Origin of the sequence: Streptomyces sp. NPDC052016, assembly GCF_044548445.1 — a bacterium.
Lineage (GTDB): Bacteria > Actinomycetota > Actinomycetes > Streptomycetales > Streptomycetaceae > Streptomyces.
In genome coordinates this window covers 1-49,662 of record NZ_JBIUBX010000041.1, presented here as the reverse complement: position 1 = coordinate 49,662, position 49,662 = coordinate 1, and the positions used below count along the sequence as shown (strand labels likewise).

Sequence of the window (49,662 nt, the reverse complement as noted above, 5' to 3'; positions counted from 1 at the left end):
TCGCGGGCTTCGGTCCGGGGCAACGCGGAAGAACTCCGCGTCGCCGGCGCTGTAGGCGCGGCAGGTCGCGGGCTTCGGTCCGGGGCAACGCGGAAGAACTCCGCGTCGCCGGCGCTGTAGGCGCGGCAGGTCGCGGGCTTCGGTCCGGGGCAACGCGGAAGGAGTCCGCGCTGCCGGTGCGGGGGGCGCGTCCGTCGTTACCCGGAGGAGACCGCTCGTCGCTGTGGGGCGATGCCCGCCGGTACCGCACGTGCGCGTGCGGGGGTGCCTGTCCAGCACGTTCCCCGGCGGGACAGGAGGCGACGGAGCCACAGTTCGAGGGAGACGAGGTCGGCGAGGCCGTCCAGGGGAAGGGGCTCGCCCGCCGCGGCGCCTCGCAGGGCCTTGCGGACGACGCGGGCCTCGATCAGGCCCGCCTCCGCGAGGAGCGGGGCGTCGAAGAGGGACAGGAGGGGGTCCGCGGCCGTGCGCAGGCCCGCGCGGGCCGCGGCGGTGGTGGAGGCGAGGGAGGGGGCGCCCCAGCCGGGCGGCAGATCGGCCACCCCGGAGCCTTTGAGGACGGTACGCAGGATCGCGGCACGCGCCCCCGGTTGCACGCGCAGGGTCTCGGGGAGCGCACGGCAGGCGCGGACGACCTGGTTGTCGAGGAAGGGCGCGTGCAGGCGCTGGGAGCGGATCTCGGCGGCCTGTTCCAGGACGCGCAGGTCCGCGGCGTGGCGGGCCAGGGCGGCACGCGCGCGATAGTCGCCGGGACGCTGTCCGGGGCCCACGCCGGCGCGATGGGCCGTCCCCTGCAGGCGAACCGATACTTCGGCCAGTGCCTCGCCGGTCAGCCACCGCGCGGCCGGACCGGGCCCGCCCCACACGAGGGCCGCCAGGGAGGCCCCTACGGCGCCCGCCGCGCCCGCGGGGTCGTCGAAGCGGCGGTGCAGGAGCCGTTCGGCGAGGCCTTCCACCCCGGCCCGGTACGGCGTCCGGGCCAGCCGGCGGGCCGCGCCGTACACGCGCGCGGGGACGAGCACGGAGCCGTCCGCCTTCGTCAGGGCGGCGACGGGCCGGACGAGGTGGCGTCTCTTGCGGTCCATCAGCAGGTCCGCCAGGCGCGCCGGATGCGCGTCGAGGACCTGGCGGGCGCCGTAGCCGGTGAAGTGGTCCGCGCTGCCCGCGGCGAGTCGGGCGCGGTGGCGGGCGGCCGTCACCAGGCTGGGGCCGGGCTCGTCGGTCAGGGGGCCGTCCAGGTCGGCGTAGGGCAGGGTCTCCTCGCCGCCGGCCACGACGACGTGGTGCAGGCGCGGGTTGGCCGCGAGGGTGCCGGCCCGCTCCAGTTCCGCCTCGTGGCCGCCGACGGCCAGGTCGTTGAAGGTGACGGCCAGCAGGCGCTCGCCGGCGCCGGTGCCGTGGCCCAGGATCGTGCCGGGCATGCCCGGCAGGCCGGCCGCCAGCAGTGCCAGCGTCCCGGAGGCGGGGCCGCCGGACAGGTCGGCGCCGATGCCCGGGACCGGCATGCCGCGCGCGGCACGCCGTTCGGCGGGCCCCATGCCGGGCACGGGACCGGGGTCGATGTCGGGGACGTGCCGCGGCGCGGACAGACGCGCGCGTACCGCCTCGACGAGGGCGTCGCGCACGGCGTCGACCGCGCTGTCGGGGTCGGCCGGGGGCGCCGCCACGGCGAGGGAGGCGACCGGCTCGTACCCGGCGATCTCGCGTGCCCCGGCGCGCAGGATGAGCGCATGCCCCGGCGGAATGCGCCGCACGCCGTCGTACGGCGTGGAGTCGTGCACGGCGGCCGGTACGTCGGGGGCGGCGAGCAGGGCCGCCAGGTGGCCGAAGTCGAGGTTGGCCTCGATGAGGTCGGCCAGCGGCAGCGCGGCCGTCGCGTACGCCGTGCCGCCCGCCCAGGGGGTGTAGAACACCGGGCGCGCCCCCGCCAGATCGCCGCAGACGGTGATGCGCCGGCCGACCTGGACGATCGCGGTGTAGCTGCCCGGCCAGGCGGTCAGATGCCGAAGTGCCCCACCGCGCGCGGCGAACAGCCCCACGCGCAGCTGCTCGTCGGTCGCCCCGCAGGTGCCGAGCACGGCGATCCGGGTCTGGGCGTCGGCCCGCACCACCCGTACCTCGTCGGGCCGCCAGTCGCCGACCGCCCACAGTGGGTCCGGGTCGCCCCACAGGAGTTGGGAACCCACCGGGTGCAGCGTCTCGCCGTCGTACCCGATGCGTCCGCCGTCCTCGCCGGCGTACGTGCCGGGGCCGCCGTGGCTCCCCGCTCCGGCGGCGCCGGGGCCGGTGGCTCCCGCGGCGGTGCTGCTCCATCCCACCAACCACCGCATCGACGCCTCCACAGGCTGTGGACGAACAGTGCACCGTACGAACGGTTCACATGCTGCCACGAAGAACGCGTCGCAGAAGGGAGGTGACGCCGCTTGAGATCCCCGGAGTGCGCCCCCCGAACGCCCCCGCGCCGACCTGCGGGACGGTGCGCGCGCACGCGCGTGGGGCGTCGGCTCCCGCGCGCACCCCCGCGTGTGCGACGCGAATGCGCCCCCGATACGCTCCCCCAAAACGCCCTGCGCGCCCTCGATTTCCATGGCGGGAAGCGGAATCGCCGACGGATCCCAGGGATGATTTTCAGCCAAATCCCACGCGCGCGAGGGTCGTTGCGACGGACCCGCACACGCTCCGTACACGATCGGCGCCTCGACCGGCGCGCCGGTCCGGGAGGCGGGAAACGCCCCCCGGACCGTTCCGCCGCCCGCGGGGATGGTGGCGGCGGTGTCCCCCAGCCCACTGGATCCAGTACAGCGGGCCGACCCACGCACCACCCATGGAAACGCTCCCCCGATGGCCGGAGAAGAGCGCACGGACGGGCGCACGGCCACACAGCGGGAGCACGTCGCAACAGTCCGTACCGGCGCCCGCGCTTCCGTACGGACCACAATCCCGCCAACCGGAAGAATGCCCCTTAACGCTTGGGATGCGGCGAACTACGCTGGGTTTACGAATGCCGCGTGGTTATGCCAGCGCGGCAGCCGTCTGTGTCGAGGGGTGGCGCAATGTCCAGGGAGCAACGCGGGCCGAACGAAAAGCTCGGCGCCGTTCTCGCCCTCGCGGGAATCAGCAACGCGGGACTCGCGCGACGCGTCAACGACCTTGGCGCGCAACGCGGTCTGACTCTTCGCTACGACAAGACGTCCGTGGCGCGCTGGGTGTCGAAGGGCATGGTGCCGCAGGGCGCCGCACCGCACCTCATCGCGGCCGCGATCGGCCAGAAGCTCGGTCGCCCGGTGCCGCTCCACGAGATCGGTCTGGCGGACGCCGACCCCGCGCCCGAAGTGGGCCTCGCCTTCCCCAGAGATGTCGCCCAGGCCGTGCGCTCGGCGACGGAGCTGTACCGGCTCGACCTCGCGGGCCGCAGGGCCGGCTCGGGCGGCATCTGGCAGTCGCTGGCCGGTTCGTTCGCAGTAAGCGCCTACGCAACGCCCGCCTCGCGGTGGCTGATAACCCCGGCCGACAGTTCGGTGGCGCGTGAAGCGCACTCCCTGGAGGGCCCCGGCGCACCGCTCAAAGTCGGCCACAGCGATGTGCAGAAGCTGCGGGAGGCCGCCGAGGACGCCAGGCGCTGGGACTCCAAGTACGGGGGCGGCGACTGGCGTTCGTCCATGGTGCCGGAGTGCCTGCGGGTGGAGGCGGCGCCGCTGCTGCTCGGCTCGTACTCCGACGAGGTCGGCCGGGCCCTCTTCGGGGCGAGCGCCGAACTGACGCGCCTGGCCGGGTGGATGGCGTTCGACACCGGGCAGCAGGAGGCCGCGCAGCGCTACTACATCCAGGCACTGCGCCTGGCGCGGGCTGCGGCGGACGTCCCGCTCGGTGGCTACGTCCTGGCGTCGATGTCCCTGCAGGCGACGTACCGCGGCTTCGGCGACGAGGGCGTCGACCTCGCGCAGGCCGCCCTGGAACGCAACCGGGGCCTCGCCACGGCCCGCACGATGAGCTTTTTCCGCCTGGTCGAGGCGCGCGCCCACGCGCGCGCGGGTGACGCGCAGGCCGCCGGCGCGGCCCTCAAGGCCGCCGAGAGCTGGCTGGAGCGGGCCCGCGACGGGGACAACGACCCCTCGTGGCTCGGCTTCTACTCCTACGACCGCTTCGCCGCCGACGCCGCCGAGTGCTACCGCGACCTGAAGGCGCCACGCCAGGTGCGCCGCTTCACGGAGCAGGCGCTGTCGAAGCCGACGGAGGAGTTCGTGCGCTCGCACGGACTCAGGCTCGTCGTCTCGGCGGTGGCCGAGCTGGAGTCGGGGAACCTCGACGCCGCGTGCGAGCAGGGGGTGCGTGCGGTGGAGGTGGCCGGCCGCATCTCCTCGGCCCGCACCACCGAGTACGTCAAGGACCTCCTGCACCGGCTGGAGCCGTACGGCGACGAGCCCCGCGTGGTCGAGCTGCGCGAGCGGGCACGGCCGCTGCTGATGACTCCCGCGTAGCGCTCCGCCGGGGGGCGGGTTCGGATGCGTGTGCCTGGTTCCGCCGCCTTGGGGTGCGCGCCGCGTGTGGCTGGTCGCGCAGTTCCCCGCGCCCCTGACGGCGCTGCGGTCCCCCGTGTTCAAGCAGGTCCACCGGCGCCTGGCGGGGCGGGGCGCTGTCCCGCGTTTGAAGTGGCTGTCAGTGGCACAGTGCACTATCGGAGGCGGAGGTGGTGCGGGTGGTGGCGTACGACTGTGACGTGCTGGTGATCGGCGGAGGGATCGTCGGCCTGTCGACGGCGCACGCGATCACCCGTGCCGCACCGGGCACACGGGTGACGGTGCTGGAGAAGGAGCCGGGACCCGCCCGGCACCAGACGGGACGCAACAGCGGCGTCATCCACAGCGGCATCTACTACCGCCCCGGCTCGCTCAAGGCGCGCTACGCGGTCCGGGGCGCCGCCGAGATGATCAAGTTCTGCGCGGAGTACGGCATCCCGCACGCCGTCACCGGCAAGCTGATCGTCGCCACGGACCGCTCCGAGCTGCCCCGCCTGCACGCGCTCGTCCAGCGCGGCCGGGAGAACGGCATTCCGGTCCGGGAACTGGGCCCCGCCCAGATCGCGGAGTACGAGCCGGAGGTCCGCGGCCTCGCCGCGATCCACGTCCGCACGACCGGCATCTGCGACTTCGCCGCGGTCGCCCGGCAACTGGGCGAGGCATCCGGCGCGGAGATCCGCTACGGCGCACAGGTCGTCCGGATCGACCGGCGCCCGGAGCGGGGCGTCGCCGTCCGCACCGCGCGCGGGGACGTCGTCCGCGGCCGCGTCCTGGTGAACTGCGCCGGCCTGTACTGCGACGAGATCGCCCGTCTGGCCGGCGACGAGCCCGAGGTCCGGATCGTCCCCTTCCGGGGCGAGTACTACGAGCTGGCGCGGCCCGAGCTGGTGCGCGGCCTGGTGTACCCCGTGCCCGACCCCGCCTTTCCCTTCCTCGGGGTGCACCTCACCCGCGGCATCGACGGAGGCGTCCACATCGGACCCAACGCGGTACCGGCGCTGGCCCGGGAGGGGTACGGCTGGGGAGTCGTGCGCCCCGGAGAGGCGGCGGCGACGGCTGCCTGGCCCGGAGTCTGGCACCTGGCCCGCCGGCACTGGCGCTACGGCGCCGGCGAGCTGCGCCGGTCGCTGTCCAGGGCCGCCTTCGTGGACGCGGTGCGCCGGCTGCTGCCGGCCGTCGAGGAGGGCGACCTGGTCCGGGCGGCCGCCGGGGTACGGGCCCAGGCGGTGCTGCGGGACGGCGGACTGGTCGACGACTTCCTGATACGGGAGGGCCCGCGGACGGTCCACGTCCTGAACGCGCCCTCCCCCGCGGCAACGGCCTCCCTGCCGATCGGCCGCGAGGTGGCGCGAAGGGCACTGGGTGCGCTGGGGGAGCTGGGGGAGTGATCCGGGCCCCGGGCAGCCTCTGCCCGTCCCCCGTACACGGCTCCGCCGCTCCCACCCCCGTCCCCGTCCCCGCCCCCGCCCCTCCTCCCGCGTACATGTCCTCACCCCTCCTCCCGCGTACATGTCCTCGCCCCTTCGTCCCCCCTTCATGGCTCCGCCCCCTGGGGGGCCCGTCAGAGGACACCGCCCCGGCGCCCGGAGCCGTCGCCCACCCACCACCGGAATCGAGCGGCAGCGGAGTGACCGTAGAGACCCACGCGCTTCGGATTGACCCTTCGGGGGCCGCCTCCCCCGTCCCGGCAGCAGACGCCAACCACCGGCCCCTCCCACGTAAAATCGACCCCACTGTGTCTGATTTCCTGAGCACCTCCGACTCCCGCCGACCCGCCTCCGGCGAGTCCCTTCGTCACACCCGCGCGAAGGGCGAGCCCCGGTTTCCCGACGGGCCCAAGGCCGACCCCGCCGGCTCGCACTTCGAGCGGCGGATCCGGAGTTTCCAGCCACGCCGCAGCCGGGTGACCGCGGGGCAGGCCGACGCGTTGCAGCGGCTGTGGTCGAAGTGGGGGCTGGACATCGACGGACACCCCGTCGACCTCACCGAGCTGTTCGGGAACGACCACCCCGTCGTCCTGGAGATCGGCTTCGGGATGGGTGAGGCCACCGCGCAGATGGCCGCCGCCGACCCCGGCACCAACATCCTCGCCGTCGACGTCCACACCCCCGGCCAGGGCAACCTCCTGAACCTCGCCGACCGATGGGGGACCCTCGGCTCGCACGGGGCCGGGAGCGGGGAACGCCTCACGAACATCCGCGTCGGCAACGGCGACGCGATCATCCTCCTGCGCGAGATGCTCGCCCCGGACTCCCTCGACGGCCTGCGCGTCTACTTCCCCGACCCCTGGCCCAAGAAGCGCCACCACAAGCGGCGCCTCATCCAGCCGGAGTTCCTCACCCTCGCCGCGACCCGTCTGAAGCCGGGCGCGCTGCTGCACTGCGCGACGGACTGGGAGCCGTACGCGGAGCAGATGCTGGAGGTGCTCACCGCGCACCCCGACTTCGCGAACACCCAGGCGGACGGCGGTTTCGCGCCCCGCCCGGCCTTCCGGCCGCTGACCCGTTTCGAGGGACAGGGCCTGGACAAGGGTCACGTGGTGAACGATCTGCTGTTCCGTCGCGTACAGCACGGCTGACCGACCGCCCCCCCCACACACTCCCCGCTGTCCCGCCCACCACCGTCCTCTCCCTCGTTAGGGTCGATGCCGTGGCCATCAGTTCCCCGTACCCACCGCACCCGCCGCATCCGCCACACCCGGACGGCGCCCCCGAGGGCGGTGCGCTGCGGCACGCGCACTGGTGGCAGCACAAGTGGGTGCGCTACGGCGCCCTGATCACCCTGCTCGCCCTCTCCGGTCTGGTCATTCTGGCCCTCGTCCGCGAACAGACCGGTACGGAGGGCTTCCTGGTCGGCCTGGGACTGGCCGTCCTCCCCGTCCCCCTCCTCGTCGCCGCCTTCCGATGGCTCGACCGGGTCGAGCCCGGCCCCTGGCGCAACCTGGTTTTCGCGTTCGCGTGGGGCGCGTGCGCGGCGGCGCTGATGGCGATCGTCGCCAACAGCTTCGCCACTCGATGGATAGCCACGGAGACCGCCGACCCCTCCAGCGCGGACACGCTCGGCGCGACCGTCATCGCCCCGATCGTCGAGGAGTCCGCCAAAGCGGCCGCCATCCTCCTCGTCTTCCTCTTCCGCAGGCGGGACTTCACCGGCCTGGTCGACGGCGTCGTCATAGCCGGGATCACCGCGACCGGCTTCGCGTTCACCGAGAACATCCTCTATCTCGGCAACGCCTTCGGCACCGACCAGCTCAGCGGCGACGGCGGCATCGCCTCGGTCACCGCCGCGACGTTCTTCGTACGCGTCATCATGTCGCCGTTCGCCCACCCCTTGTTCACGGTCCTGACCGGCATCGGCTTCGGCATCGCCGCCCTCGCCGGGGACAGGCAGCGTGTGCGCCGGGTCCTGCTCCCGCTGTCCGGACTGCTGCTCGCCATGGCGATGCACGCCCTCTGGAACGCCTCGGCGACCTTCGGCGAGTGGGGGTTCTTCGCGGTGTACGGGGCGTTCATGGTGCCGGCGTTCGCGGTGCTGACCTGGCTGGTGGTGTGGACGCGCCAACGTGAACTGGGCACCGTACGCGAGGAGCTCCCCGCCTACGCGGCGGCGGGCTGGCTCACCCCGGGGGAACCGTACGCCCTGGGCTCGATGCGGGCCCGGCGGCTGGCCCGCGACCACGCCCGTCGGTACCTGGGCAAGCCGGCCGCGCGCGAGGTGGCCCGGTACGAGGCGTACGCGACGTCCCTGGCGTTCCTGCGGCACCGGGGACGCCTCGGCCGGGCCGGCGCCGACTTCGTCGTACGGGAACGGGAGCTGCTGAACGAGCTGTGGCGCCGCAAGGACATCGCGCGCCCCGCGCTGGACCACGCGGCCCGTATGACGGCGCCCCCGGTGCCCCTGGCCATGCCGCCCTGGCCGATGTACGGGGTCCACGGGCACGGGCATCCGCCGGGGACGGCGCCCGGCCCGTACCCGCAGGCCCGGTACCCGCAACCCCCACCCCAGCTCCCGCACCCTCACCCGCACTTCCACCCCGGGTACTCCGGGTACGGCCCCTACCCCCCACCCCACGGGGCTCAGCGGAACCAGTGACGAGGGCCGCCCCCGCCGGACATCGGTCCGCCATCGGGAGACCCTCGGCGCGCCTCTCGGCGGTCCGTTACGCGGACGCCTCCGTCAGACGCCCGATCTCGCCCTCCGTCAGTTCCAGCCCGGCCACGCCCAGCAGCGCCGGCAGCTGCTCCACGGTCCGTGCGGAGGCGATCGGCGCGACCACCGTCGGCTGAGCGGCGAGCCACGCCAGTGCCACGGTGGCGATCTCGCTGTCGTGGGCCCGGGCGATCTCGTCGAGGGCGGCGAGGACCTTCCGCCCCCGCTCGGTCTGCAGGTGCTTTCCGGCCCCCTGGGCCCGCGCGCTGTCCACCGTCGCACCGGGCCGGTACTTGCCGGTGAGGAAGCCGGCGGCCAGCGCGAAGTAGGGCACGGCGGCGAGGCCGGTGGCGGCGACCAGGTCCCGCAGCTCGCCCTCGTACGTGTCGCGTGAGACGAGGTTGTAGTGCGGCTGGAGGGCGACGTACCGGGCGAGGCCCTCGCGGTCGGAGAACTCCAGGGAGGCCCGCAGGCGTTCGGCGGAGATGTTGGAGGCGGCGATGTGCCGCACCTTGCCCGCCTTCACCAACGCGTCGAGCGCGCCGACGATCTCCTCGACGGGCACCTCGGGCTTGTCGAAGTGGGTGTAGTAGAGGTCGATGCGGTCGGTGCCCAGGCGGCGCAGCGAGGCGTCGGCGGCGGCCTTGATGTTGGCGGCGGTCAGGCCCTGGAAGTCGGGGTGCTGGCTCACCTTCGTCGCGATCACGACGTCGTCGCGGTTGCCGCGGGCCCTGAGCCAGTTGCCGATGAGGGTCTCGGACTCACCGCCGCTGTTGCCGTCGACCCACGCCGAGTAGGAGTCGGCGGTGTCGACGAAGTTGCCGCCGGCGGCCGTGTAGGCGTCGAGCACGGCGAAGGTGGCCGCCTCGTCGGCGGTCCAGCCGAAGACGTTGCCGCCGAGGGCGAGCGGGAAGACCTCGAGGTCCGAGGAGCCGAGCTTGCGCAGAGAAGTCATGCTCCGATTCAACGCCGTGGCCGGAGGCACGCATTCCGCGCCTCCGGCCAAGGGTTCCGCAAACATCCGGGAAACCACCTCACCGGCCCCCGGAATACTCAGGAGGTACGGGACCTCAGAGGCTCAGCCCCTTGTCCCGCAGCCAGGCGGCCGGGTCGATGCCCGAGCTGCTGCCGCCGGGGTGGACCTCGAGGTGGAGGTGGGCGCCGGTGACGTTGCCGGTGGCGCCGACGCGGCCGATGACGTCACCGGTGGCGACCTTCTGGCCGACGCTGACGCTGATGGAGGACTGGTGGGCGTACCAGATCTCGGTGCCGTCGTCGAGGGTGAGCACGGTCTTGTACCCGTACGACCCGTCCCAGCCGGCCGAGGTGATGGTGCCGCTGTGCACGGCCTTGAGCAGGGTGCCGGTGGGGGCGGCGAAGTCGAGGCCGGTGTGGTACCCGGAGGACCAGTAGGCGCCGGCCTGACCGAACGTCGAGGTGATGGTGTACGAGGAGGTCGGCAGCGTGTACTGCTTGGCGAGCTCGGCCAGCCGCTCGGCCTCGGCCTTCTTCGCGGCCTCCTCGGCGGCCTTCTTCTTCGCGGCGGCGGCCTTGGCCTCCGCCTCCTTCTGGGCCTTGGCGGCCGCTTCCGCCTCCGCCTTGGCCGCGGCGGCCTCGGCGGCGGCCTGGGCCTTGGTCTCGAGCTGCGTCTGCTGCGACTCGGCCTGCGCCATGATCCGGCTGCGCAGCGCCTCGCCGGCGTCGGCCGCGCTCTCGGCGCTGTCGTCGGCGGCGAGGGTGCTGCCGAAGGCGCTGAGGGCGGGCGCGGGCTCCTCGGCGGGGGTGTCGTCGTCCGAGATCAGGGAACCCACGTTGGGGAGGTCCGGCATGGAGATGGAGACAGGCGGCTTGCCGGTGTTGGCGCTGGCCATGCCGCCCGCGCCGACGGCGGCTATGACGCCGACGCCCAGGACGGTGGAGCTGCGGGCGAGTCCGCCGCGCTGCTTGGCGACGCGGTGCCGGCCGCGTACCGGGCGAATGGACTCCGCGGTGGGGTTCCACTCCTCCCAGGGGCCCTCGTCGGTGCGGTAGCCGCCATAACCGAAGGTCTGGCTGGGCGCGCTGGGGGCTTCTGGGGCAGGCCGGTTGGACGCCACGCGGGCGTACTCCTTTCCTTCCGTCGCCTACCGGGTTAGCTGACGGGTTCGGAGCGGGAAGGTCTCCTACGCGCGTAAATCCGGCCGTGTTTCCACGGCGGCTTCCGCGTGATTCACCCCAAGGTGGTGGTTCCCCGGTTCCCTTACGGGATTCGGCGCGTGCGCACGGAGCCGCCTCTTGTGACGGCTGGGACGACCGCGCTGCGTTATCGAACGTTAATAGACCCGGGGGTTGGATTCCAAGCTGTTCCACTTGATCAACAACATTTCTGGCCTGGACTTTCGCCCCAGGAGCGGTGAAAACCGGGCGAGTTGACCACGCCTCGCGGTCGCTACAGGAGTCGCAGCGTTTTTGATGGTGACTCAGTTGTTATGCACAGGGCGCTCAGCCGATCACGGTGCGCGAGAAAGCCGTCAGGGACGTCACGGAGAAACCACCGAGGGCCGGAACCCTGTGATCGGGTTCCGGCCCTCGGCCTTGAGTAGCGGGGACAGGATTTGAACCTGCGACCTCTGGGTTATGAGCCCAGCGAGCTACCGAGCTGCTCCACCCCGCGTCGGTATGACACCAGTGTACGCCATCCGCCGGACACGAAGCGCACACCTTTGTTCAGCGGCGCCCGGGAGCCGGGGCGGGGTGGTTCACGGCGGCCGATCGCGCGGTTCCCCCGCGCCCCCCGGCGGGGAAACCCTGAGCCCGCTCAAGGGCCCCCCGCGGGAAAGCCCTGACCCCACTCACAGGGCCCGCGGGAAAGCCCAGACCCCGCTCACAGGAGATGCCGGTTCGGGGCCGCCGCCCGCTCCTCGTACTCCGGGAGGACGAGGACGTCCACGCCCGCGGCCGTCAGCAGACCGGTTCCGTCGGCGTCGGTCACGAAGGTGTTCGGCTCGCGCCAGGCGGTCACCACCCTGCGGACCCCGGCGTCGAGGACGAGCCGGGCGCAGGGGGTCGGGCGGGAGGAACGGCGGGTGCAGGGTTCGAGGCTGGTGTAGACGGTGGCCATGGGCAGCCGGGGGTCGGCGGGGTCGATCTTCGCGAGGGCCGCCTCCTCGGCGTGGACGACGGGGTCGCCGGCCTCCCGCGAGTGGCCGCGCGCCAGTTCCGTCCCGTCCGCGGCCACCACCACCGCGCCCACGCTGAACGCGGTCCGCGACGGCGGGCAGTCGGCCGCCAGCTCGCACGCGAGGGCCAGCCAGCGCCGGTCGGCGGCGGCCAGGAGCGGGCCGGCGCCGGGCGCGGTGGGCTCGTAGCGCATCAGGACGACGTCCTCGATGGGCCGCGTCTCGACGAGCCGCAGCCGGCCGCCCTGGTAGCCGCCGGGCCCGAAGAGCCGGGGCGCGTCCGGGTCGCCCACGAACAAAGGGGCCAGGGCGAGCTGGAGTTCGTCGGCGAGGCCTTCCTGGAGGAGCTGGGTGTGGACGGTTCCGCCACCCTCGACCATGAGCCGCCGCACGCCCCGGACGTCGTGGAGGTGCTCCAGGAGCCGCCGCCAGTCGAGGCCGGGGCCGAGCGGGACGACATCGGCGGCGAGGCCGAGCGACCGGGCGCGCTCGGCGCCCTGGTCGGTCGTGTACACGACCTTCTCGCCGCCCGTGTGCCAGAAGTTCGCCGCCGGGTCCAGCTCGCCGGACCCGCTGACCGTGACCTTGAGGGGATACTCCGGCTTCCCCGCCGCCCGGCGCGCGGCCCGGCGCTCGGGCGAGTTGACCAGGAGGCGGGGGTTGTCGGCGCGGATGGTGCGGGCGCCGACGAGGATCGCGTCGACGGAGGCCCGCACCTCGTCGACCCGGTCGAAGTCGGCGGGGCCGGAGAGCAGCAGGCGGTCGGGTCCGGTGTCGTCGAGGTAGCCGTCGAGGGAGACGGCGGCGGACAGCAGGACGTACGGGTACGGCATCGGCGCGGTCTCTCCGGGCTCGGTCCGACAGGGGACTTGGTTCAAGTTTGAAACAAACCTACACTGGACGCATGACGACCCGCTGGCTCACCCCCGAGGAGCAGCGCGCCTGGCGCGCGTACGTCGCCGGATACCTCCTCCTGGAGGACGCGATCGACCGACAGCTCCAGCAGGAGGCCGGCATGCCTCACCTGTACTACTCCATCCTGGCCAACCTCTCCGAGACACCGGAGCGGCGGCTGCGCATGACCGACCTGGCCGAGCGGCTGAAGATCACCCGCAGCAGGCTGACCTACGCCGTGACCCGGCTGGAGAAGGACGGGCTGGTGCGGCGGGAGGACTGCCGCTGGGACAAGCGCGGGAGCGTCGCGGTGCTGACCGACGCGGGCCTGACGGTCCTGGAGAACACGGCACCCGGACATGTCGAGACGGTACGCGCCTTCCTCTTCGACCGGCTCACACCCGAACAGGTGGGTCAGCTCGAGGAGATCTTCACGCAGGTCGCGCGGGGACTCCAGGGAGACGGCGACGACGCCCCGCCGGGGGACCCCCCGTGGCGCAGGCGGTCGTCGCCCTGCTCCGGGACCGCATGAGCCGCACCGCACAGCATTGCTTCAAAGTTCAAGCATAGGGTAGGGTCTCGATCGTGGTCTGCTTCAAATCTGAAGCAGAACGCAGAAGGCGCCCCGCGCGCGGCCCCACCGGACCCGGAGAACCCGCATGCTCGACACCCCCGCCGCCACCCCGCGTGCCCGCGTCCGGGTACCGCTGCGCTTCCACGACGGCTACGCGACCGACGCCGAACTGGTCACCTTCCACGGCCTGGCCGACGGCCAGGAGCACGTGGCCGTCGTCCTCGGCGACCCCGGCCCCCGCCCCCTCGTCCGGCTCCACTCGGAGTGCCTGACCGGCGACGTCTTCGGCTCCGCCCGCTGCGACTGCGGCCCTCAGCTGCGCGAGGCGGTCGAGCGCATAGCCGACCGCGGCGGCGTCCTGCTCTACCTCCGCCAGGAGGGCCGTGGCATCGGCCTCTACAACAAGCTCGACGCCTACGCCCTCCAGGACCAGGGCCTGGACACCTACGAGGCGAACGCCGCCCTCGGCCTGCCGGAGGACGGCCGCGACTACACGGCCGCCGCGCAGATGCTGCGGGCCCTCGACATCACCACCGTGGACCTGCTGTCCAACAACCCCGACAAGGCCGGCCAGCTCCGCGCGCTGGGCATCGACGTCCACGACCGCGTGCCGACCGGCGTCTTCACCACCCCGCACAACGTGCGCTACCTGCGCGCGAAGGTCCTGCAGACGCAGCACACGCTGCCGCTGGGGGACCTCACGGGGCTCGGCGTGGGCTGAGAAGGCACACCGGGCCATCTGCACCACGCTCCGCCGACGGAACGTCTCCGCCCCTCACCGCCCCGGCGGGACGGGTCCGCCCCTCATCGCCCCGGCGGAACAGGTCCGCCCCTCACCAGACCGGCGGGACCTGTCCGCCCCGCCGGCGGAACGTGTCCGCCCCTCACCGAGGGGCCTGTTCCACCACCCGGAACGCCAGGCACACCACGGGCGTGTCGTCCTCGACGGGCGTGCCCTCGGCGCTCCAGAACCGGCGATGGCCCGCCCGCCACTCCTCGAGGTCGGCGTCGCCCTCCCCCTCGGCCGCCGCGTGCTCCCAGGACACCCCGGCGAAGGTGGTCCGTTCGACGCCGGTGATCTCCACGGTCGCGACGCGCAGACCGTCGACGTCGAGCAGGGCGAGGCGCTCACCGACGTACTCCAGCCCCTCCGTCTCCTCCACGTACTCCGCGAGCAGGCCCGTCGTGGCCGTCTTCCGCCCCTCCAGGACGAGGGAGTTGAGCCGGACGCGCATCTCGTCGGGGCTGCCGAGCTCCAGTGCGCGCATGCCGTCGACCCGTGGCCACATGGTCGTCCTCTCCTGGTTTCACCGTTGTCCGAAGGGGCCGTCGAGCGCGGCCCACTGGAGCAGCATGATGGTCTTCGCGTCGGCGATCGCGCCGCTGCGGACCAGGGCGAGCGCCTCCGTGAAGGGCAGTTCGACGACGGTGATGTCCTCGCCCTCGTCGGCCACCCCGGCCGTGGCCGCGCCGGGCGCCAATCCGTCGTAGGGCGCGGCGAAGAAACTCAGGCGTTCGGTGACCGAGCCGGGGCTCATGTAGGCGTCGAGGACGTGCTCGACCTCGTGGACGGTCCGCCCGGTCTCCTCCTCCGCCTCACGGCGGATCGCCTCCTGCGGGTCGTCGCCGTCCAGCAGCCCGGCCGCGGTCTCCAGCAGCATGCCGTCCGGGTGCCCGTTCACGTAGGCGGGCAGCCGGAACTGACGGGTCAGCAGGACCGTACGCCGCTCCGGGTCGTAGAGCAGGATCGTCGCACCGTCGCCACGGTCGTACGTCTCGCGCCGCTCGCGGCTCCAGTGGCCGTCGTTGTGGCGGTAGTCGAAGGTGGTGCGGCGCAGGACCGCCCAGTCGCAGGCGAGGACCTCGACGTCGACGATCCGCACGCGGGGGTTGCCGATCAGGTCGCGCCCCTGGCGGTCCAGCCCGGTACGGCCGCGGGAGTCGGGCACGTCGATGCCCGGGCGCCCGGTCCGGCCGCTCTCGGTCATCGCCGGCCGCCGACGGGTGTCCCGGCGGATCCGTGCGCCTCGGTGTGACCGCCCGCGTCCACCAACTCGGCCAGATCGGTGTGGACGTCCTTGCCCTGGGCGCGGGCCCGCGCCACCATCCGGTCGGCTCCCCGCGAGGGCCCGCCGATGCGCAGGACGGCGTCGCAGCGGTCGAGGAGGCGTTCGGCGACGGGGTGGAACAGTTCCTCGAAGAGCGGGTCGTCGGGCCCGGTGCTGCCGGCCGTCTCCAGCAGCGGCAGCGCGAGCGCCTCACCGGTGACGGGCAGGTGCCCGGCCCGGAAGAGGGCGAGGGCGGCCTCGTTCATGGCCCGTACGTTCGCGGCGAGTCGGGCGGGGTCGTCGCCGGTGCCGGAACGGTACGGACCGGCGACCAGGATCATCAGGGGTGGACGGGACACGGCTCACTCCTTGGCTCGGGTTCTTTCGAAGTCGGGTGGTGATTCGCACCAGTCGCGCACACGCGCGGCTCGCATGAGTCGCGCGAGCGGCTCGGCTCGCATGTCGCGCGCACAAGTCGCTCGTACGAGTCGTTCACACGAGGAGCGTCTCGACGCCCGCCTCGCGCAGGGCGTCCAGGGTCTGCGGACCGCAGGGGTGGGTGGCGGGATCGTCCGCGGCGGCGTCGGTGACGAAGGTGTGCACGGCGTCCAGCGGGGCGACCTGACTGAACGCGCGCACGCCGAGCTTGGTCGCGTCGGCCACGGCGACCGTACGGCCGGCCTGGCCCAGGCCCGCCTGCTTGACGGCCGCGTCGTCCAGCGAGAACTCGGACCAGCCGTGCGCCGCGTGCACCCCGCCGATGGACATCACGAACAGGTCGAAGGCGAGCGACTCCAGCGTGCGCAGCGCCAACGGCCCCACCAGGGACCGCTCGCCCGGCCGCGACCGCCCGCCGACGACCAGCAACTCGATCCCGGGCCGGTCGGCCAGCCGCACCGCCGCCTGCAGACTGAGCACGGCGACGGTCAGGGGCCCGCGGGCGGCAAGGTGCTCCGCCACATGCACGGTGGTGGTCCCGGCATCGAGGAGCACCCGCGTCCCCGGCTCCACGAGCCGGGCGACAGTCGCCCCGAGCCGGTCCTTGGTCGCGGTCTGCCAGCCCTCGCGCGCCAGGAACCCACCCCCCTCCTCCCGCGCCCGCCCGGCCACGGCCCCACCGTGCACCCGCCGCACCAGCCCTTGCTTCTCCAGCGCGTCGAGGTCCCGGCGGACGGTCATCTCGGACACACCCAGCCGCTGTGCGAGCTCGGCGACGGAGACGCGGCCGTCGGCGCCCTGGACGAGGCGGAGGGTCAGATCGAGGCGGTTGGCGACACTCATGGACCCATTTCTACCATCCTCCTGATCAAATGAACATCGAATTGTTCGATCGGTGGGCACGTCGACCCCGGACGCGCACGCCGTGGACCGGGAGGGCGGCGGCCGCGGCAGCCACCCGGCCGCCCTGCCCGACCGAGATGCGCCGCACCACCCCCACACGATGGGGAAAGGGACCGACGGACAGCTGGAGAAGCCGGTGAATCCCGAAAGACTCCCGCCGTCATGGCCTCCCCAGGCTCAGGCCCAGGCTCCGCGCACGATGGTCACGGGACCCCCGATGCCTTCTGCCGACGGCAGGAGGCTCACCGAGAGGGGGCTGTCGGCCGACGGCCCGCTGGAGCACCTGCTCGACACGCTCCAGACCCGGCTGACCAGCGGCACGTGCGAGGACGACATCGCGCTCCTCGCCGCCCGCCGACGACCCCCGAGCACCTGGCGTCCGCACCGGCACGAGCCTGCCCAGTCAGGCCTCCGCCCGGCCGGCCGTGCCCCGGAAACGAGACGGCGCCCGAGCCGACCGAAGCCGGCTCGGGCGCCGCACAGCGGGTCCGAGGGTGTACCCCGTGACCCGCGCCGTAGGCCCTGTGGGACTCGAACCCACAACCAATGGATTAAAAGTCCACTGCTCTGCCAATTGAGCTAAGGGCCCAGGCGATGTTGCCCACCCTGAGCATAGCCGGACGAGGCCGTGTCTCCGATCGGGTATCGGGGACACGGCCCTGCCGGCGGACGACGAAAGGTCACGGATCCGTCGTTTCGGCGTCGTCCCGCGTGCCGGGGGTGCGCGGGATCGAGGGACGCGGCTAGAAGATCGTGTAGGACTGCCAGCCGGTGGCGATCTTCACCCGCGGAGAGAAGGAACCCCTGCCGTTGCCCGGGATCCGGTAGAGCACGCCCGCGGTGTCCCGCGCCACGAGGTCCGCCTTCCCGTCCCCGGTAATGTCCCCGACCCCGACGAGCGCGTTGTACGGGGCACCCCAGTTCGCGTACAGCTTCACGCCCGGGGCGAAGGTCCCGTTGCTCCTGCCGTAGAACCGGTAGAGGTTGTTCGCCTTGTCCTGCGTGAGCAGATCCCCGACGCCGTCCCCGTTCAGGTCCCCGGCGCCGACGACCTTCTTGTACGTCCTCCAGTCGGCGTACAGCTTCACGCCGGAGGCCAGCCGGCCCGCGCTCGTCCCCTTGTAGAGGTAGACGACGCCGGTGGCGGCCTTGCGGGCGATCACGTCGGGGCGGCCGTCACCGGTGATGTCACCGGGGGAGGTCACGATGTCGAACGTGTTCCAGCCGCTGGTCGCAAGGGTCGTGTTCGGCGTGGTCGGTTCCGGGATCTCGTCGCAGCCCGGCTTGTACAGGCGAGCCGCGCCGCTGCTCTCCCGCACCAGGAAGTCGTTGCAGCGGTCCCCGCTCAGGTCGCCGACCGCCACGGCCGTCATCTTCGTGGGCCAGCCCCAGCTGCCCAAGGGCGCGGTGAACGTCCCCCGGCCGGTGCCCTCGTGCACACTCAGCGTGCCGCCCGCGAGGGTGAGCAGGTCTCCTGTGCCGTCGGCCAGACCGAGGCCCGCGTAGTCGTGGTACACCGCGGCACCACGCTGCAGCCGGACCGTGCCCCGCGTCTCGAGAGGAGCACCGACGCCGTCCGCGGGCGTCACCGACAGAGTCCAGTCGTAGACGCCGTTGGGCGCGAACACGGTCCCGGTGCCCGGGGCACCGTCCCAGCCGACCTTCAGCTCGCCGCGCGCGGCACCGCCGTCCACCGTGTCGACCACCTTGCCGGTCGCCTTGTCGCGCAGGATCAGCCGCCAGCCGGCGGCCGGCTTCGACAGCAGCACGGTGGTCAGCGGATACAGGTCCGGATGCGTCATGTCCGCGTTGTGCGTCGCCGCACTGCGCACCGGCCTCAGCAGGCGCAGCGGCTGCTGGGCCACGCCGGACGGCACGAGGTGCACCCGCTCCTGCTCGTCGACGTAGGCGGCGTTCGCACCGGACTCGTCCACCGTCCAGCGGACGTCCCGCTGCGAGACCCCGGTGTCCGGCAGATCGCCGATCACCCGGCTGGAGGGGGTGCCGTCGGCGACCGCGGTGAGCACCAGCTTCCCAGCCTCCTTGTCGTGGGTGACGACGAATCCGTCGCCGAGCCCGCTCTCGCCGGGCGGCACCGGCACGGACCTGCCCGCCGTACGGTCGAACACGCCCGCGCGGCCGTCACACGTCCAGTACAGCCAGCGGCCGACCGCCTGCAGGTCGGTCGGGGTGCAGCCGGCGTCGGTGGTGAGCGTCTCGACGGTCCGCTTCGCGGTCACGTCGTACGCGGTGACGGTGCCGGGAGTCTCGCCGGCGAGCCACAGGGTGTCGCCGGAGAGTGCGGACGCGACGGGCGTGCCGATGTGACGCGGGACGACGGAGTTGTCGTCGATCTGGTAGACGGTCTGCCGGGTGTCGGTCGTGTGGATCAGGTAGTCGCCGGAGACGTCGGTGATCCGTCCGCCCGAGGGAAGTCCGGTGCGTTCCCAGAAGTCGCTGCCGCCAGGCCCGTCGACCCTGATGCGGTCGGTTTCCCCGTCGTGTTCCAGCCAGGCGATCCGGCCGTCGGCGACCCCCCGGACCTGTGCGCAGGCGACGTCCGCCGCCTCGCAGTCGCCGAGGAGGACGGAGGAGCCGGTGAACTGACTGCGCTGGCCGAACTCGGGGGTGCCGGTCGCGGCGACGGTCCTGCCGTAGGCGTCCCGGCTGCCTTGCTTCTCGAAGTCCGCGACCACGAGCCGCCCTTGGTCCAGCGACAGCCCCTGGATCTTGCGCGGCGGCTGGGCCAGCGACTTGACCTGCGTGACGACCGGCCGGCCGTCAGGGCCCGGCTGGATGCGCTGGACGCCCCAGTCGTCGGTGGTGTCCGACGTACGGCCGACAGCCACGGCGGTGCCGTCGGAAACGGCGCCGATCGCCGGGTGCGCCTTGGACAGCAGGGTCACCGAGGATCCGCCCGCCAAGGGCTTGGCGATCACGGCCGTACCTGACCCGTGGACCAGCCAGTCGCCGACCACAGCGAGGTCCCTGGTGGGGCTGAGGCCACTGCCGTCGAGGGTGACCGCGACCGGGGCGGCCGACAGATCGGAGCGGGAGTACACCTGCACGGTCGGGTCGTCGAGGTTGAACAGCACCACGTGATCGGTGGTCACCTGCGCGTTGAGGTAGACCTTGGAGCGCGGCGGGGTCGTGTTCCGTACCTGCCCGGTCCGCTTGTCGACCATGGCCCACACGTACTCCCCGCCGCCCGGCCGCCCGGCGAGGAACAGCAGCCCGTCGGCGTCCCCGCCCTTGGGCATCCCGAAGGTGTACTGCTCGGGCAGCCCGGTGACCGTGACGTCACGCGTGCTGCCGTCGGCCTCCGGGAACAGCAGGTGCATCTCCCGCCGGGTCGTCCCGCTCTCGTCCTTCCACTGCCGGTAGGCGACCGCCAGGTCGCCGTAGGCGGTGAGATAGGTCAGGCTCTCGGGCGTCCGGACCGTGCGCGTCGTGTCGTCGGCCGCGTTCCACAGGTCGACCCGGCCGTCGGCGTACCGGTACGCGAGGGTGTCACCGCCGGCCGTGCTGTAGGTGGGGTGTCCCTCCGGATGGACCACCTTCACGGACCTGCCGTCCGCGTACCGCGTCCAGACCAGCCCGGAGCCCTCCAGGCTGTGAAACACGCCCTGGGTGCCTGCACCGTCGCGCCCGGCGTACGTGGACCCGCCGTAGAGCGCGCCGGAGGTGTAGGTGCTGCGCAGCGTCGCCGGCACCACCGTCTCCTGCGGTGTGTCCGCGACCGCGGCCGAAGGCAACAGCGGAGTCAGACCGGCCGCCAGGACGGCGGAGGCGGCGACGAGACGCAGACGTTGGAACCGATGACCAGTCAAGAAAGGCCCCTCCCCGGGCACCAGGAGACGGTCCGGACACGATTCCAGCGCCCGAGGCCCAACGGCCTTCACATCCGTCTCACAAGTCGGCTGATCCTACAGCCGCTTCACAGTCCCGGAGAAAGGGGTTTCAACCCCTGCTGGCACGGAAAACACCGTGGCCCCCACCGGTGTGTCGGTGGGGGCCACGGCGTTCAGTCACTCAGGCCGCTGCGGTCAGCCGTTGCGCTTCCAGCGCGGCTTGTCCTCGCGGCGCCCGAAGGAGCCGCCGCCGCGGTGGTCGTCACGACGGCCGAACGGGCGGTCGTGGCCGCCGGCGCGGAAGCCCGGGCGGTCGTCACGGCGGTCGCGGTTGAACGGACGGTCGCTGCCACGGTGCCCGCCCCGCTCGTCGCGGCGGAAGCCGCCCCGGTCGTCACGGCGCTCGAAGCCACGGCCACCGCGGTCGTCACGGTCCCGGTTGAAACCGCGGTCACGGTCGCGGTCGCGGTCGAACGGCCGACGGTCGTCACGGCGCTCGAAGGAACGACCGCCCCGGTCGTCACGGCGCTCGAAGGAGCGACCACCGCGGTCGTCACGGTCCCGGTTGAAGCCACGGTCCCGGTCACGGTCGCGGTCGAACGGCCGACGGTCGTCACGGCGCTCGAAGGAACGGCCACCGCGGTCGTCACGGTCACGGTTGAAGCCACGGTCCCGGTCACGGTCACGGTCGAACGGCCGACGGTCGTCACGGCGCTCGAAGGAACGACCGCCCCGATCGTCCCGCCGCTCCCGCCGCTCGTACGACGAAGCCGCCGGACGCTCGTCACGAACGACGCGCTCGCCCCGGTCGATGTCCCGCGCGGCCGGCTGCTCCGGCACCGCGACCTCGGCCACGGCCTCGACGGTCTCGACGGCCGCCGCCTGCGCCTCGGCCACCGCGGCCTCGGGGTCCTCGCCCCGCTCGCGCGCGACCCGGGCCACCAGCCGGTCGGCCTCCTCGCGCAGCTCGGTCGCACGGCGCTGCGCGCGCTCCAGCTGCTTGGCGAGCTGGGCGACCTCGCGCTCGGCCTGCTGGGCGGCGTTGCCCGCGGACTCGGCCTGGACCTCGGTCATCGACCGGGCGCCGGTGATCTCGGCGACCTCGGGGTCGAAGGCCGCACCGCCCTGGATGATGTGGCGCGCGGCGTCGACGCCCGCGTCCTCCATCAGGCGGAAGATCTGACGCCGCTGGTGCGGCAGGGAGAGGGAGACGACCGTGCCGGTACGGCCGGCGCGCGCCGTACGGCCGGCGCGGTGCAGGTAGTCCTTGTGGTCACCGGCCGGGTCCACGTTGAGGACCAGGTCGATGCCGTCGACGTGGATGCCGCGCGCCGCGACGTCGGTCGCGACCAGGACGTTGACGTACCCGTCCTTGAAGTCGGCCAGCGTCCGGGTGCGCGCACCCTGGGTCATGCCGCCGTGCAGGGCGTCGGCCTTCACGCCGGAGTCGCGCAGCTGCTCGGCGACGCGGTCGGCGCCCAGCTGGGTGCGGACGAAGATGATGGTGCGGCCCTTGCGAGAGGCGATCGCGGCCGTGACCGGCGCCTTGTCCTTGGGCTTCACGATGAGGATGTGGTGCGACATGGTCGTCACCGCGCCCTGGGCGGCGTCGACCTCGTGGCTGACCGGGTTGTTCAGGTACCGGTCGACGAGGGTCTTGATCTCGTTCTCCATGGTCGCGGAGAACAGCATCCGCTGACCGCCCGCCGGGACCTGGTCCAGCAGCTCCGTCACCTCGGGCAGGAAGCCCAGGTCGGACATCTGGTCGGCCTCGTCGAGGACGGCGATCTGCACGTCCTCGAGGGAGCAGGCGCCGCGGTTGATGATGTCGCGCAGGCGGCCGGGGGTGGCGACGAGGATGTCGACGCCGCGCTCGAGGGCGTAGATCTGGTTGCCCATCGACGTACCGCCGCAGACGACCTTCATCTTCAGGCCCAGGACGTCGCCGTACGGCTGGAGCGCGTCGGCGACCTGCATCGCCAGCTCGCGCGTCGGCGTGAGGATCACGGCGCGCGGCTTGTGCTTCTCGGTGCGGCCGCCGGCCAGCGTGGCCAGGGTCGGCAGCCCGAAGGAGAGGGTCTTGCCGGAGCCGGTGCGGCCACGGCCGAGGATGTCCTTGCCGGCCAGGGCGTCCGGGATGGTCGCCGCCTGGATCGGGAAGGGGGTGGTCACGCCGTTCTGCGCGAGCTTGCGCACGACGCCCTCGGGCAGACCCAGGTCAGCGAAGGTCACCTGGGGCGCCTCGTCGGCGCCGGCCGCGAGGTTCTCGACGGCCTCGTCGTTGTTCTCGGGCACTTCGACGTTCTCGGGCACGACGACGTGATCAGTACGGGAAATGGACATGCGTATGCGAAACCTTCCGGAGTCTCGTCGGCACGCGCCCGTCAACTCCGTGTTTCGCAATACGACCGCCTCTATGCGGTCAGCCACGGCAAGGGAGAGTACGCGCCACACGGCGCGCTCTGCGGTGGCGCCGGGCAAATGGGATCAAACGATCTACCACCATACGCACCCACCACCCTCGAAGGCAAACCGATCCCCAGGGACGTGGGTCACACCACCCGGGACCACCCTCCCACACCGCAGACCCGCCCCGCCTACGCCGGCGCTCCCGCCTCGGGCGCCGGTTCCCGCTCCACCAACTGCGGCGCCGGCTCCTCGTGCGCCGACGACGACGGCTCGGCGACCGTCGGCTCGGGCGTGGGCGACGTGGGGGGCTCCGGCGACGGCGGCGGCTCCGGATCGGCCGAACGCGTGGGCGTGGGCTCCTCCCCCGGCGGCTCCGGCTGCCCCGGCCCCTCGCTCCCGCCCGGATGCGCACCGGCTGAGGCCGGCGCGCTCGCGCCCGGCGACGGCTCGGCCGACGGTGATGCGGACCCGCCGTGGCGGCCCTTCTTCCCGTCCTTGCCGCGCCCGTGCCGGTCGTCGCCGCCGGCCGCACCGAACCCGTGCCCGCCGGCCGACACCCCGGCCCCGCCGTCCGGCGCCTCACCGCCGTGCTGCCCCGCCGAGCGCGACGGCTCCGCCCGGCCCTCTTCCCCCTCCCCGACGCTCATGCATCCGGCGGCCGCGGCGACGGCCATGACCGTGGCGGCCAGGCGAACGGGTAGGGACAAGGGGCGCACGGGCCACCTCCGGGGGCAGACGCAGAAGTCAACCTCCCCAACTCCCGCCGCCCACAAGAGGACACGCGCCCCGCACGCCGACGGCTCAGCCGTACCCCAGTGCGTGCAGCCGGGCGTCGTCGATCCCGAAGTGATGCGCGATCTCGTGGACCACGGTCACCTCCGTCTCCTCGACGACCTCCTCCCGCGTCTCGCACATCCGGAGCGTCGGCCCCCGGTAGATCGTGATCCGGTCCGGCAGCACCCCCGCGTACCACTCCCCGCGATCGGTCAGCGGAGTGCCCTCGTACAGCCCGAGCAGCCCCGGGTCGTCCGCCGGCGGCTCGTCCTCGACGAACACGGCGACGTTGTCCATCAGCCGTGTCAGCTCCGGCGGGATCCGGTCCAGCGCCTCGGCGACCAGTTCCTCGAACTCCTCGCGCGTCATCTCCAGCACGTGCCCATTCTCCGGTACGGCACGGCCGTACGAGGGCCACACCCGCATGTCCGGGCGCGCACCTGGGCATAGGGGACCAATGGTCCGCGTCCCCGCAGCCCTGAACCCCATGAAGCGCCTGAACCGACCGAACCGGAAACGCACGACACGCCACCGGCCCCGCCGCTCACCCCGCACCACCACCCCCGAACTCGCCGCCCGGCCCCGCCCCTGGGGCCGCGCCCTCGGCCTCACCGCGGTCGTCCTCGTCGGCGCGTGGCTCGGCCTGCTGATCGTCGGGAACGTCCGCGCCGCCGTCGGCCCGATGAACACGACGATGACCCTGCGCCCCTCCATCACCGGCGGCACCAAGATCAACGTCTCGCCGCTGGGCGCCCTCCACCTCGACAGCCACGTCGCCCCCGTCCGCCTGGACGTCAACGTCGACCAGCTCGACCCCGCCCGCTCCCAGGCCCTCGTCGACCACCCCGAACGCCTCTCCGGCCTCCAGGACGAGGTCGCCCGCGACGTCGAACACGGCACCCTCGACCTGGCCGTCCGCTCCTGCGTCGCCGTCGTCTCCGGCGCGACCGCCCTCGGCCTCGCGGTCTACCGCCGCCCCCGCCGCGCCCTCGCCGCCGGCGGCCTGGCCCTCGCCCTCCTCGCCGCCTCGGGCGCCACCGCCTACGCCACCTGGAACCCCAAGTCGGTCCTGGAACCCCGCTTCTCGGGCCTGCTCTCCTCAGCCCCCTCCCTGGTCGGCAGCGCCCGCAGCATCGTCACCGAATTCGACGTCTATCAGAAGGAGTTGGCCCGCCTGGTCACCAACGTGACCAAGCTCTACGACGTCACCTCGACGCTGCCCACCTACCAGCCGGACCCCACCACCGTCCGCGTCCTGCACGTCTCGGACATCCACCTCAACCCCGCGAGCTGGAAGATCATCGCCTCGCTCGTGGAGCAGTACAAGGTCGACGTCATCGTCGACTCCGGCGACACCATGGACCACGGCACAGCGGCGGAGAACGGCTTCCTCGACCCCATCGCCGACCTGGGCGCGCCCTACGTCTGGGTCCGCGGCAACCACGACTCGCGGGTCACCCAGCGCTACCTCGAGGGCATCGAGAACGTCCACGTCCTCGACGACGGCCGCGCGGTCACCCTCGCGGGCCTGCGCTTCGCGGGCATCGGCGACCCCCAGTTCACCCCCGACCGCTCCACCGTCCCGGACGGGGACGGAGTGCAGGAGGCGGCGGGCGACCGCCTCGCGGCCGCGCTCCGCGCCCAGCGGGCGGCCGGCACCCCCGTCGACGTGGCCATCGCCCACGAGCCCTCCGCGGCCCGCCGGACGGACGGCGAGGTCCCCCTCGTCCTGGCCGGCCACGTCCACCACGCGGAGATGGAGATCCTCGAGAACGGCACCCGGCTGCGCATCGAGGGCTCCACCGGCGGCAGCGGCCTGCGCGCCGTCGAGGGAAAGTACCCCGACCCGATCGAGGCGTCGATCCTCTACTTCGACCGCGACACCCGCCGCCTCCAGGCCTGGGACGCGATCAAACTCGGCGGGCTGGGCCTGACGACGGCCGAGGTCAGCCGCCACCTCCCGAAGGAGAACCAACCGGGCGCCACCCCCTCCCCCACCCCTTCCACCAGCCCGTCCATCACCCCTTCCACCCCCTCGTCCCCCAGCCCGCCGCCGGCCCCGTCGGTCACGCCCTCGGACAACGCTCCGTAAACCGTTTTGGCGATACCTCCCGCCATCCCATATGCTTCTCACGTCCCCGACGCGCTGAGAAGCGCCCAGGCGGGCCGATAGCCCTCATCGTCTAGCGGCCTAGGACGCCGCCCTTTCAAGGCGGTAGCACGGGTTCGAATCCCGTTGGGGGCACGCAACAACGTGTGCGACACTGTCGTACATCGCTTGGTCCTGTGGAGCAGTTTGGAGTGCTCGCCACCCTGTCAAGGTGGAGGCCGCGGGTTCAAATCCCGTCAGGACCGCTGAGGTTTCCCCGGAAGCCTCGTGGCTGGGTAGCTCAGTTGGTACGAGCGTCCGCCTGAAAAGCGGAAGGTCGCCGGTTCGACCCCGGCCCCAGCCACAGCCAAGAGCCCCGTCCCCCGGACGGGGCTCTTCACGTTGCCCAGCACACATGCGGCACCTCTGCCCCTCCAGCCCCAGCGGCCCTCGCGGGTGCTCCGTCCGGGAGTGCCGCTGGGGGTGCGGTGGCGTGCGCGGGCCGGGCGTCGGGGGCGCGCGGCAAAAGCGTTCGCCACGATTTTCGTGGGGATGAGATCCTGGATCGCGTATGTCTACGCACCCTGCCCCCGCCCTCGGCGCCCTCGCCCCCCGCCTGGCCGAGCTGTCCCTGCGTGACGCGCACCGGCTCGGGCGCAGGCTCGAAGGCGCGCGCAAGATCCGCAAGCCGGAGGCCCGCGCCGCCGTTCTCGCCGAGATCGAGGCGGAGGTCGCCCAGTCCCGGGAGCGGATGGACGCGCGGCGCGCCCGTGTGCCCGCCGTGACCTACCCGGAGCAGCTCCCGGTCAGCCAGAAGAAGGACGAGATCGCGGCCGCCATCCGTGATCACCAGGTCGTCATCGTCGCCGGCGAGACCGGGTCCGGGAAGACCACCCAGATCCCGAAGATCTGCATGGAGCTGGGCCGGGGCGTGCGCGGCATGATCGGGCACACCCAGCCCCGCCGTATCGCCGCCCGGACCGTCGCCGAGCGCGTGGCGGACGAGCTGAGGACGCCGCTCGGGGAGGCCGTCGGCTGGAAGGTGCGGTTCACCGACCAGGTGAACCCGGACGCCACCTTCGTGAAGCTGATGACGGACGGCATCCTGCTCGCCGAGATCCAGACCGACCGCGAGCTGCGCGCCTACGACACGATCATCATCGACGAGGCCCACGAGCGGTCCCTCAACATCGACTTCCTGCTGGGCTACCTCGCCCAGCTGCTGCCGAAGCGGCCGGATCTCAAGGTCGTCATCACCTCGGCCACCATCGACCCCGAGCGTTTCTCCCGGCACTTCGGCGACGCGCCGATCATCGAGGTCAGCGGCCGGACGTATCCCGTGGAGGTGCGGTACCGGCCGCTCCTGGAGGAGGACTCCGAGGACGCCGACCGGGACCAGATCACCGCCATCACCGACGCCGTCGAGGAGCTGATGGGAGAGGGGCAGGGCGACATCCTCGTCTTCCTCTCCGGTGAGCGGGAGATCCGGGACACCGCGGACGCGCTGGAGAAGAAGAAGTACCGGTTCACGGAGGTGCTTCCGCTGTACGCCCGGCTCTCGCACGCCGAGCAGCACCGGGTCTTCCAGCCGCACACCGGCCGCAGGATCGTTCTGGCGACCAACGTGGCCGAGACCTCGCTGACCGTCCCCGGCATCAAGTACGTCATCGACCCCGGCTTCGCCCGCATCAGCCGCTACAGCCACCGCACCAAGGTGCAGCGGCTGCCCATCGAGCCGATCTCGCAGGCCAGCGCCAACCAGCGCAAGGGCCGCTGCGGACGGACGAGCGACGGCATCTGCATCCGCCTCTACAGCGAGGACGACTTCCTCGCCCGGCCGGAGTTCACGGACGCGGAGATCCTCCGGACGAACCTGGCGAGCGTCATCCTGCAGATGACCGCGGCCGGCCTCGGCGACATCGAGAAGTTCCCGTTCATCGACCCGCCGGACCACCGCAACATCCGCGACGGCGTGCAGCTCCTGCAGGAGCTGGGGGCGCTCGATCCGGCGCAGAAGGACGCGCGCAAGCGGCTCACCCAGACCGGCCGCAAGCTGGCCCAGCTGCCCGTCGACCCGCGCCTGGCCCGGATGGTCCTGGAGGCCGACAAGAACGGCTGTGTCCGCGAGGTCATGGTGATAGCCGCCGCGCTGTCCATCCAGGACCCGCGCGAGCGCCCGGCCGACAAGCAGACCCAGGCCGACCAGCAGCACGCCCGCTTCAGGGACGAGACCAGCGACTTCCTCGCCTACCTCAACCTGTGGCGGTACGTGCGTGAGCAGCAGCGCGAGCGCGGCTCGTCGTCCTTCCGCCGGATGTGCAAGCAGGAGTACCTCAACTTCCTGCGCATCCGCGAATGGCAGGACATCTACACCCAGCTCCGCACGGTCGCCAAGCAGATGGGCATCCACCTCAACGAGCAGGACGCCCCCGCCGACAGCGTCCACATCTCCCTCCTCGCCGGTCTCCTCTCCCACATCGGGATGAAGGACGTGAAGGACGGCAACAAGAACGAGTACCTCGGCGCCCGCAACGCCAAGTTCGCGATCTTCCCCGGCTCGGCGCTCTTCAAGAAGCAGCCCCGGTTCGTCATGTCGGCGGAGCTGGTGGAGACCAGCCGCCTCTGGGCCCGCGTCAACGCGAAGATCGAGCCGGAGTGGGTCGAGCCGCTCGCCGAGCACCTGCTGAAGCGGACGTACAGCGAGCCGCACTGGGAGAAGGACCAGGCGGCCGTGATGGCGTACGAGAAGGTGACGCTGTACGGCGTGCCGATCGTCGCCCAGCGGAAGGTGAACTACGGGCGGATCGACCCGGAGGTCTCCCGCGAACTTTTCATTCGCAACGCACTCGTCGAGGGCGACTGGCGGACGCACCACAAGTTCTTCGCCGACAACCGGAAGCTCCTCAGCGAAGTCGAGGAGTTGGAGCACCGCGCCCGGCGCCGGGACATCGTGGTCGACGACGAGACGCTGTTCGACTTCTACGACCAGCGGGTGCCCGAGCACGTGGTGTCCGGCGCCCACTTCGACTCCTGGTGGAAGCGCAAGCGGCACGAGCAGCCCGACTTCCTGGACTTCGAGCGGGAGATGCTCATCCGGGAGTCGGCGGAGGCGGTCACCAAGGCCGACTATCCGGACTCATGGCGGCAGGGGCCGCTGAAGTTCCGCGTCACCTACCAGTTCGAGCCGGGCGCGGACGCGGACGGCGTGACCGTCCACATCCCGCTCCAGGTCCTCAACCAGGTCACCGACGAGGGCTTCGACTGGCAGATCCCAGGCCTCAGGGAAGAGGTCGTCACCGAGCTGATCCGCTCCCTCCCGAAACCGATCCGCCGCAACTACGTGCCGGCGCCCAACTTCGCGAAGCGGTTCCTGGACCGGGCGACGCCCCTGCAGGAGCCGCTCACCTCGGCCATGGCGCGTGAGCTGAAGCGGATGGTCGGCGTGCCCTTCGAGGCCGACGACTTCGACTGGTCGAAGGTCCCCGACCACCTGAAAATCACCTTCCGGATCGTCGACGAGCGGCGCCGCAAGCTGGCCGAGGACAAGGACCTCGAGACCCTGAAGCTCCAGCTGAAGCCGAAGGCCCGCAGGGCCCTCTCCCAGGCCGCCGCGGCCACCGCCGAGCGGCAGGGCGGCGAGTCCCTTGAGCGGTCCGGACTGACGGACTGGACGATCGGCACGCTCACCCGTGTCTTCGAGACGCGCCGGGCCGGTCAGCCCGTGAAGGCCTTCCCGGCCCTGGTCGACGACGGCGACACCGTCTCCGTACGGCTGTTCGACACGGAGGCGGAGCAGGCGGAGGCGATGTGGAAGGGCACCCGCCGGCTGATCCTGCGCAACATCCCGGTGAACCCCGCGAAGTTCGCGTCCGAGAAGCTGACGAACGCCCAGAAGCTCGCCCTGTCCTCGAACCCGCACGGATCGATCCAGGCCCTCTTCGACGACTGTGCGATGGCGGCGGCGGACAAGCTGATCGGCGACTTCGGCGGGCCCGCGTGGGACGAGGAGTCGTACCGGAAGCTGTACGACAAGGTGCGCGCCGAGATCGTCGACACCACCGTGCGGACGGTCGGGCAGGTGCAGCAGGTGCTGGCCGCCTGGCAGGCCTGTGAGCGCCGTCTGAAGGCCGTGAGCAGCCCCGCACTGCTCGCGAACCTGACGGACGTGCGCAAGCAGCTGGACGCGCTCGTACGGCCGGGTTTCGTGACGCAGTCGGGGCTGCGCCGGCTGCCGGACCTGATGCGCTATCTGGTGGCCGTGGACCGGCGTCTGCAGCAGATGCCGGCCAACGTCCAGCGCGACACCACGCGCATGGAGAAGGTCCACGAGATGCAGGACGAGTACGCCTGGCTCCTGGAGCAGCTCCCCCAGGGCCGGCCGGTCCCCTCCTCGGTGCTGGACATCCGCTGGATGATCGAGGAGCTGCGGGTCAGCTACTTCGCCCACGCGTTGGGCACGGCGTACCCCGTCTCCGACAAGCGGATCGTGAAGGCCATCGACGCGGCCGCGCCGTGACGACATCCGCACGGAGGGTGAGTTCGACCAAGGGCCCACCCTCCTGTACAGTCTCTTCTCGCAGCACAACGCAACACCAAGTGCCGCGAAACCTGGTCCTGTGGAGCAGTTTGGAGTGCTCGCCACCCTGTCAAGGTGGAGGCCGCGGGTTCAAATCCCGTCAGGACCGCAGTGAAACGAGAGCCCGGGTCTTCGGACCCGGGCTCTTCTGTATCCCGGCGCACTCGACCGGCACGCCCGACCGGCACGCCCGACCGGCAACGCCCGACCGGCGCACCCGCGGGCGTGGCCGCCCTCGCGCACAGCACATCCCGTCAGAACCCCGCCGGTGCCACCTCGTCCAGGCCCGCCTGCCCACCCCCGGGGTCCCCGTGCGCCCCGCTCGCGGCCGCGCACGCGCCCCGCTCCCTTGACGGCGTCACATTCCGCCGGTACCCCAGAGTTCAGGGCCCCGTTCCCCGCGTGGGCCTCCCGGAGGTGGCGTATGGCGGCATCGGCTAGGCACGAGACGCGGGCCCTGCTCCGCGCGCACCTGTCGGCCGCGTCGTCCTACCGGCATCTGACCCGCCACTGCCCGATCTGCCACCGTCTGCTGCGCCTGGCGATGGACGGCGCGCCACGGGGCTCACAGGCCCCGCAGGAGGCCGCCGAGGGCGAAGCCTCCTCGAGCCCCTCGCCGACGTGACGGTGGGCCTGCCTGCGGGACGGGTACGACCGCCGGCAGGCCCAACAGCCTTACCGGCGTGGGCTGCTGGGAAGGGGAAGGGCAAGCGCTTCCTCTAGCGCACGCGGCGCGACGGCAACAAGGCCAGTGGCATGTGACGGGTGTCACCGCATGAGTTTCGGGAACGTGGGTTCTTACCAGGCTCCTACAACTGTTCAATTTAATATGTGCAATTGCACCACTCCCTGCACCTCTCCGGCACCGCTTCGGAGGATCCCTCCCGGAAGCTCCCAGAGACTCCCCAGGCTCCGACAAGGGCGCTCACAGAGCCACCCGGTAGACAGGTCCGGGCGCACAAAAAAGATCGCGCTGGACCCGGCGGAGTCCAGCGCGATCGACGACGCACCCGGTGGGCGACGGGCCTGTTGGGGCAGGACCCGCGTCGTGTGGAGCCAGTGTTCGGGCGTTTCGACAGGTTGGGGGACCTGCGTTTGCCCGGTTATTCAGTTGTTCAGGCCTCGCTGCGCTGCTGCGGGATGCCCGCCAGCAGGGCGCGGACCTCGGCCTCGCGGTAACGGCGGTGCCCGCCGAGCGTGCGGATCGACGTGAGCTTGCCGGCCTTCGCCCACCGCGTGACCGTCTTCGGGTCAACGCGGAACATCGTGGCGACCTCAGCCGGGGTCAGCAGCGGCTCAGCATCAGGGGTGCGAGCGGTCATGAGCGGCCTCCTCGGGAGAACCGAACCTTCTCGGTTCTTTCCTCTAAATTCTGCACCTTGACCCGCGTTGCCCGAAATGGCGGACGCGAGTCGAGTCGGTTATAGGACGAACGGCTTGTCCTCGGCACTACAACTACACCATCTGTCCAGCCGCGTCGGCCAAACCGATGGAATTGCCCCCCAGGTGTTCATCGGCGACGGAAGCCGATGGACCATGCCATAGCGGACAGTCACGCCACTGTGACGATCAGTCACACGGCGATCAGGAGTCACCAGACCCCCCAAAGCGTGCAATGCTGAGATTCCCCCCACGATGGAGCACAAGTGGACGGAGGAGCCCTCCCCGGGCTCCTTGTCCTATTTTGGCACGAGGGGGGGCAAGCGACGCAAGGGCCGCGTACGTGCGGTCCATCACCCTTGGCGGCTCTTGCGCCATACGCCCGGAACGGGTCCAACGTCCCGTCAGTTCCGTGAAGTGCGGTGAACCGTACGCTGTTCGAAGCCTCTGCGGCCGTGACCTACGTCACTAAGCGAACAAATGTCGCATCTGTCACACCGTCAGTTCGCCGAGCGCCGGTCCCGCACCGACCGCCAGCGCTCCACGAGCCGGGCGTAGGCCTCGCCCGCCGCGCTGCCGTCGCCGCGCCGCAGGGCGTCGATGCCCGCGGCGACGTCCGCCGCCGAGTGATCGCTCTCCAGGTCCCCGGCCGGCAGGGCGTGGACGAGGCCGCCGTAGTCCAGCTCGACCAGCGAGCGCGGGTGGAACTCCTCCAGCCAGCGCCCCACGTCCACCAGGCCGTCGATGAGCGGCCCCTCCTCCATGGCGTCCCTGAGGGCGCGCAGACCCCGGGCCACCCGGCGCCGGGCCTGCACCATCGGCGTGCGGTAGCGCAGCACGGGGGGCAGCTCCGCGGTGCCCTTGTCCCACTGGCGCTCCTCGTCGGAGACGAGCACGAACCAGTGCAGCGGGATCTGCCAGGTCGCCGTGCGGATCCAGGGGCGGGCGTCGGGGTTGCCGGCCAGCCAGCGCTCGTAGTCCTGGGCGGCCTGGAGGCGGACCACCGGGGGCAGGACGGCGTCCAGGACCGGGCCGGGCAGCTCGTCGCCCAGCTCGCCCAGGGCCTGCCAGCCGCGCAGCCGGGTGCGCCACGGGCACACGCACACCACGCCGTCCACGTCGAGCACGAACGCGTCCCCGCTCTCGTGCACCGGCACCGCGACCGGCGGGGTGGGCAGCAGGTCGGCCAGCGAGCGGCGCAGCTCGTCCTGGTAGGAGGGGCGGTCGGAGCGGCGGGCGTAGCGCGCCCAGTGGCTGCGCTCCGGCTCCGGGAAGGCGGCCAGCGGCTCGTACACGCGCAGATAGGCAGCGTACGGAACGATCACCGAGGACACCTGGGGCACGCCTGCTCCCTCCCCCTTCGGCCGCGTGGGAAACCTGTCGGCCGGTCCCCCGACCGGGCCGTAAAACATGCAAATCGTCCCACGTCCGTACTCCGCTAGAAGGTGATCCGCGGCACCACGCGTTCAGCGGCCCGCGCAGGCTCTACGCTCATCCCACAGGCCCCGCCACCCGTACGGGAGCCTGGTCCCGACCGCCGCTAGTTACCCAGGAGTCACCACCGTGACCGACGTATCCGGCGCCCCTGTCGACGTACTGCACTCCCTGTTCCACTCGGATCAGGCGGGTCATGAGCAGGTCGTGCTCTGTCAGGACCGCGCCAGCGGCCTCAAGGCCGTCATCGCCATCCACTCCACCGCCCTGGGCCCCGCGCTCGGTGGCACCCGTTTCTACCCGTACGCGACCGAGGCGGAGGCCGTCGCCGACGCCCTGAACCTCGCGCGCGGGATGTCGTACAAGAACGCCATGGCCGGTCTGGACCACGGCGGCGGCAAGGCCGTGATCATCGGTGACCCCGAAGTGATCAAGACCGAGGAGCTGCTGCTCGCGTACGGCCGTTTCGTGGCCTCGCTCGGCGGGCGGTACGTGACCGCCTGTGACGTCGGCACCTACGTGGCCGACATGGACGTCGTGGCGCGCGAGTGCCGCTGGACGACCGGGCGCTCGCCCGAGAACGGCGGCGCCGGGGACTCGTCCGTCCTGACCGCCTTCGGGGTCTACCAGGGCATGCGGGCCTCCGCCCAGCACCTGTGGGGCGACCCCTCGCTGCGCGGCCGCAGGGTCGGCGTGGCGGGCGTCGGCAAGGTCGGCCACCACCTGGTGGACCACCTGCGCGACGAGGGCGCGGAGGTCGTGATCACGGACGTGCGCGAGGACGCCGTGCGCCGGATCCTCGACCGGCACCCCGAGGGGGTCACGGCCGTCGCCGACACCGAGGCGCTGATCCGCGTCGACGGGCTGGACGTCTACGCCCCGTGCGCACTGGGCGGAGCGCTGAACGACGACTCCGTGCCGGTGCTGACCGCCAAGGTCGTCTGCGGCGCGGCCAACAACCAGCTCGCCCACCCGGGCGTGGAGAAGGACCTCGCCGACCGCGGGATCCTCTACGCGCCGGACTACGTGGTGAACGCCGGCGGCGTCATCCAGGTCGCCGACGAACTGCACGGCTTCGATTTCGAGCGGTGCAGGGCGACGGCGGCGAAGATCTTCGACACCACGCTGGCCATCTTCGCACGTGCGAAGGCGGACGGGATCCCGCCCGCCGCGGCGGCCGACCGGATCGCCGAGCAGCGGATGCACGAGGCGGCCCGGGCGCGCGGGTGGTGAGGCGGAGGCCAGGGTTCCGCTGAGCCCCGGGAAAGCCCCGTCCCCGCACCGATCGCCGGTTTGTTCGGTACCTGCCGGAGGAAAGTTGGAGAGAACTCTCACTCTTACCGGCGGGTCGTCGGCCAATAAGTGGTTAAAATCGCCACTGACCAGCGAGGACGGGGCACCTCGAGGGTTCTGTGCACACGCGCGTGCTACGGGCGACGTACCGTATGGGTGCGGGCTCAGGTACCGTGGAAGCCCTACGGACCGGCCTCTCCGCGGAGAGTCCGTTCCGGATCATGAACGCGTGTCAAGACTCTGGGGCCGTCGAGCCCCGTCGTTGAGGGGGTCGAGCCATGGGGCGCGGCCGGGCCAAGGCCAAGCAAGCGAAGGTCGCCCGCCAGCTGAAGTACAACAGCGGCGGGACGGACCTCTCACGCCTGGCCGAAGAGCTGGGCGCATCGACGTCGAACATGCCGCCGAATGGCGAGCCGTTCGAGGACGATGAGCAAGACGACGACCCGTACGCCCGGTACGCCGAGCTGTACGCGGACGACGACGAGGACGAGGACGAGGACTCCTCGCACCAACACCGTCGCGGCGCTTGACCTTGCACTGAGCACTCACCCGGTCGGTGACTTCGGTCACCGACCGGGTCTTGTGCTGTCCACAGGATTCCGAGGGTTCCGCAGACCTCAGCCGGCGTAGTCCCCGACCAGAGCGGCACCGCTGGTGTGCTCGCCGCGCTCGGTGATCTCGCCGGCGACCCATGCCTCGACCCCGCGGTCGGCCAGCGTCGCCAGGGCCACGTCGGTCGACTGCTCGGGCACGATCGCGATCATGCCGACGCCCATGTTGAGGGTCTTCTCCAGCTCCAGCCGCTCGACGTTCCCGGTCCGGCCGACGAGGTCGAAGATCGGGGCGGGCGTCCAGGTGGAGCGGTCGACGGTCGCGTGCAGTCCGTCGGGGATGACACGGGCGAGGTTGGCGGCGAGTCCGCCACCGGTGACGTGGCTGAAGGCGTGGACCTCGGTGGTGCGGGTGAGGGCCAGGCAGTCCAGCGAGTAGATCTTCGTCGGCTCCAGGAGTTCCTCGCCGAGGGTGCGGCCCAGTTCCTCGACGCGCGCCTCGAGGGAGAGGCCGGCCTGGTTCAGCAGGACGTGGCGGACGAGGGAGTACCCGTTCGAGTGAAGGCCGGAGGAGCCCATGGCGATCACCGTGTCACCCGTACGGATGCGATCGGCGCCCAGCAGGCGGTCGGCCTCCACGACGCCCGTACCGGCGCCGGCGACGTCGAAGTCGTCCGCGCCCAGCAGGCCCGGGTGCTCGGCCGTCTCGCCGCCCACCAGGGCGCAGCCGGCCAGCACACAGCCCTCGGCGATGCCCTTGACGATGGCGGCGACCCGCTCGGGGTGGACCTTGCCGACGCAGATGTAGTCGGTCATGAACAGCGGCTCGGCGCCGCACACCACGATGTCGTCCATGACCATGGCGACCAGGTCGTGGCCGATGGTGTCGTACACGCCCATCTGGCGGGCCACGTCGACCTTGGTGCCGACGCCGTCCGTGGCGGAGGCGAGCAGCGGGCGCTCGTAGTGCTTCAGGGCGGAGGCGTCGAAGAGGCCGGCGAAGCCGCCGAGGCCGCCGAGGACCTCGGGACGCTGCGCCTTCTTCACCCACTCCTTCATCAGCTCGACCGCGCGGTCGCCCGCTTCGATGTCGACGCCGGCAGCCGCGTAGGAAGCACCGGTTGTGCCCGTCGCCGGAGGCGACTGATCAGAGACAGCAGACATTGCCTGGGATCTTTCGGGTTGGTGATACGTACGGGCTTACGGGCGGCGGATCGCGTCGGCCGCGGCCGTGGCGGCCGGGCCCGCGGCCAGCTCCGTCTCCAGCAGCTGCTTGCCGAGCAGCTCCGGGTCGGGCAGCTCCATCGGGTACTCGCCGTCGAAGCAGGCACGGCAGAGGTTCGGCTTGGCGATGGTGGTCGCCTCGATCATGCCGTCGATGGAGATGTACGCCAGGGAGTCGGCGCCGAGCGAGGTGCCAATCTCGTCGATCGTCATGCCGTTGGCGATGAGCTCGGCGCGGGTGGCGAAGTCGATGCCGAAGAAGCAGGGCCACTTCACGGGCGGCGAGGAGATCCGGATGTGGACCTCGGCGGCGCCCGCCTCGCGGAGCATGCGGACCAGGGCGCGCTGGGTGTTGCCGCGCACGATGGAGTCGTCGACGACGACCAGGCGCTTGCCCTTGATGACTTCCTTGAGCGGGTTCAGCTTCAGGCGGATGCCAAGCTGCCGGATCGTCTGTGAGGGCTGGATGAAGGTCCGGCCGACGTAGGCGTTCTTGACCAGGCCGGCGCCGAACGGGATGCCGGAGGCCTCCGCGTAGCCGATGGCGGCCGGGGTGCCGGACTCCGGGGTCGCTATGACCAGGTCGGCCTCGACCGGGGCTTCCTTGGCGAGCTTGCGGCCCATCTCCACGCGGGAGAGGTACACGTTCCGGCCGGCGATGTCGGTGTCGGGGCGGGCCAGGTAGACGTACTCGAAGACACAGCCCTTGGGCTTCGCTTCCGCGAAGCGGGAGGTGCGCAGACCGTTCTCGTCAATGGCGACGAACTCGCCCGGCTCGATCTCCCGGACGAAGCTGGCGCCGGTGATGTCGAGGGCGGCGGTCTCGGAGGCGACGACCCAGCCGCGCTCCAGACGGCCGAGGACCAGCGGGCGGATGCCCTGCGGGTCGCGGGCCGCGTAGAGGGTGTGCTCGTCCATGAAGACGAGCGAGAAGGCGCCCCTGACCTGCGGGAGGATCTGGTGGGCCGCCTCTTCGATGGTCAGCGGCTTGCCGTCCTCGTCGACCTGGGCCGCCAGGAGCGCGGTGAGCAGGTCGGTGTCGTTGGTGGCCGCCACGCGCGGGGTGCGGCCTTCCTGCTTGGGCAGGTCGGCGACCATCTCGGCGAGCTGGGCGGTGTTGACGAGGTTGCCGTTGTGACCGAGCGCGATCGAGCCGTGCGCGGTGGCACGGAACGTCGGCTGGGCGTTCTCCCACACGGAGGCGCCGGTGGTCGAGTAGCGGGCGTGTCCGACCGCGATGTGACCCTGGAGCGAACCGAGCGAGGTCTCGTCGAAGACCTGGGAGACCAGGCCCATGTCCTTGAAGACGAGGATCTGGGAGCCGTTGCTGACCGCGATTCCCGCGGATTCCTGGCCCCGATGCTGGAGGGCGTAGAGCCCGAAGTACGTGAGCTTTGCGACCTCTTCACCCGGAGCCCAGACACCGAAGACGCCACATGCGTCCTGGGGGCCCTTCTCGCCGGGAAGCAGATCGTGATTGAGTCGACCGTCACCACGTGGCACGTCATCGAGTGTAGGCGAGGTCGACCACTGGTCCGAATTGGGGATACTTGCCGGTAACTCGGCAACCGCCGGGCCAACCCCTTGGTGATCGACTCATTCGCGCAGGTCAGAGCGCGATTCGCGTGATCGGATCGTGGGACGCGAGCGCTCCCGGGGCGGGCGGGCGGCCGCCCGTTCCGGCGGTGCGAGTGAGGTGTCGCACACCAATCGGCCCGGCCGCGCGTCAGGACATCAGCGGCAGCAGCGCCGAGAGGTCCGCCCGCTCCCCGCTCGCGCTCACCTTCGCCTCCTCGACGGCGTCCTTCCAGACCAGCCGCCCGGTCGCCAGCCGGACCCAGGTCAGCGGGTCGGTCTCGACGACGTTGGGCGGGGTGCCACGGGTGTGCCGGGGACCCTCGACGCACTGCACGACGGCGTACGGCGGCACGCGCACCTCCGTGGCGCCGCCGGGCGCCCGTACGGCGAGGACGTCGGCGAGGAGACGGGTGGCGGCGGCGAGCGCCTGACGCTCGAACGGGACGTCCAGGCCGGGCACGGCGGCGTTGAGGTCGTCGGTGTGGACGACGAGTTCGACGGTCCGGGTGACCAGGTACTCGTCGAGGGACATCGCGCCGGCGTTGGTCGCCAGCAGCCTGGTCCCGGGATGGGCGTCGAGCCGTTCGACCAGGTCCCGCGCCACGCCCGAGAGATAGGCGTCGAGGTCGGGGTGGCGCTCGGCGATCCCCCGGGTGAACTCGTCGATGGCCGAGGAGTGGGCGCCGGTCGCGAACGGCCAGTCGAGGATCGTGGCGTCCTGCCTCACCGGCTCGGGCAGGTCGAGGGACCGGCCGACGGCCGTGACGGCCATCCCGATGTGCGCGACCAGGTCCCGCACGCTCCACTCGCCCAGTCGCGTGGGCAGCGCCAGTCGCTCGGGCGTGAGGCCCCGGACGGCTTCCCCCACATGGCCGAGCTGGGCGAGAACCGCCGCACGGATCCTGGCGGAGTCGTACGTCCTGGTGCGCTTCTTCGTCGGGGACATGACGGTGAGCCTATTCCGCGCGGAAGGCCGACCGCCGCGGAAAGCGCCCGTCGGTGCAGTGGCGGCGGGTGGCGACGTCGTCGACGTAGGCGCGGAGGGTGTTCCAGGTGGGGGGCGGCCGTGCGGGCGTAGACGTACTGCGCGCGCAGGACGTGCACGGCCGGCTCGCCGTCGCAGGTGGAGGTCGCCCACCACGTGGTGCCGTCCTTGGCGCCGCGGCCCGCGGTGCCCGGGGCGACGGGCCGGTCGTCGGGTCCGCGCAGTGCCAGCCGGTGAGGTACACGTCGGGGGTGTCCTGTCCGTAGAAGGTCTGGACGTCGGCCCACCCGTCGTACCGCGGTACCGGGCCGGAGGCTCGCGCGGCTGCTGTCGCTGTCGTGGGAGCGGTCGAAGAGGGCGCGGCCGGTCGTCATGGCCAGGACGCACCGCTCGCGCCACACGTCGTCGTCGGCCGCCGTCGCCGTCGCCCGCTCGGGAAGCCAGGGCCGGTCGGCGGCCGGGGCGTTCAGGTGGGCGTACCAGGCGCAGGTGCCCGTCGCCCGCGCTGCCGGGCCGAGCGCCGGGACGGCCGGGAGCCGGCCCGGGAGGGCCGCGGAGCGGGTGGAACAGCCCAGCTTCCGTGCCGCCGCCTCGTCGGCGGCGCGGACCGCGATGGACGCCATCCGGCGGCGCTCGTCCTCGCTCGGAGTGCGGCCGCGTACGACCACAGCCCGGTGTACGCGGCCGTGGCGGTGACCTCGAGGCTCCCCACCGGGTCACCCCGGTACGTCCCGTCGGGGCAGGCGAGCCGGACGGTCGTGGCGCCCGCGCTCACCATGGTCGGCACCACGCCGCCGGCCGGGACCTCCATGCGCTGCCAGCGCTCGGGGACCTCGAGCCCGGACCGGGGGACGAGGTTGCCCGGCCCGCTGTCCGGACCGGCGTCGACGCGCAGGGTCAGCAGCGGCTTCCCGCTGCCGTCGCCCGTCGGCATTGATCGTTCGCCGAAGCTACCAGCGGGGTCCGGCAGACGGTGGGGGCCTCCACACGACCCGACCCCGTGCGAAGGCCCCGCCCGGACTCCGAACCACGGAGCCGGGCGGGGCCTCGACCGTCGTGCCGCCTACGCGAGCAGCGCCGGGATCGTCGCCTCGTGCGCCTCGCGCAGCTCGGCCAGGGTGAGGGCGAACTCTCCCTGGACGTCCACCGTGTCGCCGTCGACGACACCGATGCGGGTGGCCGGGAGGCCCCGGGCGCCGCACATGTCGTTGAAGCGGACCTCTTCCGAGCGCGGGACGGCGACGACCGCGCGGCCGGCCGACTCCGAGAAGAGGAAGGTGAAGGCGTCCAGACCGTCCGGGACGATCAGGCGGGCGCCCTTGCCGCCGAGCAGCGCCGACTCGACGACCGCCTGGATCAGACCGCCGTCGGACAGGTCGTGCGCGGAGTCGATCATGCCGTCGCGGGAGGCGGAGATGAGGATCTCGGCCAGCAGGCGCTCGCGCTCCAGGTCGACCGTCGGGGGCAGGCCGCCGAGGTGGTCGTGGACCACCTGGGACCAGGCCGAGCCGCCGAACTCCTCACGCGTGTCGCCGAGGAGGTAGAGGAGCTGGCCCTCTTCCTGGAAGGCGACCGGCGTGCGGCGGGCGACGTCGTCGATGACGCCCAGCACCGCGACCACCGGGGTCGGGTGGATGGCGGCCTCGCCCGTCTGGTTGTAGAGCGAGACGTTGCCGCCGGTCACCGGGGTGCCGAGCTGCTGGCAGGCGTCGGCCAGACCGCGGACGGCCTCCGCGAACTGCCACATCACCGCCGGGTCCTCGGGCGAGCCGAAGTTCAGGCAGTCGGAGACGGCGAGCGGCTTGGCGCCGGTGGTGGCGACGTTGCGGTACGCCTCGGCGAGGGCCAGCTGGGCGCCGTGGTAGGGGTCCAGCTTGGCGTACCGGCCGTTGCCGTCGGTGGCGATGGCCACGCCGAGGCCGGTCTGCTCGTCGATGCGGATCATGCCGGAGTCCTCGGGCTGGGCGAGGACGGTGTTGCCCTGCACGAAGTGGTCGTACTGGGACGTGATCCACTTCTTCGAGGCCTGGTTCGGGGAGCCGACCAGCTTCAGGACCTGGTCCTTCAGCTCCTCGGCGGTCTGCGGGCGGGGCAGCTTGTTCGCGTCGTCCGCCTGGAGGGCGTCCTGCCAGTCGGGACGGGCGTACGGGCGCTCGTAGACCGGACCCTCGTGCGCGACCGTGCGCGGGTCGACATCGACGATCTTGCCGCCGTGCCAGTAGATCTCGAGGCGGTCGCCGTCGGTCACCTCGCCGATGACGGTGGCGATGACGTCCCACTTCTCGCAGATCTCGAGGAAGCGGTCGACCTTCTCCGGCTCGACGACGGCGCACATGCGCTCCTGCGACTCGCTCATGAGGATCTCCTCAGGCGAGAGGGTCGAGTCGCGCAGGGGGACGTCGTCCAGCGTCACGCGCATGCCGCCGGAGCCGTTGGAGGCCAGCTCGGAGGTGGCGCAGGACAGACCGGCCGCGCCGAGGTCCTGGATGCCGACGACCAGCTTCTCCGCGAACGCCTCCAGGGTGCACTCGATGAGGAGCTTCTCCTGGAAGGGGTCGCCGACCTGGACGGCGGGGCGCTTCGACGGCTTGGCGTCGTCGAAGGTCTCCGAGGCGAGGATCGAGGCGCCGCCGATGCCGTCGCCGCCGGTCCGGGCCCCGTACACGATGACCTTGTTGCCCGCGCCGGAGGCCTTCGCGAGGTGGATGTCCTCGTGCCGCATGACGCCGATGGCGCCGGCGTTGACCAGTGGGTTGCCCTGGTAGCAGGCGTCGAAGACGACCTCGCCGCCGATGTTGGGCAGGCCCAGGCAGTTGCCGTAGCCGCCGATGCCGGCGACGACGCCCGGCAGGACGCGCTTGGTGTCCGGGTGGTCGGCCGCGCCGAAGCGCAGCGGGTCGACGACCGCGACCGGGCGGGCGCCCATCGCGATGATGTCGCGCACGATGCCGCCGACGCCCGTGGCCGCGCCCTGGTAGGGCTCCACGTACGACGGGTGGTTGTGCGACTCGACCTTGAAGGTGACCGCGTAGCCCTGGCCGACGTCGACGACACCGGCGTTCTCGCCGATGCCGACGAGGAGGGCGTCGGACCGGGGGGCCTTCTCGCCGAACTGGCGGAGGTGGACCTTGGAGGACTTGTAGGAGCAGTGCTCGGACCACATGACCGAGTACATGGCGAGCTCGGCGCCGGTGGGCCGGCGGCCGAGGATCTCCACGATGCGCTCGAACTCGTCCTTCTTCAGGCCGAGTTCGGCCCAGGGCAGCTCGACGTCGGGGGTCGCGGCCGCGTGCTCGACCGTGTCCAGAGGCGTCCGGCTCATGCGTTGACCAGCTTCTTGAGGATCGAGGTGAAGAAGGGGAGGCCGTCGGTGCGGCCGGTGCCGATGAGCGGCTCCACGGCGTGCTCCGGGTGCGGCATCAGGCCCACGACGTTCCCGGCCTCGTTGGTGATGCCGGCGATGTCGTTGAGCGAGCCGTTCGGGTTGAAGTCCAGGTACCGGAAGGCGACACGGCCCTCGGCCTCCAGCTTGTCCAGCGTGTACTGGTCGGCCACGTAGCGGCCGTCCATGTTCTTCAGCGGGATGTGGATCTCCTGGCCGGCCGTGTAGTCGGTGGTCCAGGCGGTGTCCGCGTTCTCCACCCGCAGCTTCTGGTCGCGGCAGATGAAGTGCAGGTGGTCGTTGCCGAGCATCCCGCCCGGGAGGAGGTGGGCCTCGGTGAGGATCTGGAAGCCGTTGCAGATGCCGAGGACCGGCAGACCGGCCTTCGCCTGCTCGATGACCGTGTCCATCACCGGCGAGAAGCGGGCGATGGCCCCGGCGCGCAGATAGTCGCCGTAGGAGAAGCCACCGCAGAGCACCACCGCGTCGACCTGCTTGAGGTCCTTGTCCTTGTGCCACAGGGCCACGGGTTCGGCGCCCGCCAGCCGGATCGCACGCTGCGAGTCCCGGTCGTCGAGAGAGCCCGGGAAAGTGACGACGCCAATACGAGCGGTCACTTCACGGCCTCCGCGACTTCCTCGACCCGGACGGTGAAGTCCTCGATCACGGTGTTCGCGAGGAAGGATTCCGCAAGATCGTGGATGCGGGCGAGCGCCGCCTCGTCGACCGGTCCGTCAACTTCCAGTTCGAATCGCTTTCCCTGACGTACGTCCGAGATGCCTTCGAAACCCAGCCGCGGCAGTGCGCGCTGCACCGCCTGGCCCTGGGGGTCGAGGATCTCCGGCTTGAGCATGACGTCGACTACGACGCGTGCCACTGGCACTCCCGGTGTTGTGGTGCTGAGCAGGTTCCTGCAGGTGTCTTCAGACTACCCGCACAAAATTTCTACGCGAGTAGAGTTGTAGGAAACCACGTGAGCGCCATCACGGCCGACATCACGATCTGGTGGCGGAGCAGCCCTTCACCAAAAGTTCAGGGAAAGATCCCGGATGACTACGCATGACCTATTGCGCCGACCCGTCCACCACCAGCACCCTCAATCGAAGTCGCTCCGCCCCCACTGAATCTTTGGGACACGCGGGGAGATTTAGTCGAGCTTCACATTCGATTGCCGGGCACTGTACAAATGAAATGGCAATAGCCGATACTTTGCCCCGTAACAGGCGGACAGTCGACAACTCCGCGACGTCCGGGCACGTCATCCCGGGGTGTCATCGCGGAGCTGTCGCACGAAGGGACCGATATTCGTGGCGCAGAAGGTCGTGGTCACTCTCTTTGACGACATCGACGGCTCGGAAGCGGCGGAAACGATCGCCTTCGGACTCGACGGCAAGTCGTACGAGATCGACCTGAATGAAGCCAATGCCAAGAAACTGCGTAAGGCGCTCGCGCCGTACGTGGAGGCCGGCCGCAAGCGGTCGAGGTCCGGCAAGGCGTATCAGCAGACGGAGGTCGCCCCCGACCCGGCGGCCGTCCGCGCCTGGGCCCAGGCGAACAGGATGGACGTGCCCGCGCGCGGGCGGATCCCCAAGAAGGTCTACGAGGCCTTCGCCGAGGCCCAGTGAGCCGACGCGCCCGAGGTGTCCCGGGGCCCGCGGGCGGGCCCTGCGGACAACCGACTTGCGCTACCCCCCTCATGGTCGGCTAATGTCTGGAGCACGCCGCCGGGCGGGGCCGAAAAGCCCAGCTCACGGAGGCCGCGCGGGTGTAGTTCAGTAGCAGAACATCCCCCTTCCAGGGGGAAGGCGCAGTGTGCGATTCCTGTCACCCGCTCTGCATCACCTTCCCGACCACTCGTCTGGATCAGGTAGGCTGGTGCTCGCACCGATCGGTGAGAGCCGGTCGGAGGCAATGCGGACGTAGCTCAGTTGGTAGAGCGCAACCTTGCCAAGGTTGAGGTCGCGAGTTCGAGCCTCGTCGTCCGCTCGGGAATGAGACCCCGGTCCAATGGACCGGGGTCTTTTCGTGTGCGCCCGTTCCTTCGTCTCCGGCGGGCGGCCGTTCTGACATTTGTCATGGGGAGTGGTGACAGCGTGCACTGCCGCCCCCGTCCTTCCGCCGGGACGCTGACGTCATGGAAGCCAGGAAAGCCAGGGACACGGAAGAGCACGTGATCGAGGTCACCGACCTCCGGCGTGTGTACGGGGGCGGGTTCGAGGCGGTGCGCGGGGTCTCCTTCCACGTCGACCGGGGAGAGATCTTCGCGTTGCTGGGCACCAACGGGGCCGGCAAGACGTCGACCGTCGAACTGCTGGAGGGACTCCAGCGGCCCGACGGCGGGGAGGTCAAAGTCCTCGGCCACGACCCGTACGCCGACCGGGCCGCCGTACGGCCGCGCACCGGGGTGATGTTGCAGGAGGGCGGCTTTCCCTCCGAGCTCACCGTCAGGGAGACCACGCGCATGTGGGCCGGCTGTGTCAGCGGCGCCCGGCCGGCCGAGGAGGCGCTGGCGCTGGTCGGCCTCGACGGGAAGGCCGGGGTGCGGGTGAAGCAGCTGTCCGGGGGCGAGCGGCGCAGGCTCGACCTGGCGCTGGCGCTGCTCGGGGAGCCGGAGGTCCTGTTCCTCGACGAGCCGACGACCGGTCTGGACGCGGAGGGCCGCCGGGACACCTGGGACCTGGTGCGGGCACTGCGCGACGCCGGGACGACCGTGCTGCTGACCACGCACTACCTGGAAGAGGCGGAGGGTCTCGCCGACCGGCTCGCCATCCTCCACCAGGGGCGCATCGCGGCCGCCGGGACACCGGCGGAGGTGACCGCCGCGCAGCCCTCCCGGATCTCCTTCGAACTGCCCGAGGGCTACTTCGTCGGCGATCTGCCGCCGCTCGGCGAGCTGGGGGTGTGCGACCACGAGACCGAGGGGCGCCTCGTCCGGCTGCGGACGCGGGAGCTGCAGCGGGCGGCCACGGGGCTCCTGGTGTGGGCCGAGCGGGCCGGGGTGGAACTGCGCGGCCTCGACGTGCGGTCGGCCTCGCTGGAGGAGGCGTTCCTGGGGATCGCCCGGGACGCCGTGGAGAAGGACGAGGAGGTCGTGGCATGAACGGGGGGGCTATGAGGGGCTCGGAGGGCTCGACGAGGGGTTCGGTGGGCGCGGGGTCGGGTGCGGCCGGCCGGGGCGTGGGGGCTTCGGGCCCGGGGGCGGGGGCCGTGGGCTCGAGGTCGGGTGCCGCGGGCAGGGGTTCGGGGGCTGCGGGCAGGGGGGCGGTGACCACGCCGGTGAGCCGGATGGCCGCCCTCGCCCGGGCCGAGCTGACGCTGCTCCGGCGCAGCAAGGCGACGCTCGTCGCGGCCGTCCTGGTGCCGCTCGCGCTGCCGTTCAGCCTGCGGTCGGTGGTCGACGGGATGGACGTCGGCGAAGCGGGGCTCACCGTCGGGCTGGTGATGCTGCCCGCCGCGATCGGGTTCTCGCTGCTGTTCGGCGTGTACGGGGCGCTCGCCGGCATCTACACCGCCCGGCGCGAGGAACTCGTGCTCAAGCGGCTGCGCACCGGCGAACTGGGCGACGGCGAGGTCCTGACCGGTTCCGCGCTGCCGGTGCTCGCCACGGGGCTGGTGCAGTGCCTGGTGCTGGTGGCGGGCTGTACGGCCTTCCTCGACGTGCCGGCTCCCGAGGCGCCCCTTCTCGCCGTACTCGGGATCCTGACGGGGCTCGTGATGTGCGCGGCACTGGCGGCGGTCACGGCGAGTGTGACGCGGACCGTGGAGAGCGCGCAGGTCACGACCATGCCGTTCGTGATCGTCTCCATGGTCGGCTCCGGCGTGACCGTTCCGCTGGAGCTGATGCCCGACCGGGTCGCCTCCGTCCTGGAGCTGCTTCCGCTGAGCCCGGTCATCACGCTCGTCCGCGGCGGCTGGACCGGCGACCTCTCCGCCTACCAGGCCCTGGGCACCCTGGCCACCGCGCTGGCCTGGACGGTGCTGGCGGTGTTTGCTGTACGGCGGTGGTTCCGGTGGGAGCCGCGGCGCTGACGTACCGGGGGAACGGGGGAGACGCGAGGATGGGCAGGCCGGCGGGCTGGTGGCGACGGAAGAGCACACCGGCGAAGGTCGAGACGTACACACGGTGGTCGTTCCACTTCTTCGCCGTGGCCGAGTTCACGTCGGCGGGGGTGCCGTTCGGCTCGGGGGTATGGACGGGAGCCGGGCTGTGGCTGCCGGTGCTGGTGCTCGGGCACTCCGCGCTCTGCGCCGTGACGGCGTCGCGGGCGCTGGACTGGACGCGCGGGCGCCGTCCCCAGCCCGTCCGGCTGCTGTGGACGCTCGCCGCCGCCAGCGCGGCGGTCGGTGTGGTCGCGTTGTGGGTCGCCGAGCACGGGTCGGGCGGCCACGAGTCCGTCGAGACCGCCGCGGGCGGGGTCTTCGGGGTCACGACGATCTTCGCGGCGGGCAACACCACGCTCGGCGTCCGCGGAGGGCGGCGCGCGACCGCGGTCGTCGTCGGCTACACCCTCGGCACCGGAGCGGTGGCGCTCCCGCTCGGGCTGCCCGTCGCGGCCGTCCTGGTCTCGATGGTGGCGGTGCTGGTCGGCGGCGCCTTCATCAGCGGCACATCCGTCTTCTCCGTCTGGCTCCTCAACGCCGTCTACGAGCTCGACGAGGCCCGCGAGACCCGTGCCCGGCTCGCCGTCGCGGAGGAGCGGCTGCGGTTCGGGCGGGACCTGCACGACGTGATGGGGCGGAACCTCGCGGTGATCGCACTGAAGAGCGAGCTCGCCGTGCAGTTGGCCCGACGGGGCCGGCCGGAGGCCGTGGAGCAGATGATCGAGGTACAGCGGATCGCGCAGGAGTCGCAGCGCGAGGTGCGCGACGTGGTACGGGGGTACCGGGAGGCCGACCTCGGGGTCGAACTCTCCGGCGCTCAGGGGGTGTTGACGGCCGCCGGGATCGAGTGCGAGATACGGACCTCCCCCGGGGTGGCCGACGGGCTGCCGACGCAGGTGCAGTCGGCGCTCGGCTGGGTGGTGCGGGAGACGACGACCAATGTGCTGCGGCACGGGGACGCGGGGCGGTGCTCGGTGGGACTTCGGGTGACGGGGGGACGTGTGGTGCTGACGGTGGAGAACGACGGGGCAGGTGTCGGGATGGGGGCTGACGGATCCACCGGAGGAGCCGCCGGAGGAGCGGGCGCAGGCCCTCGCGGCGGATCGGGGCTCGCGGGGCTGCGGGAGCGGCTGGCGGAGGTGGACGGGACCCTGGAGGCGGGCTTCGCGGAGGGTGGGGTGTTCCGGGTGGTGGCGGAAGTGCCGCTGGCGCAGGCGGAGGAGAGGGCTTTGCGGGGGGTGGCCGGTGGGTCCCTGCCAGGGGCGGCGGACACGTCCCGGCGGGAGGCGGCGGACACGTCCCGGCGGGAGGCGGCGGACACGTCCCGGCGGGGGGTGGCGGACACGTCCCGGCGGGGGGTGGCGGACACGTCCCGGCGGGGGGTGGCTGGAGCGCCGCTGGCCGATACCGCTGGTGAGAGTGATGTGGTGGAGAAGGGTGCCGGGGGCAGTGGGACCGGTGTGGTGGGGGAGGTCAGCGCGTGAGCGTGCGGGTGCTGCTCGCCGACGACGAGCATCTCATTCGGGGCGCGCTGGCGGCTCTGCTCTCCCTGGAGGACGATCTGCTGATCGTCGCCGAGGCGGCCACCGGGCCGGAGGCGCTGGCCATGGCACGGGCGCACGCGCCGGACGTGGCCGTCCTCGATCTGCAGATGCCGGGCGCGGACGGTGTGAAGGTCGCCACGTCCCTCCGGACCGAACTGCCCGCCTGCCAGGTCCTGATCGTCACCAGTCACGGCCGGCCCGGGCACCTGAAGCGGGCGCTTGCGACCGGTGTGCGCGGGTTCGTCCCCAAGACGGTGAGTGCCCAGCGGCTCGCCGAGATCATCCGTACCGTGCACGCCGGGAACCGTTACGTCGACCCCGAGTTGGCCGCCGACGCGATCGCCGCCGGGGACTCGCCGCTGACCTCGCGCGAGGCCGAGGTGCTCGAACTCGCCGCCGACGGCGCGCCCGTCGCGGAGATCGCCGAGCGGGCCGCGTTGTCGCCCGGGACCGTGCGCAACTACCTCTCGTCGGCCGCCTCCAAGCTCGGTGCGGAGAACCGGCATACGGCGGTGCGGCTCGCGCGCGAGCGGGGTTGGGTATAGTTGCTCTCGCACCACGGTGCAAGGCGGACGTAGCTCAGTTGGTAGAGCGCAACCTTGCCAAGGTTGAGGTCGCGAGTTCGAGCCTCGTCGTCCGCTCGTCGAACAAGCCTCCCGGCTCCTGCCGGGGGGCTTGTTGCCGTCCTGCCGGCCTACGACCAGCTCATGCCCGTCAGGCGCTCGTACGCCTCCACGTACTTCGCGCGGGTCGCGTCCACGATCTCCTGGGGCAGCTCCGGCGGCGGCTGCTCGCTCGCGCGGTCCCAGCCGGACGCGTCCGAGGTCAGCCAGTCGCGCACGAACTGCTTGTCGTACGACTGCTGCGCGCGGCCCGGCTGCCACTGGTCGGCCGGCCAGAAGCGGGAGGAGTCGGGGGTGAGGACCTCGTCGGCGACGACCAGGGTGTCTCCCTCGTAGCCGAACTCGAACTTCGTGTCCGCGAGGATGATGCCGCGGTCGCGGGCGATGTCGCGGGCGCGGGAGTAGACGGCGAGGGTCGTCTGGCGCAGCTGTGCGGCGGTGTCGGCGCCGACCTGGCGGGCGACCTCCTCGTAGGAGACGTTCTCGTCGTGCTCGCCCACGGCGGCCTTGGTGGCCGGGGTGAAGATCGGGGCCGGGAGTTCGCTTCCGTCGACCAGGCCCTCGGGGAGGGCGAGGCCGCAGACCGTGCGGGACGCCTTGTACTCGGCGAGGCCCGAGCCGGTGAGGTAGCCGCGGGCCACGCACTCCACCGGGACCATCCGCAGGGACTTGCAGACCAGGGTGCGGCCGGCCCAGTCGGCGGGGGCGCCCGCGGGCAGCTCGGTGCTCAGGACGTGGTTGGGGACCAGGTCGGCGAGCTGGTCGAACCACCACAGGGAGAGCTGGGTGAGGATGCGGCCCTTGTCGGGGATCTCGGTCGGCAGCACCCAGTCGAAGGCGGACGTTCGGTCGCTGGCGACCATCACGAGGTCGCCCGCCTCGTTCCGGTACAGCTCGCGCACCTTGCCGGTGTGGAGGTGCACCAGGCCCGGGACCTCGAGGGGTTCGGGCTTTTCTACGAATCCGGACACGGTTCCTCCCCGTGGTTCTGTCCTATGGCTTGATTGTCCCGTACACCGGGATTGATCTCGGACAGAGGGTGGGGGGTTGTGCCTGCGGGGTGCCTGCGGCGGCTGGCGGGGGGCGCCTTCGGGGGGGTGGGTGGGTCGGGGGGGGGGGGGGGGGGGGGGGGGGGGGGGGGGGGGGGGGGGGGGGGGGGGGGGGGGGGGGGGGGGGGGGGGGGGGGG

General features: G+C 71.9%; 38 protein-coding genes, 9 tRNA genes and 1 riboswitch. Of the genes, 23 read left to right on the top strand and 24 right to left on the bottom strand.

Annotated features, from left to right (window positions below):
• Window positions 1-197 precede the first annotated feature (197 nt).
• Window positions 198-2,330, bottom strand: coding sequence for an asparagine synthase-related protein (locus ACIHAR_RS37180; protein WP_400023645.1), 2,133 nt, complete (start codon window positions 2,328-2,330; stop codon window positions 198-200).
• A gap of 723 nt (window positions 2,331-3,053) precedes the next feature.
• Here ACIHAR_RS37180 and ACIHAR_RS37175 point away from each other — a divergent pair.
• From ACIHAR_RS37175 to ACIHAR_RS37160, 4 genes are all read left to right on the top strand, one after another.
• A complete protein-coding gene (locus ACIHAR_RS37175; protein WP_365469525.1) occupies window positions 3,054-4,478 on the top strand; it encodes an MFS transporter in 1,425 nt (474 codons plus the stop codon).
• A 212-nt stretch (window positions 4,479-4,690) separates the two neighbouring features.
• Window positions 4,691-5,905, top strand: coding sequence for an L-2-hydroxyglutarate oxidase (lhgO, locus tag ACIHAR_RS37170; RefSeq protein ID WP_400023657.1), 1,215 nt, complete (start codon window positions 4,691-4,693; stop codon window positions 5,903-5,905).
• 347 nt (window positions 5,906-6,252) lie between these two features.
• On the top strand, window positions 6,253-7,095 hold the full coding sequence (gene trmB, locus ACIHAR_RS37165; protein WP_365469522.1) for a tRNA (guanosine(46)-N7)-methyltransferase TrmB: 843 nt from the start codon (window positions 6,253-6,255) through the stop codon (window positions 7,093-7,095).
• Window positions 7,096-7,166: 71 nt separating this feature from the next.
• Window positions 7,167-8,609 carry a PrsW family intramembrane metalloprotease gene (locus ACIHAR_RS37160; protein ID WP_400023643.1) on the top strand — a complete coding sequence of 481 codons (1,443 nt, stop codon included), beginning with the start codon at window positions 7,167-7,169 and terminating at the stop codon, window positions 8,607-8,609.
• A gap of 67 nt (window positions 8,610-8,676) precedes the next feature.
• Here ACIHAR_RS37160 and ACIHAR_RS37155 read toward each other — a convergent pair whose 3' ends face one another.
• The 4 genes from ACIHAR_RS37155 to ACIHAR_RS37140 form a co-directional block, all read right to left on the bottom strand.
• A complete protein-coding gene (locus ACIHAR_RS37155) occupies window positions 8,677-9,621 on the bottom strand; it encodes an aldo/keto reductase (RefSeq protein ID WP_365469519.1) in 945 nt (314 codons plus the stop codon).
• A gap of 115 nt (window positions 9,622-9,736) precedes the next feature.
• Complete coding sequence (locus ACIHAR_RS37150; protein WP_400023641.1) at window positions 9,737-10,762, bottom strand: M23 family metallopeptidase; 1,026 nt, start codon at window positions 10,760-10,762, stop codon at window positions 9,737-9,739.
• Between the two features lie 7 nt (window positions 10,763-10,769).
• Window positions 10,770-10,930: riboswitch (cyclic di-AMP (ydaO/yuaA leader) on the bottom strand.
• 315 nt (window positions 10,931-11,245) lie between these two features.
• Window positions 11,246-11,319, bottom strand: a tRNA-Met gene (locus tag ACIHAR_RS37145).
• 210 nt (window positions 11,320-11,529) lie between these two features.
• Complete coding sequence (locus ACIHAR_RS37140; protein WP_400023639.1) at window positions 11,530-12,657, bottom strand: dihydrofolate reductase family protein; 1,128 nt, start codon at window positions 12,655-12,657, stop codon at window positions 11,530-11,532.
• Window positions 12,658-12,728: 71 nt separating this feature from the next.
• Between ACIHAR_RS37140 and ACIHAR_RS37135 the strand changes: the two genes are divergently transcribed.
• Window positions 12,729-13,250 (top strand): MarR family transcriptional regulator, encoded by a 522-nt coding sequence (locus tag ACIHAR_RS37135; protein WP_365469511.1) that lies wholly within the window; start codon window positions 12,729-12,731, stop codon window positions 13,248-13,250.
• A gap of 127 nt (window positions 13,251-13,377) precedes the next feature.
• Entirely contained in the window at window positions 13,378-14,013 is a 636-nt protein-coding gene (ribA, locus tag ACIHAR_RS37130; protein ID WP_365469508.1) for a GTP cyclohydrolase II, read from the top strand.
• Between the two features lie 163 nt (window positions 14,014-14,176).
• Here ribA and ACIHAR_RS37125 read toward each other — a convergent pair whose 3' ends face one another.
• The 9 genes from ACIHAR_RS37125 to ACIHAR_RS37085 all read right to left on the bottom strand — a co-directional run bounded on the left by ACIHAR_RS37125 (window position 14,177) and on the right by ACIHAR_RS37085 (window position 24,093).
• Window positions 14,177-14,581: an ASCH domain-containing protein gene (locus ACIHAR_RS37125; RefSeq protein ID WP_400023636.1), complete on the bottom strand. Its 405-nt coding sequence runs from the start codon at window positions 14,579-14,581 to the stop codon at window positions 14,177-14,179.
• 18 nt (window positions 14,582-14,599) lie between these two features.
• Window positions 14,600-15,280 (bottom strand): NUDIX domain-containing protein, encoded by a 681-nt coding sequence (locus tag ACIHAR_RS37120; protein ID WP_400023634.1) that lies wholly within the window; start codon window positions 15,278-15,280, stop codon window positions 14,600-14,602.
• Window positions 15,277-15,681, bottom strand: a complete 405-nt coding sequence (locus tag ACIHAR_RS37115; protein WP_400023655.1) for a DUF4406 domain-containing protein — start codon at window positions 15,679-15,681, stop codon at window positions 15,277-15,279. The genes ACIHAR_RS37120 and ACIHAR_RS37115 overlap by 4 nt, the downstream gene beginning before the upstream one ends.
• Window positions 15,682-15,832: 151 nt before the next feature.
• Complete coding sequence (locus ACIHAR_RS37110; RefSeq protein WP_365469500.1) at window positions 15,833-16,621, bottom strand: DeoR/GlpR family DNA-binding transcription regulator; 789 nt, start codon at window positions 16,619-16,621, stop codon at window positions 15,833-15,835.
• A gap of 576 nt (window positions 16,622-17,197) precedes the next feature.
• Window positions 17,198-17,270 (bottom strand) — tRNA-Lys (locus ACIHAR_RS37105).
• Window positions 17,271-17,424: 154 nt separating this feature from the next.
• Window positions 17,425-20,511: an FG-GAP-like repeat-containing protein gene (locus ACIHAR_RS37100; protein WP_400023632.1), complete on the bottom strand. Its 3,087-nt coding sequence runs from the start codon at window positions 20,509-20,511 to the stop codon at window positions 17,425-17,427.
• Between the two features lie 216 nt (window positions 20,512-20,727).
• Window positions 20,728-22,875: a DEAD/DEAH box helicase gene (locus ACIHAR_RS37095; RefSeq protein WP_400023630.1), complete on the bottom strand. Its 2,148-nt coding sequence runs from the start codon at window positions 22,873-22,875 to the stop codon at window positions 20,728-20,730.
• 254 nt (window positions 22,876-23,129) lie between these two features.
• Complete coding sequence (locus tag ACIHAR_RS37090; protein WP_400023628.1) at window positions 23,130-23,657, bottom strand: hypothetical protein; 528 nt, start codon at window positions 23,655-23,657, stop codon at window positions 23,130-23,132.
• An 85-nt stretch (window positions 23,658-23,742) separates the two neighbouring features.
• Entirely contained in the window at window positions 23,743-24,093 is a 351-nt protein-coding gene (locus tag ACIHAR_RS37085; protein WP_400023626.1) for a metallopeptidase family protein, read from the bottom strand.
• A 79-nt stretch (window positions 24,094-24,172) separates the two neighbouring features.
• Between ACIHAR_RS37085 and ACIHAR_RS37080 the strand changes: the two genes are divergently transcribed.
• From ACIHAR_RS37080 to ACIHAR_RS37050, 7 genes are all read left to right on the top strand, one after another.
• The gene (locus tag ACIHAR_RS37080; protein WP_400023624.1) at window positions 24,173-25,807 is read left to right on the top strand and encodes a metallophosphoesterase; all 1,635 of its coding nucleotides are present in this window, start codon (window positions 24,173-24,175) and stop codon (window positions 25,805-25,807) included.
• A gap of 80 nt (window positions 25,808-25,887) precedes the next feature.
• Window positions 25,888-25,960: transfer RNA gene (locus tag ACIHAR_RS37075), tRNA-Glu, on the top strand.
• A gap of 35 nt (window positions 25,961-25,995) precedes the next feature.
• Window positions 25,996-26,070 (top strand) — tRNA-Asp (locus tag ACIHAR_RS37070).
• A 24-nt stretch (window positions 26,071-26,094) separates the two neighbouring features.
• Window positions 26,095-26,168: transfer RNA gene (locus tag ACIHAR_RS37065), tRNA-Phe, on the top strand.
• A 207-nt stretch (window positions 26,169-26,375) separates the two neighbouring features.
• Complete coding sequence (gene hrpA / locus ACIHAR_RS37060; RefSeq protein ID WP_400023623.1) at window positions 26,376-30,320, top strand: ATP-dependent RNA helicase HrpA; 3,945 nt, start codon at window positions 26,376-26,378, stop codon at window positions 30,318-30,320.
• Between the two features lie 94 nt (window positions 30,321-30,414).
• A tRNA-Asp gene (locus tag ACIHAR_RS37055) sits at window positions 30,415-30,489 on the top strand.
• Between the two features lie 315 nt (window positions 30,490-30,804).
• A complete protein-coding gene (locus ACIHAR_RS37050; RefSeq protein WP_365469482.1) occupies window positions 30,805-31,005 on the top strand; it encodes a DUF6274 family protein in 201 nt (66 codons plus the stop codon).
• Window positions 31,006-31,495: 490 nt separating this feature from the next.
• On the opposite strand, the gene bldC is transcribed toward ACIHAR_RS37050, so the two are convergent.
• Together bldC and ACIHAR_RS37040 are read right to left on the bottom strand one after the other, a co-directional pair.
• Window positions 31,496-31,702 (bottom strand): developmental transcriptional regulator BldC, encoded by a 207-nt coding sequence (bldC, locus tag ACIHAR_RS37045; RefSeq protein WP_003949541.1) that lies wholly within the window; start codon window positions 31,700-31,702, stop codon window positions 31,496-31,498.
• A gap of 558 nt (window positions 31,703-32,260) precedes the next feature.
• Window positions 32,261-33,103, bottom strand: a complete 843-nt coding sequence (locus ACIHAR_RS37040; RefSeq protein ID WP_365469479.1) for a hypothetical protein — start codon at window positions 33,101-33,103, stop codon at window positions 32,261-32,263.
• A 220-nt stretch (window positions 33,104-33,323) separates the two neighbouring features.
• Here ACIHAR_RS37040 and ACIHAR_RS37035 point away from each other — a divergent pair, with 220 nt between their 5' ends.
• Both ACIHAR_RS37035 and ACIHAR_RS37030 read left to right on the top strand, forming a co-directional pair.
• Window positions 33,324-34,427 carry a Glu/Leu/Phe/Val dehydrogenase dimerization domain-containing protein gene (locus tag ACIHAR_RS37035; protein ID WP_365469476.1) on the top strand — a complete coding sequence of 368 codons (1,104 nt, stop codon included), beginning with the start codon at window positions 33,324-33,326 and terminating at the stop codon, window positions 34,425-34,427.
• Between the two features lie 338 nt (window positions 34,428-34,765).
• The gene (locus ACIHAR_RS37030) at window positions 34,766-35,017 is read left to right on the top strand and encodes a DUF3073 domain-containing protein (protein WP_365469473.1); all 252 of its coding nucleotides are present in this window, start codon (window positions 34,766-34,768) and stop codon (window positions 35,015-35,017) included.
• Window positions 35,018-35,104: 87 nt separating this feature from the next.
• Here the strand turns inward: ACIHAR_RS37030 and purM are convergent, their stop codons facing one another.
• The 7 genes from purM to purS all read right to left on the bottom strand — a co-directional run bounded on the left by purM (window position 35,105) and on the right by purS (window position 43,084).
• On the bottom strand, window positions 35,105-36,202 hold the full coding sequence (gene purM / locus ACIHAR_RS37025; RefSeq protein ID WP_365469470.1) for a phosphoribosylformylglycinamidine cyclo-ligase: 1,098 nt from the start codon (window positions 36,200-36,202) through the stop codon (window positions 35,105-35,107).
• A gap of 36 nt (window positions 36,203-36,238) precedes the next feature.
• Entirely contained in the window at window positions 36,239-37,765 is a 1,527-nt protein-coding gene (purF, locus tag ACIHAR_RS37020; RefSeq protein ID WP_365469467.1) for an amidophosphoribosyltransferase, read from the bottom strand.
• A gap of 223 nt (window positions 37,766-37,988) precedes the next feature.
• On the bottom strand, window positions 37,989-38,786 hold the full coding sequence (locus ACIHAR_RS37015) for a sterol carrier family protein (RefSeq protein WP_400023618.1): 798 nt from the start codon (window positions 38,784-38,786) through the stop codon (window positions 37,989-37,991).
• A gap of 505 nt (window positions 38,787-39,291) precedes the next feature.
• Window positions 39,292-39,759: a hypothetical protein gene (locus tag ACIHAR_RS37010; RefSeq protein WP_400023616.1), complete on the bottom strand. Its 468-nt coding sequence runs from the start codon at window positions 39,757-39,759 to the stop codon at window positions 39,292-39,294.
• Between the two features lie 129 nt (window positions 39,760-39,888).
• Window positions 39,889-42,147, bottom strand: a complete 2,259-nt coding sequence (gene purL, locus ACIHAR_RS37005) for a phosphoribosylformylglycinamidine synthase subunit PurL (protein ID WP_400023614.1) — start codon at window positions 42,145-42,147, stop codon at window positions 39,889-39,891.
• Entirely contained in the window at window positions 42,144-42,824 is a 681-nt protein-coding gene (gene purQ, locus ACIHAR_RS37000) for a phosphoribosylformylglycinamidine synthase subunit PurQ (protein WP_365473226.1), read from the bottom strand. The genes purL and purQ overlap by 4 nt, the downstream gene beginning before the upstream one ends.
• Complete coding sequence (purS, locus tag ACIHAR_RS36995; RefSeq protein WP_010045045.1) at window positions 42,821-43,084, bottom strand: phosphoribosylformylglycinamidine synthase subunit PurS; 264 nt, start codon at window positions 43,082-43,084, stop codon at window positions 42,821-42,823. The genes purQ and purS overlap by 4 nt, the downstream gene beginning before the upstream one ends.
• 430 nt (window positions 43,085-43,514) lie before the next feature.
• On the opposite strand from purS, the gene ACIHAR_RS36990 reads away from it, so the two are divergent.
• From ACIHAR_RS36990 to ACIHAR_RS36955, 8 genes are all read left to right on the top strand, one after another.
• Window positions 43,515-43,832, top strand: a complete 318-nt coding sequence (locus ACIHAR_RS36990; RefSeq protein WP_365473223.1) for an Lsr2 family protein — start codon at window positions 43,515-43,517, stop codon at window positions 43,830-43,832.
• A gap of 136 nt (window positions 43,833-43,968) precedes the next feature.
• Window positions 43,969-44,040 (top strand) — tRNA-Gly (locus ACIHAR_RS36985).
• An 80-nt stretch (window positions 44,041-44,120) separates the two neighbouring features.
• Window positions 44,121-44,193, top strand: a tRNA-Gly gene (locus ACIHAR_RS36980).
• Between the two features lie 148 nt (window positions 44,194-44,341).
• Entirely contained in the window at window positions 44,342-45,307 is a 966-nt protein-coding gene (locus ACIHAR_RS36975) for an ABC transporter ATP-binding protein (protein WP_400023611.1), read from the top strand.
• 185 nt (window positions 45,308-45,492) lie between these two features.
• On the top strand, window positions 45,493-46,236 hold the full coding sequence (locus ACIHAR_RS36970) for an ABC transporter permease (protein WP_400023653.1): 744 nt from the start codon (window positions 45,493-45,495) through the stop codon (window positions 46,234-46,236).
• A 29-nt stretch (window positions 46,237-46,265) separates the two neighbouring features.
• Window positions 46,266-47,792 (top strand): sensor histidine kinase, encoded by a 1,527-nt coding sequence (locus tag ACIHAR_RS36965; RefSeq protein ID WP_400023609.1) that lies wholly within the window; start codon window positions 46,266-46,268, stop codon window positions 47,790-47,792.
• On the top strand, window positions 47,789-48,397 hold the full coding sequence (locus ACIHAR_RS36960) for a response regulator (protein ID WP_400023607.1): 609 nt from the start codon (window positions 47,789-47,791) through the stop codon (window positions 48,395-48,397). Before ACIHAR_RS36965 ends, ACIHAR_RS36960 begins: the two co-directional genes overlap by 4 nt.
• 23 nt (window positions 48,398-48,420) lie before the next feature.
• Window positions 48,421-48,493 (top strand) — tRNA-Gly (locus tag ACIHAR_RS36955).
• Window positions 48,494-48,546: 53 nt separating this feature from the next.
• Here ACIHAR_RS36955 and ACIHAR_RS36950 read toward each other — a convergent pair.
• Window positions 48,547-49,446: a phosphoribosylaminoimidazolesuccinocarboxamide synthase gene (locus ACIHAR_RS36950; protein WP_400023605.1), complete on the bottom strand. Its 900-nt coding sequence runs from the start codon at window positions 49,444-49,446 to the stop codon at window positions 48,547-48,549.
• Window positions 49,447-49,662 lie beyond the last annotated feature (216 nt).

Bases quoted from the DNA above. Each gene is read 5' to 3' on its own strand.
- ACIHAR_RS37180 (WP_400023645.1), bottom strand. From the start codon at position 2,330: ATGCGGTGGTTGGTGGGATGGAGCAGCACCGCCGCGGGAGCCACCGGC.
- ACIHAR_RS37175 (WP_365469525.1), top strand. From the start codon at position 3,054: ATGTCCAGGGAGCAACGCGGGCCGAACGAAAAGCTCGGCGCCGTTCTC.
- ACIHAR_RS37155 (WP_365469519.1), bottom strand. From the start codon at position 9,621: ATGACTTCTCTGCGCAAGCTCGGCTCCTCGGACCTCGAGGTCTTCCCG.
- ACIHAR_RS37140 (WP_400023639.1), bottom strand. From the start codon at position 12,657: ATGCCGTACCCGTACGTCCTGCTGTCCGCCGCCGTCTCCCTCGACGGC.
- ACIHAR_RS37135 (WP_365469511.1), top strand. From the start codon at position 12,729: ATGACGACCCGCTGGCTCACCCCCGAGGAGCAGCGCGCCTGGCGCGCG.
- ribA (WP_365469508.1), top strand. From the start codon at position 13,378: ATGCTCGACACCCCCGCCGCCACCCCGCGTGCCCGCGTCCGGGTACCG.
- ACIHAR_RS37125 (WP_400023636.1), bottom strand. From the start codon at position 14,581: ATGTGGCCACGGGTCGACGGCATGCGCGCACTGGAGCTCGGCAGCCCC.
- ACIHAR_RS37120 (WP_400023634.1), bottom strand. From the start codon at position 15,280: ATGACCGAGAGCGGCCGGACCGGGCGCCCGGGCATCGACGTGCCCGAC.
- ACIHAR_RS37115 (WP_400023655.1), bottom strand. From the start codon at position 15,681: ATGATCCTGGTCGCCGGTCCGTACCGTTCCGGCACCGGCGACGACCCC.
- ACIHAR_RS37110 (WP_365469500.1), bottom strand. From the start codon at position 16,621: ATGAGTGTCGCCAACCGCCTCGATCTGACCCTCCGCCTCGTCCAGGGC.
- ACIHAR_RS37095 (WP_400023630.1), bottom strand. From the start codon at position 22,875: ATGTCCATTTCCCGTACTGATCACGTCGTCGTGCCCGAGAACGTCGAA.
- ACIHAR_RS37080 (WP_400023624.1), top strand. From the start codon at position 24,173: ATGGTCCGCGTCCCCGCAGCCCTGAACCCCATGAAGCGCCTGAACCGA.
- hrpA (WP_400023623.1), top strand. From the start codon at position 26,376: ATGTCTACGCACCCTGCCCCCGCCCTCGGCGCCCTCGCCCCCCGCCTG.
- ACIHAR_RS37050 (WP_365469482.1), top strand. From the start codon at position 30,805: ATGGCGGCATCGGCTAGGCACGAGACGCGGGCCCTGCTCCGCGCGCAC.
- bldC (WP_003949541.1), bottom strand. From the start codon at position 31,702: ATGACCGCTCGCACCCCTGATGCTGAGCCGCTGCTGACCCCGGCTGAG.
- ACIHAR_RS37030 (WP_365469473.1), top strand. From the start codon at position 34,766: ATGGGGCGCGGCCGGGCCAAGGCCAAGCAAGCGAAGGTCGCCCGCCAG.
- purM (WP_365469470.1), bottom strand. From the start codon at position 36,202: ATGTCTGCTGTCTCTGATCAGTCGCCTCCGGCGACGGGCACAACCGGT.
- ACIHAR_RS37015 (WP_400023618.1), bottom strand. From the start codon at position 38,786: ATGTCCCCGACGAAGAAGCGCACCAGGACGTACGACTCCGCCAGGATC.
- ACIHAR_RS37010 (WP_400023616.1), bottom strand. From the start codon at position 39,759: ATGCCGACGGGCGACGGCAGCGGGAAGCCGCTGCTGACCCTGCGCGTC.
- purL (WP_400023614.1), bottom strand. From the start codon at position 42,147: ATGAGCCGGACGCCTCTGGACACGGTCGAGCACGCGGCCGCGACCCCC.
- ACIHAR_RS36975 (WP_400023611.1), top strand. From the start codon at position 44,342: ATGGAAGCCAGGAAAGCCAGGGACACGGAAGAGCACGTGATCGAGGTC.
- ACIHAR_RS36970 (WP_400023653.1), top strand. From the start codon at position 45,493: ATGGCCGCCCTCGCCCGGGCCGAGCTGACGCTGCTCCGGCGCAGCAAG.
- ACIHAR_RS36965 (WP_400023609.1), top strand. From the start codon at position 46,266: ATGGGCAGGCCGGCGGGCTGGTGGCGACGGAAGAGCACACCGGCGAAG.